At 72.4% G+C, this 55708-nt stretch carries 56 protein-coding genes (1 of these 56 only partly in view); 30 read left to right on the top strand and 26 right to left on the bottom strand.

Going from position 1 to position 55708, the window contains the following annotated elements:
• The 5 genes from B0I31_RS21820 to B0I31_RS21800 all read left to right on the top strand — a co-directional run.
• Positions 1 to 183, top strand: the 3' end of a protein-coding gene (locus B0I31_RS21820; RefSeq protein ID WP_106617233.1) for a hypothetical protein. It extends 306 nt beyond the left edge of the window; only the last 183 of its 489 coding nucleotides appear in the window; its start codon lies off the left edge, out of view; it ends in the stop codon at positions 181 to 183.
• Between the two features lie 63 nt (positions 184 to 246).
• On the top strand, positions 247 to 1086 hold the full coding sequence (locus tag B0I31_RS21815) for a DUF4097 family beta strand repeat-containing protein (protein WP_106617232.1): 840 nt from the start codon (positions 247 to 249) through the stop codon (positions 1084 to 1086).
• 40 nt (positions 1087 to 1126) lie between these two features.
• Positions 1127 to 2296: a cytochrome P450 gene (locus B0I31_RS21810; RefSeq protein ID WP_106617231.1), complete on the top strand. Its 1170-nt coding sequence runs from the start codon at positions 1127 to 1129 to the stop codon at positions 2294 to 2296.
• Between the two features lie 12 nt (positions 2297 to 2308).
• On the top strand, positions 2309 to 3235 hold the full coding sequence (locus B0I31_RS21805; RefSeq protein ID WP_106617230.1) for an ATP-binding cassette domain-containing protein: 927 nt from the start codon (positions 2309 to 2311) through the stop codon (positions 3233 to 3235).
• The gene (locus B0I31_RS21800; protein ID WP_106617229.1) at positions 3232 to 4005 is read left to right on the top strand and encodes an ABC transporter permease; all 774 of its coding nucleotides are present in this window, start codon (positions 3232 to 3234) and stop codon (positions 4003 to 4005) included. The genes B0I31_RS21805 and B0I31_RS21800 overlap by 4 nt, the downstream gene beginning before the upstream one ends.
• A gap of 101 nt (positions 4006 to 4106) precedes the next feature.
• Here the strand turns inward: B0I31_RS21800 and B0I31_RS21795 are convergent, their stop codons facing one another.
• Positions 4107 to 4649, bottom strand: coding sequence for a peroxiredoxin-like family protein (locus B0I31_RS21795; RefSeq protein ID WP_106617228.1), 543 nt, complete (start codon positions 4647 to 4649; stop codon positions 4107 to 4109).
• A gap of 77 nt (positions 4650 to 4726) precedes the next feature.
• On the opposite strand from B0I31_RS21795, the gene B0I31_RS21790 reads away from it, so the two are divergent.
• Positions 4727 to 5335, top strand: coding sequence for a TetR/AcrR family transcriptional regulator C-terminal domain-containing protein (locus B0I31_RS21790; RefSeq protein ID WP_181320277.1), 609 nt, complete (start codon positions 4727 to 4729; stop codon positions 5333 to 5335).
• 222 nt (positions 5336 to 5557) lie between these two features.
• Here B0I31_RS21790 and B0I31_RS21785 read toward each other — a convergent pair whose 3' ends face one another.
• From B0I31_RS21785 to B0I31_RS21775, 3 genes are all read right to left on the bottom strand, one after another.
• A complete protein-coding gene (locus B0I31_RS21785) occupies positions 5558 to 5869 on the bottom strand; it encodes a hypothetical protein (RefSeq protein ID WP_106617226.1) in 312 nt (103 codons plus the stop codon).
• Positions 5853 to 6092 carry a DUF397 domain-containing protein gene (locus B0I31_RS21780; protein ID WP_106617225.1) on the bottom strand — a complete coding sequence of 80 codons (240 nt, stop codon included), beginning with the start codon at positions 6090 to 6092 and terminating at the stop codon, positions 5853 to 5855. The genes B0I31_RS21785 and B0I31_RS21780 overlap by 17 nt, the downstream gene beginning before the upstream one ends.
• 130 nt (positions 6093 to 6222) lie before the next feature.
• Complete coding sequence (locus tag B0I31_RS21775; protein ID WP_106617224.1) at positions 6223 to 7098, bottom strand: helix-turn-helix domain-containing protein; 876 nt, start codon at positions 7096 to 7098, stop codon at positions 6223 to 6225.
• Positions 7099 to 7311: 213 nt separating this feature from the next.
• Here B0I31_RS21775 and B0I31_RS21770 point away from each other — a divergent pair, with 213 nt between their 5' ends.
• On the top strand, positions 7312 to 8145 hold the full coding sequence (locus tag B0I31_RS21770) for an SAM-dependent methyltransferase (RefSeq protein ID WP_106617223.1): 834 nt from the start codon (positions 7312 to 7314) through the stop codon (positions 8143 to 8145).
• Between the two features lie 64 nt (positions 8146 to 8209).
• Here B0I31_RS21770 and B0I31_RS21765 read toward each other — a convergent pair whose 3' ends face one another.
• The 6 genes from B0I31_RS21765 to B0I31_RS40735 form a co-directional block, all read right to left on the bottom strand.
• Positions 8210 to 9085, bottom strand: coding sequence for an alpha/beta fold hydrolase (locus B0I31_RS21765; RefSeq protein ID WP_425444382.1), 876 nt, complete (start codon positions 9083 to 9085; stop codon positions 8210 to 8212).
• On the bottom strand, positions 9082 to 9798 hold the full coding sequence (locus tag B0I31_RS21760) for an SRPBCC family protein (protein ID WP_106617222.1): 717 nt from the start codon (positions 9796 to 9798) through the stop codon (positions 9082 to 9084). The genes B0I31_RS21765 and B0I31_RS21760 overlap by 4 nt, the downstream gene beginning before the upstream one ends.
• Positions 9799 to 9800: 2 nt before the next feature.
• Positions 9801 to 10385, bottom strand: coding sequence for an ArsR/SmtB family transcription factor (locus tag B0I31_RS21755; protein WP_181320276.1), 585 nt, complete (start codon positions 10383 to 10385; stop codon positions 9801 to 9803).
• Between the two features lie 233 nt (positions 10386 to 10618).
• The gene (locus B0I31_RS21750) at positions 10619 to 11110 is read right to left on the bottom strand and encodes a methylated-DNA--[protein]-cysteine S-methyltransferase (RefSeq protein ID WP_106617221.1); all 492 of its coding nucleotides are present in this window, start codon (positions 11108 to 11110) and stop codon (positions 10619 to 10621) included.
• A 16-nt stretch (positions 11111 to 11126) separates the two neighbouring features.
• Positions 11127 to 12584 (bottom strand): DNA-3-methyladenine glycosylase 2, encoded by a 1458-nt coding sequence (locus tag B0I31_RS21745; protein ID WP_106617220.1) that lies wholly within the window; start codon positions 12582 to 12584, stop codon positions 11127 to 11129.
• Positions 12585 to 12720: 136 nt separating this feature from the next.
• The gene (locus B0I31_RS40735) at positions 12721 to 12885 is read right to left on the bottom strand and encodes a hypothetical protein (RefSeq protein ID WP_181320275.1); all 165 of its coding nucleotides are present in this window, start codon (positions 12883 to 12885) and stop codon (positions 12721 to 12723) included.
• A 316-nt stretch (positions 12886 to 13201) separates the two neighbouring features.
• Between B0I31_RS40735 and B0I31_RS21740 the strand changes: the two genes are divergently transcribed.
• Positions 13202 to 17260 (top strand): WD40 repeat domain-containing protein, encoded by a 4059-nt coding sequence (locus B0I31_RS21740; RefSeq protein ID WP_106617219.1) that lies wholly within the window; start codon positions 13202 to 13204, stop codon positions 17258 to 17260.
• Between the two features lie 75 nt (positions 17261 to 17335).
• Entirely contained in the window at positions 17336 to 17836 is a 501-nt protein-coding gene (locus B0I31_RS21735; RefSeq protein WP_106617218.1) for a DUF2165 domain-containing protein, read from the top strand.
• Between the two features lie 51 nt (positions 17837 to 17887).
• Here the strand turns inward: B0I31_RS21735 and B0I31_RS21730 are convergent, their stop codons facing one another.
• Positions 17888 to 19333, bottom strand: coding sequence for a carboxylesterase/lipase family protein (locus tag B0I31_RS21730; RefSeq protein WP_245950213.1), 1446 nt, complete (start codon positions 19331 to 19333; stop codon positions 17888 to 17890).
• Between the two features lie 66 nt (positions 19334 to 19399).
• On the bottom strand, positions 19400 to 19975 hold the full coding sequence (locus B0I31_RS21725) for a TetR/AcrR family transcriptional regulator (RefSeq protein WP_106617216.1): 576 nt from the start codon (positions 19973 to 19975) through the stop codon (positions 19400 to 19402).
• Between the two features lie 115 nt (positions 19976 to 20090).
• Between B0I31_RS21725 and B0I31_RS21720 the strand changes: the two genes are divergently transcribed.
• Positions 20091 to 20495, top strand: a complete 405-nt coding sequence (locus B0I31_RS21720) for a VOC family protein (protein ID WP_245950211.1) — start codon at positions 20091 to 20093, stop codon at positions 20493 to 20495.
• 10 nt (positions 20496 to 20505) lie between these two features.
• Here B0I31_RS21720 and B0I31_RS21715 read toward each other — a convergent pair whose 3' ends face one another.
• On the bottom strand, positions 20506 to 22899 hold the full coding sequence (locus tag B0I31_RS21715) for a helix-turn-helix transcriptional regulator (RefSeq protein ID WP_181320274.1): 2394 nt from the start codon (positions 22897 to 22899) through the stop codon (positions 20506 to 20508).
• Positions 22896 to 24179, bottom strand: coding sequence for an Hsp70 family protein (locus B0I31_RS21710; RefSeq protein ID WP_106617213.1), 1284 nt, complete (start codon positions 24177 to 24179; stop codon positions 22896 to 22898). The genes B0I31_RS21715 and B0I31_RS21710 overlap by 4 nt, the downstream gene beginning before the upstream one ends.
• A 245-nt stretch (positions 24180 to 24424) precedes the next feature.
• On the opposite strand from B0I31_RS21710, the gene B0I31_RS21705 reads away from it, so the two are divergent.
• The 3 genes from B0I31_RS21705 (at position 24425) to B0I31_RS21695 (ending at position 28722) form a co-directional block, all read left to right on the top strand.
• The gene (locus B0I31_RS21705) at positions 24425 to 25381 is read left to right on the top strand and encodes an IniB N-terminal domain-containing protein (protein WP_106617212.1); all 957 of its coding nucleotides are present in this window, start codon (positions 24425 to 24427) and stop codon (positions 25379 to 25381) included.
• A gap of 119 nt (positions 25382 to 25500) precedes the next feature.
• Complete coding sequence (locus tag B0I31_RS21700) at positions 25501 to 27312, top strand: dynamin family protein (protein ID WP_106617211.1); 1812 nt, start codon at positions 25501 to 25503, stop codon at positions 27310 to 27312.
• A 36-nt stretch (positions 27313 to 27348) separates the two neighbouring features.
• Entirely contained in the window at positions 27349 to 28722 is a 1374-nt protein-coding gene (locus tag B0I31_RS21695; protein WP_106617210.1) for a GTPase domain-containing protein, read from the top strand.
• Between the two features lie 22 nt (positions 28723 to 28744).
• On the opposite strand, the gene B0I31_RS21690 is transcribed toward B0I31_RS21695, so the two are convergent.
• On the bottom strand, positions 28745 to 29560 hold the full coding sequence (locus B0I31_RS21690) for a LysR family transcriptional regulator (RefSeq protein ID WP_106617526.1): 816 nt from the start codon (positions 29558 to 29560) through the stop codon (positions 28745 to 28747).
• Positions 29561 to 29636: 76 nt separating this feature from the next.
• Here B0I31_RS21690 and B0I31_RS21685 point away from each other — a divergent pair, with 76 nt between their 5' ends.
• The gene (locus tag B0I31_RS21685; RefSeq protein ID WP_106617209.1) at positions 29637 to 30464 is read left to right on the top strand and encodes a PhzF family phenazine biosynthesis protein; all 828 of its coding nucleotides are present in this window, start codon (positions 29637 to 29639) and stop codon (positions 30462 to 30464) included.
• Here the strand turns inward: B0I31_RS21685 and B0I31_RS21680 are convergent.
• Positions 30461 to 30886 (bottom strand): nitroreductase family deazaflavin-dependent oxidoreductase, encoded by a 426-nt coding sequence (locus B0I31_RS21680; RefSeq protein ID WP_106617208.1) that lies wholly within the window; start codon positions 30884 to 30886, stop codon positions 30461 to 30463. The genes B0I31_RS21685 and B0I31_RS21680 overlap by 4 nt on opposite strands.
• Before the next feature lie 334 nt (positions 30887 to 31220).
• Here B0I31_RS21680 and B0I31_RS21675 point away from each other — a divergent pair, with 334 nt between their 5' ends.
• Entirely contained in the window at positions 31221 to 32207 is a 987-nt protein-coding gene (locus B0I31_RS21675) for a LysR family transcriptional regulator (protein WP_106617207.1), read from the top strand.
• Here B0I31_RS21675 and B0I31_RS21670 read toward each other — a convergent pair.
• Entirely contained in the window at positions 32204 to 33016 is an 813-nt protein-coding gene (locus B0I31_RS21670; protein ID WP_106617206.1) for an SDR family oxidoreductase, read from the bottom strand. The two genes, B0I31_RS21675 and B0I31_RS21670, sit on opposite strands and share 4 nt — an antisense overlap.
• A gap of 97 nt (positions 33017 to 33113) precedes the next feature.
• On the opposite strand from B0I31_RS21670, the gene B0I31_RS21665 reads away from it, so the two are divergent.
• The 4 genes from B0I31_RS21665 to B0I31_RS21650 all read left to right on the top strand — a co-directional run bounded on the left by B0I31_RS21665 (position 33114) and on the right by B0I31_RS21650 (position 36174).
• Positions 33114 to 33488 carry a winged helix-turn-helix transcriptional regulator gene (locus B0I31_RS21665; RefSeq protein WP_106617205.1) on the top strand — a complete coding sequence of 125 codons (375 nt, stop codon included), beginning with the start codon at positions 33114 to 33116 and terminating at the stop codon, positions 33486 to 33488.
• Between the two features lie 152 nt (positions 33489 to 33640).
• The gene (locus B0I31_RS42945; protein WP_106617525.1) at positions 33641 to 34702 is read left to right on the top strand and encodes a gamma-glutamylcyclotransferase; all 1062 of its coding nucleotides are present in this window, start codon (positions 33641 to 33643) and stop codon (positions 34700 to 34702) included.
• 98 nt (positions 34703 to 34800) lie between these two features.
• Complete coding sequence (locus B0I31_RS21655) at positions 34801 to 35406, top strand: DUF4232 domain-containing protein (RefSeq protein WP_106617204.1); 606 nt, start codon at positions 34801 to 34803, stop codon at positions 35404 to 35406.
• The gene (locus B0I31_RS21650; RefSeq protein WP_106617203.1) at positions 35407 to 36174 is read left to right on the top strand and encodes an alpha/beta fold hydrolase; all 768 of its coding nucleotides are present in this window, start codon (positions 35407 to 35409) and stop codon (positions 36172 to 36174) included.
• A 104-nt stretch (positions 36175 to 36278) separates the two neighbouring features.
• Here the strand turns inward: B0I31_RS21650 and B0I31_RS21645 are convergent, their stop codons facing one another.
• Positions 36279 to 36659: a hypothetical protein gene (locus tag B0I31_RS21645; RefSeq protein ID WP_106617202.1), complete on the bottom strand. Its 381-nt coding sequence runs from the start codon at positions 36657 to 36659 to the stop codon at positions 36279 to 36281.
• A 194-nt stretch (positions 36660 to 36853) separates the two neighbouring features.
• Here B0I31_RS21645 and B0I31_RS21640 point away from each other — a divergent pair, with 194 nt between their 5' ends.
• The 5 genes from B0I31_RS21640 to B0I31_RS40730 all read left to right on the top strand — a co-directional run bounded on the left by B0I31_RS21640 (position 36854) and on the right by B0I31_RS40730 (position 41534).
• Complete coding sequence (locus B0I31_RS21640) at positions 36854 to 37684, top strand: hypothetical protein (protein ID WP_245950209.1); 831 nt, start codon at positions 36854 to 36856, stop codon at positions 37682 to 37684.
• Positions 37685 to 37822: 138 nt separating this feature from the next.
• Positions 37823 to 38083: a hypothetical protein gene (locus tag B0I31_RS21635; protein ID WP_053718570.1), complete on the top strand. Its 261-nt coding sequence runs from the start codon at positions 37823 to 37825 to the stop codon at positions 38081 to 38083.
• Between the two features lies 1 nt (position 38084).
• Positions 38085 to 38336, top strand: coding sequence for a hypothetical protein (locus B0I31_RS21630; protein ID WP_106617200.1), 252 nt, complete (start codon positions 38085 to 38087; stop codon positions 38334 to 38336).
• A gap of 1 nt (position 38337) precedes the next feature.
• On the top strand, positions 38338 to 41109 hold the full coding sequence (locus tag B0I31_RS21625) for an FtsK/SpoIIIE domain-containing protein (RefSeq protein WP_106617199.1): 2772 nt from the start codon (positions 38338 to 38340) through the stop codon (positions 41107 to 41109).
• The gene (locus B0I31_RS40730) at positions 41106 to 41534 is read left to right on the top strand and encodes a hypothetical protein (RefSeq protein ID WP_106617198.1); all 429 of its coding nucleotides are present in this window, start codon (positions 41106 to 41108) and stop codon (positions 41532 to 41534) included. The genes B0I31_RS21625 and B0I31_RS40730 overlap by 4 nt, the downstream gene beginning before the upstream one ends.
• A 2-nt stretch (positions 41535 to 41536) precedes the next feature.
• On the opposite strand, the gene B0I31_RS21615 is transcribed toward B0I31_RS40730, so the two are convergent.
• Positions 41537 to 41944, bottom strand: coding sequence for a GNAT family N-acetyltransferase (locus B0I31_RS21615; RefSeq protein ID WP_106617197.1), 408 nt, complete (start codon positions 41942 to 41944; stop codon positions 41537 to 41539).
• Positions 41945 to 41979: 35 nt separating this feature from the next.
• Between B0I31_RS21615 and B0I31_RS21610 the strand changes: the two genes are divergently transcribed.
• Positions 41980 to 42690, top strand: a complete 711-nt coding sequence (locus B0I31_RS21610; protein ID WP_106617196.1) for a GNAT family N-acetyltransferase — start codon at positions 41980 to 41982, stop codon at positions 42688 to 42690.
• A 72-nt stretch (positions 42691 to 42762) separates the two neighbouring features.
• On the opposite strand, the gene B0I31_RS21605 is transcribed toward B0I31_RS21610, so the two are convergent.
• Positions 42763 to 43959, bottom strand: a complete 1197-nt coding sequence (locus B0I31_RS21605) for an amidohydrolase (protein ID WP_106617195.1) — start codon at positions 43957 to 43959, stop codon at positions 42763 to 42765.
• Positions 43949 to 45586 (bottom strand): FAD-binding oxidoreductase, encoded by a 1638-nt coding sequence (locus B0I31_RS21600; protein WP_106617194.1) that lies wholly within the window; start codon positions 45584 to 45586, stop codon positions 43949 to 43951. The genes B0I31_RS21605 and B0I31_RS21600 overlap by 11 nt, the downstream gene beginning before the upstream one ends.
• Before the next feature lie 16 nt (positions 45587 to 45602).
• On the opposite strand from B0I31_RS21600, the gene B0I31_RS21595 reads away from it, so the two are divergent.
• Positions 45603 to 46169: a TetR/AcrR family transcriptional regulator gene (locus B0I31_RS21595; RefSeq protein WP_106617193.1), complete on the top strand. Its 567-nt coding sequence runs from the start codon at positions 45603 to 45605 to the stop codon at positions 46167 to 46169.
• Entirely contained in the window at positions 46166 to 47608 is a 1443-nt protein-coding gene (locus tag B0I31_RS21590; protein WP_106617192.1) for a glycerol-3-phosphate dehydrogenase/oxidase, read from the top strand. Before B0I31_RS21595 ends, B0I31_RS21590 begins: the two co-directional genes overlap by 4 nt.
• A gap of 210 nt (positions 47609 to 47818) precedes the next feature.
• On the opposite strand, the gene B0I31_RS21585 is transcribed toward B0I31_RS21590, so the two are convergent.
• From B0I31_RS21585 to B0I31_RS21575, 3 genes are read right to left on the bottom strand one after another with little or no spacing between them, the layout of a single operon-like run.
• Entirely contained in the window at positions 47819 to 49480 is a 1662-nt protein-coding gene (locus B0I31_RS21585) for a WXG100 family type VII secretion target (protein WP_106617191.1), read from the bottom strand.
• Entirely contained in the window at positions 49477 to 49791 is a 315-nt protein-coding gene (locus B0I31_RS21580; RefSeq protein WP_106617190.1) for a type VII secretion target, read from the bottom strand. The genes B0I31_RS21585 and B0I31_RS21580 overlap by 4 nt, the downstream gene beginning before the upstream one ends.
• Before the next feature lie 11 nt (positions 49792 to 49802).
• Positions 49803 to 50246 (bottom strand): YbaB/EbfC family nucleoid-associated protein, encoded by a 444-nt coding sequence (locus B0I31_RS21575; RefSeq protein WP_106617524.1) that lies wholly within the window; start codon positions 50244 to 50246, stop codon positions 49803 to 49805.
• 195 nt (positions 50247 to 50441) lie between these two features.
• Here B0I31_RS21575 and B0I31_RS21570 point away from each other — a divergent pair, with 195 nt between their 5' ends.
• Genes B0I31_RS21570 through B0I31_RS21560 form a run of 3 tightly spaced genes read left to right on the top strand, consistent with a single transcriptional unit; the run spans position 50442 to position 52841 of the window.
• Positions 50442 to 50699 (top strand): helix-turn-helix transcriptional regulator, encoded by a 258-nt coding sequence (locus B0I31_RS21570; protein ID WP_073887965.1) that lies wholly within the window; start codon positions 50442 to 50444, stop codon positions 50697 to 50699.
• Between the two features lie 46 nt (positions 50700 to 50745).
• Complete coding sequence (locus tag B0I31_RS21565; RefSeq protein WP_106617189.1) at positions 50746 to 51657, top strand: ABC transporter ATP-binding protein; 912 nt, start codon at positions 50746 to 50748, stop codon at positions 51655 to 51657.
• Entirely contained in the window at positions 51654 to 52841 is a 1188-nt protein-coding gene (locus B0I31_RS21560; RefSeq protein ID WP_106617188.1) for an ABC transporter permease, read from the top strand. The genes B0I31_RS21565 and B0I31_RS21560 overlap by 4 nt, the downstream gene beginning before the upstream one ends.
• Here the strand turns inward: B0I31_RS21560 and B0I31_RS21555 are convergent.
• Positions 52838 to 54109: a cryptochrome/photolyase family protein gene (locus B0I31_RS21555; RefSeq protein WP_106617187.1), complete on the bottom strand. Its 1272-nt coding sequence runs from the start codon at positions 54107 to 54109 to the stop codon at positions 52838 to 52840. The genes B0I31_RS21560 and B0I31_RS21555 overlap by 4 nt on opposite strands.
• A gap of 100 nt (positions 54110 to 54209) precedes the next feature.
• Positions 54210 to 55523 (bottom strand): citrate synthase, encoded by a 1314-nt coding sequence (locus tag B0I31_RS21550; RefSeq protein WP_106617186.1) that lies wholly within the window; start codon positions 55521 to 55523, stop codon positions 54210 to 54212.
• Positions 55524 to 55708: the final 185 nt, after the last annotated feature.

Here is a 55708-nt window from a genome sequence, read left to right as displayed (position 1 = left end):
GTCGCGCGGATCAACCTGCGGCTGCCGGAGCACCTGAAGGTCCGGGTCGAGGAGGCCGCGAGCCGGGAGGGCATCTCCACCAACGCCTGGCTGGTGCGGGCCGCCGCCGCCGGGCTCGGCCACGGCACCCGCACCCCCGCCCGCACCTCGGCCGCCCAGCGCTACACCGGCTGGGTCCGGTAGCGCCGCGGCCCGCGGCGCACTAGCAGCGCAAACGTCCACCAGACCCACTCCCAGGGGACACCCATGCCTTCGTTCGCCACGCCCGGACCCATCTCGCTCACCCTCGACCTGGTCAGCGGCACCGCCCTGATCACCGCCGCCGACCGCGACGACACCGTGGTCGAGGTCGGCCCCGGCGACGCCGACAACGCCAACGACGTCAAAGCCGCCGAGGGCACCGAGGTCGACTTCACCGCGGGCCGCCTCACCGTCAGGACACCCCGGTCGCGCAGCATCTTCGGCAGGCCAGGCTCGGTCGACGTCGTCGTGCGGCTGCCCACCGGCTCGACCGTCGTCGCCAAGGGCTCGCTCGCCGACTTCCACGCCGAGGGCACGTTGGGCGAGTGCCGCTTCACCACGTCCGCGGGCAACCTCCGGCTGGCCGACACCGGTCCGCTGAAGGCGGGCACGTCCAGCGGTGACGTGCTGGTCGGCCGCGTCACCGGCCGGGCCGAGCTGTCGACCGGCTCGGGCGAGCTGCGCGTCGGCACGCTCGACGGCCCCGGCACGGTCAAGAACTCCAACGGCGTGACCTGGATCGGCGAGGTCACCGGCGACCTGAAGGTCAACGCCGCCAACGGCGACATCCACGTCGGGCACGCCGCCGGCGACGTGCGCGCCACGACCGCCAACGGCCACATCCGCGTCACCGAGGTCGTGCGCGGCTCGCTGGAGGTGCAGACCAAGTCCGGCGAGCTGGAGATCGGCATCCGCGAGGGCACGGCCGCCTGGCTGGACGTGCGCTCGACCGCCGGCCGCGTGCGCAACGAGCTGACGGGCACCGACACCCCGGGCGACGCCGAGGAGCGGGTGGAGGTCCACGCCCGCACGTACCTCGGGAACATCCTCATCCACCGTTCGTAGAAAACGCCGGCACGCACAATTCCATTGGGGGAAAACGACAATGTGGGACACCAACCCGCAGCAGTTCTGGCTGCGCGGAGAACGGCCCGAGCACGCCGTCGCCTACGACGAGCAGCTGGGCTTCTGGAACGTCTACGGCCACCCCGAGGCCACCGAGGTCCTGGGCGACTGGGCCCGGTTCTCGTCCGACACGTCCCGGCTGCTGCCCGCGGTCGACCAGTCGCTCAACGACGGCAACATCATCCAGCTCGACCCGCCCGAGCACCGCGAGCTGCGCCGCCTGGTCAGCCACGCGTTCACGCCGAAGGTCGTGGCGGACCTGGAGACCCGCATCACCGAGCTGACCCACGAGCTGCTCGACGGCGTCACCGCCGACGACTTCGAGCTGGTCCGCGACCTCGCCTACCCGTTGCCGGTGATCGTGATCGCCGAGCTGCTGGGCGTGCCGGGCAGCGACCGCCACCTGTTCAAGGCGTGGGTCGACAAGCTGTTCGAGAGCACGAACCAGTTCTCGCTCAAGGACGACGCGGCCAAGCAGCGGGAGGACATCCTCGACAGCGTCGAGAGCTTCCGGCCGATGCTGGACTACCTGGGCGAGCACGCCGCGCAGTGCCGCCGCAGCCCGCGCCCCGGGCTGCTCAACGACCTCGTCCAGGCCGAAGTGGACGGTGAGCGGCTGACCGACGCCCAGGTGGTGAACTTCGCCGCCGTGCTGCTGGTCGCGGGCCACATCACCACGACCATGCTGCTCGGCAACACCGTGCTGGCCCTGGACGCGTACCCGGACCAGCTCGCGATGGTCCGCCGGGACCGGGCGCTCGTCCCGGCCGCGATCGAGGAGTCGCTGAGGTTCCTCACCCCGTTCGCGGCGGTCGCGCGGGCCACGAGCAAGCCGGAGACGCTCGGCGGCCTGGAGATCCCGGCCGACCAGATGCTGCTGCTGTGGGTCGGCGCGGCCAACCGGGACCCGCGCCGGTTCGCGAACCCCGACGTCCTCGACGTCACCCGCGACCCCAACCCGCACTTGGGCTTCGGCCGCGGCATCCACTTCTGCCTCGGCGCGCCGCTGGCGAGGCTGGAAGGGCGGCTCGCGCTGAACGTGCTGCTCGACCGCTTCCCCCGGCTGCGCACGGACCCCGACCGGCGGCCGACGTTCATGCCCTCACCGAACTTGACCGGCGTGCAGTCCCTGCACCTGCTCACCGACTAGGAGGAGACCACCATGGCGATCACGGCCACCGGTCTGCGCAAGTCCTACGGCGACCACGTCGTGCTCGACGGCCTCGACCTGCGGGTGCCGCGCGGCACGGTGTTCGCGCTGCTCGGCCCCAACGGCGCGGGCAAGACGACGACCGTGCAGATCCTGTCCACGCTCATCACCGCGGACCGCGGCCGGGCGGAGGTCGCGGGCCACGACGTCGCACGCGACCCGCACGGCGTGCGCCGGGCCATCGGCGTCACCGGCCAGTTCTCGGCCGTCGACAACCTGCTCACCGGCGAGGAGAACCTGCTGCTGATGGCGGACCTCGCCCACCTGGACCGCCGGGAGGGACGACGCCGCGTCGCCCGCCTGCTGGACCGGTTCGACCTCGTGGACGCGGCGAAGAAGCCCGCCTCCACCTACTCCGGCGGCATGCGCCGTCGCCTCGACCTGGCGATGACGCTGGTCGGCGAGCCGCGGCTGATCTTCCTGGACGAGCCGACCACCGGCCTGGACCCGCGCAGCCGGCACGCCATGTGGCAGATCATCCGCGGCCTGGTCGCGGACGGCGTCACGATCTTCCTCACCACCCAGTACCTGGAGGAGGCCGACCAGCTCGCGGACCGGATCGCCGTGCTCAACGGCGGCCGGCTGGTCGCCGAGGGCACCGCGGCCGAGCTGAAGCGGCTGATCCCGGGCGGGCACGTGCGGTTGCGGTTCGCCGACGCGCACATGCTCGACCTCGCCGCCGAGGCGCTCGACGGGTCGTCCCGCGACGACGCGGACCTGACCCTGGACGTGCCGGGGGACGGTGGCGTGCACCAGTTGCGCGCCCTGCTCGACCGGTTGGACGACGCCGCGGTCGAGGTGCAGGACCTGTCCGTGCACACACCGGACCTCGACGACGTCTTCTTCGCCCTCACCACCGAGAGGACCGCACCGCGATGAGCACCCTGGCCATCCGCGACACGACCACCATGCTGCGCCGCAACCTGCGGCACATGCAGCGCTTCCCGCTGATGTCGATCGGCACGCTGGGCATGCCCGTGCTGATGCTGCTGCTGTTCGTGCACGTGTTCGGCGGCTCGCTCGGCGCCACCCTCGCGGGCGGCGCGTCCTATGTGGACTACCTGGCGCCCGGCATCCTGGTGATGACGGTCGGCGCGGGCGCGGCGTGGACCGCGGTGAACCTGTGCACCGACATGGGCGAGGGCATCGTCGCCCGGTTCCGCACCATGGCGATCTCCCGGTACTCGGTGCTGACCGGGCAGGCGCTGAGCAGCGTGCTCAACACGGTGGTCAGCCTCGCGCTGGTGATCGGCGTGGCGCTGCTGGCCGGGTTCCGCCCGACCGCGGGCCTCACCGGCTGGCTGGCCGCGGCCGGGCTGCTGGTGCTGCTGGCCCTCGCGTTCACCTGGTTGGGCATCGCGTTCGGCCTGGCCGCGAAGACGCCCGCCGGCGCGAACAGCTCGTCGCTGCCGCTGCAGTTCCTGCCGTTCGTGAGCAGCGCGTTCGTGCCGACCGACTCGATGTCGAGCGGGCTGGCGTGGGTGGCGGAGAACCAGCCGTTCACGCCGATCATCGACACCCTGCGCGGGCTGCTCATCGGCACGCCGATCGGTGACAGCGGGTACTGGGCGGTCGGCTGGTGCCTGGTGATCACCGCCGTCGGCCATGCCTGGTCGCGTGCCCTGTTCAACCGCGACCCGTCGCGCTGAGCCCCTGGTCGAGGCGGCCCCGCCCCGCTGAGGGCGGGGCCGCGTCGGTGGTCGAACGGGTGTTCGATCCGTCCACAGCTGGGGACAAGCCTGTGGACAACTCAGTTTTGCCTGGTCAACGCCTGTGCGTGGGTGAGCAGTTCGGCCACCGACCACTGGTCGTAGGCGTGTTGTCCACGCTTCTCCGCGACGACCGTGCCGTCCGGCGCGATGAGGAAGTCGACGGGCAGGCCGAGCCGTCCGCCTTCCACCTTGGGCAGCGGACGGCGACCGCGCAGCACCGGGCCGAGGTCGCGGACGGTGCCGCGCACCATCGCGCCCCACGCCCGCGGGTCGAGCACCGAACGCGGCGCCGACTCCACGCCGAACTCCACGTACAGCCGCTTCTCCGGGTCGCCGACCACGGCGAACGGCAGGTCGGCGACGTGCGGGCGCAGTTCGGCGGCCGAGGAGTGGAACACGACCACCTCGGTGACGCCGTGCGCGGTGATCTCGTCGTGCCGCTGGACGATCGACCGCAGGTGCAGGTTGCACACCGGGCAGCCGGCGAAGCGGCGGAACTGCAGGTGCACCAGGCGTTGCGGGTCCGGCACCCGCACCGTGCCGCCGAGCACGGTGTCCCATTCACGTGGACTGATCTTCACGGTTCCCCCTGAGCGAGCGTAGGCGTGCGCTGTACGCTCACCCAAGCTATGTGCGTAACTTGTACGCTGTCAAGGCCATGCCACGCCCGAAGTCGCTCACCACGTCCGCGCTCGCCGCCGCGACGCTCGCCGTCCTGGACCGGGACGGCCTGGCCGCGTTGTCGATGCGCGCCGTCGCGGCGGAGCTGGGCATGGGCACGATGTCGCTGTACCGGTACGTCGCCGACCGGGACGAGCTGGAAGCCCTCGCGGTCGAGCACATGATGTCCCGGGTGGACACCGTGCCGCCGAAGAAGGCGTTGTGGGACAAGCAGATCGCGGTCCTGGTCGAACGGATCCGCGCGGCGATCGCCGCGCACCCCAACGCCGTGCCGCTCACGATGGCGCACCGGCACCGGTGCCCGAGCCTGTTGCGCTGGTCGGAGTCCGTGCTGGAGGTGCTCACCCGGGCCGGTTTCACCGGGGAGCAGCGGGTGATCGCGTTACGCGCGCTGCTGGCCTACCTGATCGGCGCGACCGAGATCGAGCACCGCGGCCCGCTGTCGGGCCTGGGCACCGAGGCGATGGCCGCGATGGGCGAGTACCCGCTGCTGGCCGAGACCGCCGGGACCGCGCGGACGATCACGCCCGACATCGAGTTCCGCCGCGGCTTGGACGTGGTGCTCAGCGGCCTGCGCCGCCCCTGACCAGCCGCTTTCGGACTGTCACGCTGAGGTGTGCCGACGCGGAGACCGAAGCCGACCTCGGTCTCCGCGCCGGTACGCGACGAACACGGAGTTGCGCTCCGAGCGTGGTGTCGACAGATCCGGCGCGGAGTCGACTCCCGCTGCGTCTCCAGGTCAGGTTCGCCGATGAGAGGGCTCTCCCCTCTCGTCCCGTCCGCCACCGCGGAAGCGGACGGGAAGCCGTCACGCTGTTCGGTCGTCGTCGTCCGGGAGGTCGAGCAGCTCTTCGAGCACGTGCGTGGCAGGCCCGTGGCGGCGCCACGAGAAACGGCTGGGGGACAGGACGTTCACCTCGTCGGCGGGCATCCGCATCGCCACCGCGTCGTCCTCGGTGTGCAGGCGCACGACGTCGATCACCGCGTCATGCGCCCGCACCCCCACGACCGCCGCCAGTTCACCCCTGGCGTCGCGCGGGTGGAGGAACTGGAACCCCCGTGCGATCAGCTCGCGGAGCTGGAACGTCGTCCGCGAGGGGAGATCAGTGGACGAGGTCATCGAACTCCCCGTCCCTGGCTCCGGCCACGAAAGCGGCCACCTCCGCTCGCGTGTAGATCAGCGCGGGGCCCTCGGGGAACCGGGAGTTGCGCATCGCGATGTCACCGCCGTCGAGCACGGCGAACTCGACGCAGTTGCCGATCGCGTCGCTGTAGGAGCTCTTCGTCCACGTGACGCCCTTAAGGTCGGCCGCGGACATGCCGTTGAGAACCTCGGTGGCCATGCGCTCACCCTCCAAGCCGTCAGATGCATCTGCACGTGCATCCGGTTGTGCACGGAACGTAGCACCGGAGCGTGCACGGGTAAATGCACGTGCAGATGCGGAGCGTGAATCCCACCCGGTCGGACGACAGCTAGAGCTCCGCCCGCCGTTTGGCGAGCATCTGCCGGCTCCGATCGGGCGTCTCGGCGTCCACCGTGAGGCGGTCGAAGACCCGGCTGTAGACCTCCAGCTCTTCGAGTTTGTCCAGGTAGAGAGCACCGGCGAGGTGTTCGAGGTACACGATGTCCGGCAGGTCGGGTTCACCGAACCGGAGCATCGCGAAGGGGCCCTTCGCCGCGTAACCGGCCAACGGGAACGGCACTATCTGGAGGGTGATCGGCCCGTCCTTCGTCACGCTGAGCAAGTATTCGAGCTGGTTGAGCAGGACCTGACGGCCGCCGATGGTCCGGTAGAGCACTGATTCGTCGATCACGGCCCACACTCTCGGGGCACCCGGCCGGGCCAGGATCCGCTGCCGCTGCATCCGCAACGACACCCGCCGCCGCACGTCGGGCGTCACCAGCTCGGACCGGCCGTGGCTCGCGATCGCCGTCGCGTACTCCTCGGTCTGCAGCAGGCCGGGCACGAACTGCGTCTCGTAGATCAGGATCCGCGACGCCGCCTCTTCCAAGCCGACGTAGTCCTGGAACCAGTCGGGCATCAGGTCGGTGAAGCGCTGCCACCAGCCCGGCTCGTTGGACCGGCGGACCATGCCGAGGAACTTCGCCCGCTCGTCGGCGTCGGCGACGCCGTACATGGTCAGCAGGTCGTTCACGTCGCGTTCCTTCAGGCCGACGCGACCGAGTTCCATCCGGCTGATCTTCGACTCCGAGCCGCGGATGGTGTAGCCGGCGTCCGCCCGGCTGATCTCGGCGGCCTCGCGCAGCCTGCGCAACTGCGCGCCGAGCACGATCCGCAGCGCGGTCGGACCGCTCTCCCTCTCCGGCGTGGACTCGTCCGTCGCCATCGCCGTTCCTCCCGACCGTCGTGCCTGCCCCACCCGATCAGCGGTTGCGCCCGAGGTGGGCCGACTCGCATCGTCACTGAACGTACACCCATGATCTTGCCCGGACAGAGGCATGAGGCTCACTCACACGTTGAGCCCATACCCTTACGCTGACCGGACTGTGACGCGGTGCACACAACATCACTCCCATCCCCGTAATGCGAGGTCACCACAATGCCGGGTACGTCCTCGGACGCCGCCGCCCCCGTCTACATCGACACCACCAAGGCCAGCATCGCCAGGGTGTACGACGCCTTCCTCAACGGCAAGGACAACTACGAGATCGACCGCGAGGTGCTGCGCCGGGTGCAGCAGGTCGCGCCGGAAGCGGCCACCCTGGCGGTGGACAACCGCGGCTTCCTGATCCGCGCCACCAGGTTCGTCGCCAGCCAGACGGGGATCAACCAGTTCCTCGACTGCGGCTCGGGGTTGCCCACCGCGGAGAACACGCACCAGGTGGCCCAGCGGATTAACCCGGATGCCCGAGTCGTGTACGTCGACAACGACCCAGTGGTACTGGCGCACGGCCGCGCGCTGCTGGAGGAGAACGACCGGACGCACTTCTCCGCGGCCGACATCTTCGACCCGCACGAGATCCTCAACGACGCGGTCGTGCGCAAGCACATCGACTTCACCGAGCCGCTGGCGCTGTTCCAGATGGGCACGCTGCACCACTACAACGGCGACTCGCCCACGTCGGCCGAGATCATGGCCGAGTACATCGAGGCCCTGCCGTCCGGTTCGTACGTGGCGATCTCGCACTTCCTCGACCCGGAGACCGAGGAGCACTCCGCCATCGCGCGGCGGATGGAGCAGACGTTCCTGCACTCGCCGATGGGCAGCGGGCGGTTCATCACGATGGGCGAGATGCTCGAGCTGTTCCACGGCCTGGAGCTGGTCGAACCCGGCCTGGTGATCTGCGCGGACTGGTGGCCGGACGGCCCGCGGCTCAAGGAACTCGACGCGGTGAGCTACTGCATCGCGGGCGCGGTGGGCCGCAAGCCCTGAGAGCCGTCGCACGCGACGGTGGTGGACGGGGAAGTTCCCGCCCACCACCAGATTCCGCGTGCCCTCAGCGGGTTCGGCCGGCCGGGCGGCGGAAGAAGTCGACCAGCACGGGAACCGTCGCCCTGGGCTTGACCATGTGGGTCTGGCCGGGCAGGACGGTCAGCTCGCCCTGCGGCAACGCCGACGCCAGGTGCCGCTGGGCGTTGCGCAGGTACTCGGGGCTCTTGCCACCGGCGATCACCAGAGCGGGCGCCTCCGCGCCGGACCACCGGTCGGCGGGCGGGAGCGTGCCGCCCTGGAGCTCGCCGGTCAGCGCGAAGTCGTTCGGCAACGTGTGCGCGACGGCCTTGAGCTTGGTCCACATCGGCATCAGCGGCATGACCGCGATGAAGAGCCCGGGCGTGCCGACGTACCGCATGAACAGCTTGATCGCCTCGCCCCGGCGGCCCTCACCGATCGCGCGCTCCACCCGTGCCGGCAGGTCGGGGTCCATGGGCGCGCGGGTGCCGTCCACGATCATCGGCGACTCGTAGATCGCGATCCGCTCGGCGTTCACGCCCCGGTGCGCGGCCTCGGCGACCAGCGTGCCGCCCGACGACATGCCGAACAGGTGCGCCGAGCCGCCCGCCTCCTCGATCAGCGCGGCGATGTCCTCGACCTCGCGTTCCACGTCGTACGGCGCGGTGCCGGCGCCGCTCTCCCCCCGGCCGCGCCGGTCGTAGGTGTAGACGGTGAAGTGCTCGGCCAGCGCGTCGGCCAGGGCCTTGGAGGGGCCGAAGGCCCGGTAGCACATCGCGCCGTCGACGATGATCAGCGCCGGTCCGGACCCGACTCGCGTGAAGGCGATCGCGGTGCCGTCCTTGGAAACGACCTGTCCCATGGTTGTCCAGTCCTTCGGTTCTCGCGGCTTGGCGGTGTCGGTGTCGGCGCGGGTGGTCATGCCAGATCTCCCAACCAGGTCGACCAGGTCCGCTCGTCGCGGTGGTCGTCGCCGAACACGTGGTGCATGGCGATCACGACGCCGGGCATCCCCTGGAAGAAGCGGTACATCGCGTCGGCCGTGCGGACGCCGACCGTCTGGGCGTTGGCGAAGTAGACGACGCCGGGCTCACCGTCGAGGGTGACGTGGTCGCCGGTGTTCGGCGCGTGGTCGAGGCCGAGCTCGCGGCCGAGCTTCGACCACAGGGCGGGCCAGTCCGCGACGGGCGGGCCGAAGGCGGTCAGCGGGCGGGCGGTGCGGCCGGCGAAGTGGCGCAGGTAGGTGACGAGGGTCTGCCAGAACATCTCGCCGCCCGCGGTCATGGCCTCGAACTCGTTCTCCCAGTCGTCGCCGGGCAGGAAGCCGCTCGCGACCATGCGCAGGACCGTGCTGCCCCGCTCTCGGCCCTCGACCAGGAACTCGTAGGCGACGAACCGGCCGTCCGGCTCCTTCTCGCCGCCGTAGGCCAGGTGCTTGCCGGGTTCCCAGGCGGTGATCGGGTGTGCGGGCTGGTAGCCGCCGAACGCCTGGCGGACCGCGGCGCCGGGCTCGACGTCGTTCGCGCCCATGAACCAGGAGTCGATGCCGGGGCCGGTGGCGATGGCCTCCCAGACCTGCTCCGGCGTCACGCCGTCCAGCTCGACCTCGTTGACGCCTTCGAACGCGTGACCCATCGTCACTCCTTCGGGATGCTCGGGTGGACGGCGACGACGACGCGGTGCGCGCGTCCGCCGGCCGCGGCTTCGTCGTGGTACTTGGCGACCAGGGCGGTGACGGCGGTGGTCAGCTCCTCGGCGAACGCCGCGCGGTCGGCGGCGGTGGCGAAGCGGACCTCGCCGTCCAGCGCGAAGGTGGCGACCTTCTTGTCCGCCTTGGCCGCGCCGGTGACCAGGTTGCCGACGTCGCGGACCAGCCGTGCGGCGACGGCCAGCAGCCAGCGGGCCGACAGGCGGTCGGGTGCGCGTTCGGGGTCGGGTTGGACGGCGGCCAGCGCCGTGGGCGAGATGACGTAGGACGCGGCGGTGGCGCGCATGACGCGTTCGGTCATGTTGCCCTTGCGGCGTTCCTCGGCCAGCTCCACCAGCCCGTGCTGCTCCAGGGTGCGCAGGTGGTAGTTCACCTTCTGCCGGGGCAGGCCGATCTTCGCCGCCAGCATGGTCGCCGAGCTCGGCTCGGCCAGCTCGGCCAACAACCTCGCCCGCACCGGGTCCAACGAGACCTCGGCCACCGCCGGGTCCTCGATCACTGCCACGTCCAACATGGCCCAACCATCGCACCGACAACTTCCCCCGTCAAGACAAACTTTTTCGTCGGTGCACGAGAGTCGTACCTCCGGCGCGCGAGAGTCCAACGCCCAGCGCGCGAGAGTCCAACGCTCAGGACCCCCGAGTTCAACGCTCAGCCCGCACACCGTTAGGCGTGAGCGTTGAATTCGGGGTGCGTGAACGTACGACTCTCGCGCGCTGAGCGTTGGACTCTCGCGGTTGGGTGAGGTCAGAGCGGCAGGAGGTAGGGGTCCGGGCCCCGTTCGAGGTCGAGCAGTCGGCGCTTGCGGGCCAGCCCGCCGCCGTACCCGGTGAGGTCGCCGTTCGCGCCGACCACCCGGTGGCACGGCAGGATGATCGCGATCGGGTTGCGGCCGTTGGCCAGGCCGACCGCCCGCGCGGCCGACGGACGGCCCAGCCGCTGCGCGAGCTCCCCGTACGTCACGGTCTCGCCGTACGGGATCTCGGCCAACGCCCGCCACACGGTGCGCTGGAACGGCGTCCCGATCGGGTCCAGCGGCAGGTCGAAGTCCGTGCGCGTGCCGGCGAAGTACTCGGCCAGCTGCGTGATCACGTCCCCGAACGGGGAAGGGTCCTCGGGGCCGAACGTGTCATCGGCCGGCCGGTACCGCTGCTCGGTCATGTACAGCCCGGACAGCACTTCGTCGTGCGCGACCAGCGTGAGCGGTCCGACTGGGCTGTCCACGGTGGTGTGGCTCATCGGGCGGGACGTCCCTTCAGGCGGGCAGCCGGTTGACCGCGTGGTCACCGGTGGCCCAGAGGTACTGGACGGCGTACGCCCGCCAGGGGCGCCACGCCTGGGCACGCCGCACCAGGGCGGCGGGTGTGCCGGGCAGGCCGAGGGCGCGCGCGGCGATGCGGATGCCGAGGTCGGTGGGGATGAACGCGTCCGGGTCGCCGAGCGCCCGCATGGCGATCACCTCCACCGTCCACGGCCCGAAGCCGGGCAGCGCCAGCAGGTCGGCGCGCGCCTTCTCCCAGTCCGCGCCGACGCCGAGGTCGAGCGACCCGCCGGCGAGCGCCTCGACCAGCGCGCGGAACGCGGTCTTGCGCGCCTGCGGCATGGCCAGCACGGACGGGTCCAGCGACGCCAGCGCCTCGGGCGTCGGGAACAGGTGCGTCAACCCGTGGTCGGTGATCGGCTCACCCGCCGCGCGCACCAGCCGACCGGCGTGGGTGCGGGCGGCGGCCGTGGACACCTGCTGCCCGAGCACGGCGCGCACCGCGAACTCGGCGGCGTCCACCGTGCCGGGCACCCGCCGCCCGGGTCCCACGTCGACCACGGGCCTGAGCAGCGGGTCCGAGCGCAACTGCTCGTCGACGGCGACCGGGTCGGCGTCGAGGTCGAGCATCCGGCGGCACCGGGCGATGGCGATCGACAGGTCGCGCAGGTCGCTCAACGAGAGCCGGCACGCCACGTGGTCCTCCTGCGGCGTCAGCGACACGACCCCGTGCCCGTGCGGCAGCCGCAACGTCCGCCGGAAAGCGCCGTCACGCCACTCCTCCACCCCCGGCACGCCGGTCGCTGCGAGGTGGCCGAACAGGTTGTCCGGCCGCAGCGGCACGCGGAACGGCAGCCGCAGCGACAGCACGCCCGGGGTGTCCGGCGCGGGACGCCGGCGCGTGCGCAGGTCCGTGGGCGACAGCCCGAACACCTCGCGCACGGTCTCGTTGAACGCCCGCACGCTGGCGAACCCGGCCGCCAACGCCACCTCCGCCATCGGCAACGCGGTCGTCTCGATGAGCAGCCGGGCGGTCTGCGCGCGCTGCGCCCTGGCCAACGCCAACGGCCCCGCGCCCAGTTCGGCCAGCAGCAGCCGTTCCACCTGCCGCACGCTGTAGCCGAGGCGGACGGCCAGCCCGGGCACGCCCTCGCGGTCCACCACGCCGTCCGCGATCAGCCGCATGGCCTTCGCCACCGAGTCCGCGCGGTGGTTCCACAGCGGAGAACCGGGTGACGCGTCGGGGCGACACCTCTTGCAGGCCCGGAATCCCGCTTGTTGCGCCGCCGCCGCACTCGGGTAGAACCGCATGTTCCCGACCTTGGCGGGCGGGACCGGACAACTCGGTCGACAATAGATCCGGGTGGTGAGGACCGCGGTGAAGAACCACCCGTCGAACCGGGCGTCTTTCGACCGCACGGCCCGGACACAACGTTCCGCGTCTTCGTGCACGGCACCAGCATCGGTCAACGCTCGGCCCCGTGGCCGGCGGAAATGCGACATGGACGGAAACGCGGTGGACCTGGCGCGCCGCACCGCGCTGTGCGGCGCGCCGGTGGGGCGGTGACGCCCCCGGGTCGGACATCGACTAGTGGTGCGCCGGGGCGGCGAGCCTGGCCAGCAGGTCCAGTCTCACCTCGGCCCGGTCGCGCCGGTGCGCGTCCAGCACCGTCCTCAGGATCGGGCAGACCCGTGCTTCACCGGGGACGCCCCGGTCCTCACGGGCCGTGACCGGTGGACGGGCGGTGCGCACCGGGTCAACTCCGCTCTGCACGGCAGGTCGCCGCACCGTTCCACCGAACGGGTCGGTCCGGTGCGGACCGCTGAGAAGACCCCCAGGACCCCTCAGCGCTCGACGAGCTGCCACTCGCGGTAGTTGCCTGCGAAACCACTTTGACCGGTCCCTTCGCACAACCTGTCGACGTCATCTGCAACGTCCGGGCCAGCTTGTCAGCGCAAGTCGTTAGGGTGGACTGACAAGTGCTCCACCGGTCGGCAAACGACCTGTTCACGCACTCACATCCGGTTTTCCGGTCCGGAACACCGGATCGCTAGGAGGCACGCCGCGGATGGCTGGTTCCGGTCAGGGGTCGGGTCCCCGTGCCGTGTTCGCGGAGCGGTTCGCGCTGCTCTACGCGGAGGCGGGTGATCCGCCGCTGAAGAAGGTGACCGAGTCCGTGGGCCGCGCGCGGCGCACCGACGAGCGCGGCAGACCGGTCCGGGCGACCGCCCAGCGGGTCAGCGACTGGCGTCGCGGGCGCAACGTGCCCGCCCGGTTCTCGGCACTCTCGGTAGTCCTCGAAGTCCTCATCGGCGAGGCCCGCAAGTCGCGCCCGCAGCCGCCTGCGGCCGGGTTGTACGACCTGGACGCGTGGCGCGCGCTGTGGGAGGAGGCGTTGGCCAGCCCGGTGACAGCACCGGTCGACGAGGACCCGCCGAGTTCCGACGAGATCGGCGTGTGCCCGTACCGGGGACTGGCCGCGTTCCAGCCGGAGGATTCCAGCTGGTTCTTCGGCCGGGAACGCAGCACGGCCGCCTTGGTGTCCCGACTGGGCAGTGCCGCGGAAACCGGCGGAATCGTGATGCTGGTGGGCGCCTCGGGTGCCGGTAAATCGTCATTGGTGCGCGCGGGCGTCATTCCGTCCGTTCGCGACGGCGCGTTGGCGGTGCCCGGGTCGACGAATTGGCCCGCGGTCGTCATCACGCCCGGCGGCGACCCGGTGAAGGAATTGATCCGGCAGATCCCGGAATTGGCCGAGATCCTGGACATGGCGCTCACCCTGGACGGGATGGACCAGGACCTGGTGGCGTCCGGGCACGGTCCGGACACGTTCCTCGGGCAGACGCTGATGGGCGTGATGCGGTTCGCCGCGCAGATCCGGGCGGCGTTCGCGGCGTACGCGGCACGGCACGGCGGCGACCGGGTGGTGGTCGTGGTCGACCAGTTCGAGGAGGCGTTCACGCTGTCCTCGGACGAGAACCGGGTGCAGGTGTTCGTGCAGGCGCTGCACGTGGCGTGCACGCCCGCGGTGCCCGGCGGCACGGCGCCCGCGGTGGTGCTGGTGGGCGTGCGGGCCGACTTCTACGGCCGCTGCCTGGCGTTCCCGGAGCTGGCCGACGCGTTGCAGGACCGGCAGATGGTGCTGGGCCCGATGACGTCGGCGGAGCTGCGCGAGGCGGTGTCGCGGCCCGCGAAGGCGGCGGGCCTGCAGTTGGAGCCGGGGCTGATCGAGCTGATGCTGCGCGACCTGGGCGTGCGCAGCGGCCGGGCGCAGGCCAGGGCCGGGCAGGGCGCGTACGACGCGGGCGCGTTGCCGCTGCTGTCGCACGCCCTGCTGGCCACCTGGCAGCGCAGGCAGGCCGGGAAGCTGACCATCGCGGGCTACCGCTCGGCGGGCGGCATCCAGGGCGCGGTCGCGGCCACCGCGGAACGGGCGTGGGCCGACCTCGCCCCGGAGGCGCAGCACGCGGCCCGGCCGTTGCTGCTGCGGCTGGTGCGCGTCGGCGAGGACACCCAGGACACCCGCCGCCGCTCGACCCGGCACGAGCTGGTCGAGCAGGCCGCGAACCGGGCCGCGGGCGAGGAGGCGCTGGAGGTGCTGGCGCGGGCCCGCCTGGTCACGCTCGACGCCGGGTCGGTGGAGATCACGCACGAGGCGCTGCTGCAGGCGTGGCCGCGGCTGCGCAGCTGGATCGACCAGGACCGGGAGGGCCAGCTGCTGCGGCAGCGGCTGGAGGAGGACGCGGCGACGTGGGTGGGCCAGGACCGCGACTCGTCGCTGCTCTACCGGGGCGCACGGCTGGAGACCGCGCGGCACTGGGCCGACGCGGCGGGCCGCGAGGGGCTGACCGGCACCGCCCAGGACTTCCTCGCCGTCTCGATGCAGTACCGCAGGCGCGCCGCGTGGGGCCGACGCGCGGCCGTGGTGTGCGTGGTCGTGCTCGCGCTCATCGCCGCCACCGCCGCCGTGCTGGCCGTGCGGCAGCGGGACGACGCGGTGTTCCGGCAGGTGGTGGCGGAAGCGGACCGGCTGCAGGGTTCCGACCCGTCGCTGTCGGCGCAGCTGGCGCTGGTCGCGCACCGGATGCGGCCCGACGACCGGGACGTGCAGACGCGGCTGCTGTCCACCCAGACCACGCCGTTGGCGATACCGCTGACCGGGCACACCGGCCCGGTGTACCTGACCTCCTACTCCCCCGACGGCAAGTTCCTGGCCACCGCGAGCTTCGACCAGACCGTGCGGCTGTGGGACCTGCGCGACCCGGACGACCCGAAGCCGCTCGGCTCGCCGCTGCCCGGCCACCGCAGCTGGGTGACCTCGGCCGTGTTCAGCCCGGACGGCCGGACCCTGGCCACGGCGGGCGACGACGCCACGGTGCGGCTGTGGGACGTCAGCGACCCGGAACGCCCGCGCTCGCTCGGCGAGCCGCTGCGCGGCGACAACGGCACCGTCTACCTGCTGGCGTTCACGCCGGACTCGCGGACCCTGGTCACCGCCAACGCCGACCACACGGCCCGGCTGTGGGACGTGACCGACCCGGCCCGGCCGCGCCGGCTCGGCGAACCGCTCGGCGGGCACACCGACCAGGTGCGCGCGGTCGCGATCAGCCCGGACGGCGCGCTGCTGGCCACCGCGGGCGACGACGGGACCGTGGTCCTGTTCGACGTGCGCGACGTGCGCGCCCCCAGGCAGCTCGGCGAGCCGGTCACCGGGTTCGAGGACACCGTGCACTCGCTGGCGTTCAGCCCGGACAGCAAGCTGCTGGCGGGCGCGGGCGAGGACCACAGCGTGCGGCTGTTCGACGTGGCGGACCCGGCGGCGCCCAAGCCGGTCGGCCGCCCGTTGACCGACCACACCGAGGGCGTGTGGTCGGTGGCGTTCAGCCCGGACGGCCGGCTGCTCGCCGCCGCGGGCGCGGACGGCACCACGCGGCTGTGGAACATCGCCGACCCGGCGCACGCCGTGCCGCTCGGCCAGCCGCTGAGCGGGCGCAACGGCATCGTGTACGCGGTGTCGTTCAGCCCGGACGGCCGGACGCTGGCCACCGGCAGCCACGACGCCGTGGTGCGGCTGTGGTCGCTGCCGCCCGGCGTGCTCGTCGGGCACTCGGCGCGCACCGTCGGTCCCCGCTTCACCCCCGACGACCACCACCTGGTGTCCGCGGCCGAGGACGAGTCGATCCAGGTGTGGGACATCACGGACCCGGGCGACCCGCAGTCGACCGCCGTGCTGTCGCACGGCGCGGGCGTGTGGTCCCTGGCGATGAGCGAGGACGGCCGGACGCTGGCCAGCGTGAGCGACAAGGTGGTGCGGCTGTGGGACGTCACCGACCCGCACCACCCCCGGCCGCTGGGCGAGCCGATCGGGGTGGGCACCCGCTACAGCTCGCCGGTGGCGCTCCGGCACGACGGGAAGGTGCTGGTCACCGGTTCCGACGACAACTCGGTGCAGCTGTGGGACATCGAGGACCGCGAGCACCCGAAGCCGCTCGGCCGCGCGCTCGTCGGCCACGGCGGGTACGTGCACTACGTCGGGTTCACGCCGGACGGCCGGACGCTGGTCACGGCCAGCGCGGACAACACCGTGCGGCTGTGGAACGTGACGGACCCGGCCGCCGCCCAGCCGCTCGGGCACCCGCTGGCCGGGCACACCGGCGCGGTGCGCGCGGGCGACATCAGCCCGGACGGCCGCACCCTGGCCACGGCGAGCGACGACCGGACGATCCGGCTGTGGGACCTGACCGTGCCCAACCGGGTCGAGCCCATCGGAGCGCCGATGAGCGGGCACGCCGAGGAGGCGGTGGCGGTGGCGTTCAGCCCGGACGGGCGGACGCTGGCCAGCGGCGGCGAGGACCGCACCATCCGGCTGTGGGACGTGCACGACCTGCGCCGACCCACCGCGGTCGGCCAGGTGCTGACCGGGCACCAGGGCGGGTTGCGGGACATGGCGTTCAGCCCGGACGGCCGCAGGCTGGCGTCCACCAGCTCGGACAGCACGGTCCGGGTGTGGGACCTCGACCTGCAGCACGTGATCGAGCGGGTCTGCGTGAAGACCAAGGGCGTGCTGCCGGAGGACCGCTGGCGCGAGCACCTGCCGCAGCTGGACTACGAACCGCCCTGCCCCTGACGGGGTCCGCACCCCGAACCCGAGGTGAAGCCCGTTCATGTACTTCCGGCGGAACTTGACTAGGTTCTGCAGATCATGCGTTCACTTGCCAGGGTGGGTGGCCCGCGGACGGCGATCACGGCGCTGACCGGGATCACCGCGCTCTACATGGGCCTCGTCGTGTTCGGCAACATCACCGACTACGAGACCAACCACGCGTTCGTGCAACACGTGTTGGCGATGGACACCACCTTCGGGTCCCCCAACACGTCGTGGCGCGCGATCACCGATCCGACCGTCGTGACCGTGGTCTACGTGCTGATCATCGCCTGGGAGGCGGTCACCGCGCTGGTGCTGCTGGCCGGGCTGGTGGCCTGGCTGCGGCGCCGCGAGGAGGTGGCACGCCTGCTGTCGTCCACGGGCTGGGTGATGCAGGCGCTGCTGTTCGGCGGCGGGTTCATCGCGATCGGCGGCGAGTGGTTCGTGATGTGGCAGTCGAAGGACTGGAACGGGCTGTCGGCCGCGTTCCAGAACTTCGTGATCGCCGCGCTCGGGCTGATCCTGCTGCACGCCACCAAACGCGACCCGGCCCCGTAGCGGGCGTGGCCGGAGGCCGTCCCCCTCCGGACGGCCTCCGGCCCGCTCCCCCTACTCGTCCCCCCAGAAGTCGAGCCGGTGCTCGGCCCGGTAGTCCACGCCGGTGATCGCGCCCGGTGCGAGCGACTGCACGTGCCGCCCCTCGCCGAACGCGGGCCAGTGCGGCAGGTCGCCGCCGTTCGGGTCGCCGGTGCGGGCGAAGGCGGTCCAGTACCGGATCATCGCGTCCGACAGCTCGCGCTGCCCGGCCGTCAGCTCCCCGTCCGGGAACAGGTAGCCGATGTCCGTGCTGTGGCTCGCGCCGTGCTCGGAGGCCGCCGGGTCGGCGAACTCGAACGCGAACGTCGGCGTGTGCGCGGACAACAACTCGTGCTGCCGGAACGTCGCCCGCGCCCACACCCGGTCGGTCAGCACCGCCGCCCACGCCCGGCCCGGGCTCTCGAACGCCTCCAGCGGGTACTCCCGTCCGACCTCCGCCGCGCGGTCCCCGAACGCCGCCGCGAGCAGGCGCGGGTAGTCCTCGGCGGCGACGGGCCCGCGGAAGATCTCCACGATGCCGCGGTGCTCGTGCCGCGTGTTGCCGGCCAGCACGGGCACCCGCGCGATCTCCCCGGCCGCGAACGCCTCGGCGGGCAGTCGTGGCAGCTCGGCGTTGCCGTACCCGAAGGGCTGGAAGATGTTCATGACCTGCTGGTGGTCCATCACCTTCTCGGCGGGCAGGGCGCGCAGGCAGGCGAGGTCGTCGCAGCCCAGCTCGAGGGTGATGCCCTGCCCGATCTGCTCGATCTCCGCGGTGTCCCGCCAAGCGAGCCACGGCAGCGCGCCCAGACCCGGGTACCACGCCTCCGCGGGCAGGTCGACCAGCGCGAACCCGCTGTGCGTGATCGCCTTGTGGAACAGGCCGCGTGACGCGGGCGAGACCAGGTGCGCCGCCGCGGCCGACGCGCCGTAGGAGACGCCGAACAGCGTGACGTTGCCGGGGTCGCCGCCGAAGCTGTCGATGTTGCGCCGCACCCACTCCAACGCCTCGCGCTGGTCCTGCAGGCCGAACGTGCCGGAGCCCTCCAGACCGGGCAGGCCGAAGCCGCCGAACACGCCGAGCCGGTAGTTCAGCGTCACGACCACCACGTCGCCCTTGGTGGCCAACGCGGTGGCGTCGAAGTGGTGGCCCGCGCCGATCGCGCCGTCGCCGTGCAGCCAGACCAGGACCGGCCGGCGGCCCGCTGTGGACGGCGTGGTGACGTTGAGGAACAGGCAGTCCTCGTCGGTCGCCCTGGTCGGCGAGTAGGACGAGCCGACCTGCGGGCACGGGTTGCCCGGCCTGGTCGCGTCCCGGACGCCCTCCCAGTCCGCCGCCCGGTGCGGCGCGCGCCAGCGCAGCTCGCCCTTCGGCGCCAGCGCGTACGGGATGCCTTGGAAGACGGTGCGGTCGGCGTGCACGACACCGCGCACCTCGCCGTTCTCCACCCGCACCGTGTCCGGTGGCCGTTGTCCCACGTCCCCACCCCCACAGGCCGTCACGGCCATCGTGATGATCAGTGCCCACGTCCCCCGACGCATGGGTCACCCCCTTCTCGTGGCGAGCTCCACCACGGTGATGAGCTCGCGTTCGCAGAGGTCGAGGTCGACCTCCGGGTGGTCGCCCGCCCTGGCCAGCACGCCGTTGCGCAGGGCCAGGACGAAGATCGCCACGGTGTCCGCGTCGAACTCGCGGAACTCACCCCGCCGCTGCCCCTGGCGGAGCAGGTCGGCCATCTTGCGGTGGTCGTCGTCGGCCGAGTCCGCGGCCGAGACGTGCGGGCGGACCTGCGCCAGCGCCACCATGTGCGCCCGGTGGGCGCGCAGGAACCGCAGGTTGGCGCTCAGGAACGCGCGCAGCTCGCCCGCAGCCGTGGCGCTGTGGTCCATCCGCTCCAGCACGAACTCGGTGAACGTCCGCCTGACCTCGGCGTAGACGGAGTCGACCAGCTCCTGCTTGCCCTTGAAGTGGTACGAGATCAGGCCCGTGCTGCTCAGGCCCGCGCGGGCGGCGATCTGCTTGAACGAGGTCGCCCCGTAGCCGAGCTCGGCCAGCACCTCGATCGCCGCGGCGACGATCTGGGCCCGTCGTGCCTGCTCGGTGAGGGACTTTGCTCGCATGAGCAAAAGTTAGCACGACCAAGCTGGAAGTTGCTCGGACGAGCAACTGGTTCACCCGTCCGTGAAGGCCGATCCCGGCCGAGGATGGAGTGCGTCGCCGAGAGAAGGAGGAGACGTGACCGCTGGTCGGGAGGAGTACCGGACCGTCGTGCCGTACCTGGCCGTCCGGGACGCGCGGGCCGCCGTCGACTACTACGCCGAGGTGTTCGGCGCCGTGCGGCGGGGCGAGCCGATCGTCATGGACGACGGCTCGGTCGGGCACGTGGAGATCGCCATCGGGGACAGCGTGCTGATGCTCGCGGACCCCTCGCCCGAGTACCGCCACCTCGCGCCGGACCCGAGCGGCGGGGTCAACCCGATGCACCGGGTCGAGGTGTCCGATGTGGACGGTGTGGTGCGGGGGGCCGTGGCGCGCGGCGGCACGGTGCTGCGCGCGGCGGCGGACACCGGGCACGGCTACGGCGCGACCGTGCTCGACCCGTTCGGGTACCGGTGGATGGTGGCCGCGCGGACGGCCTGAGCACCCGGCGTCAGCCGACGATCTGGCGGAGCTGGTCGAGCAGTTCCGCCCGGCTGGTGCAGCCCAGCCGTTGCCGGATGCGGGCCATGTGGTGCTCGACCGTCTTCGCCGAGATGAACAGGCGGTCACCCACCTGCTTGTAGGTCAGCCCGCCGACGACCAGCTCGGCCACCTCGCGCTCGCGGTCGCTGAGCTTGCCCGCGTCGGCCTCCACCACCGGCTCGGGCTGCTTGCGCGTGGTCGCGGCGGTGCGGCCCTGGAGCAGGCGCGCGCAGTCCAGCAGCCGCACCATCGCCTGGCGGTCGGACGTGCGGATGGCGGCCTGGCCGGCGAGCCTGGCCGCGTCCCACCACTGGCCGACTGCCTGCAGGCCGCGCGCGGACTCCTCGACCTGGTCGGCGTCCACCTTGCCCGCCACCACGTCGAGCCAGCTCTCCGCCGCCGCCGACACGACCCCCGCGTACCGGCTCCGGTCGCGGCACGCGGCCAGCGAAGCCGCGTGCTCCTCGGCGACGGACGTCTCCTCGGCGATGATCGCCGCGTGCAGCGCGCTCCAGTGCAGCGGCACGGCCCACAGGCACGGATCACCCAGGTCCCGCAACAGGTTCCGCGCCGCGGTGAGGTGCGGTGCCAGCCGGTGCTGGTCGCGCAGCCGCGCGGCGGCGGTGGCGAACTCGCCCAGCGGCAGGAACGTGAACAGGTCCACCGGGTGCCGCAGCACCGCCTCGCACGCCTGCTCCCACGTCCGCTTCAACGTCGCCAGGTCGCTGTTGCGCCGCGCCACGCCGATCTCCAGCGCCACCGCGAACAGCCAGTCCCGCGGCTCCAGCGGGCGGCCGGCCTTCCGCAGCGCCACCAGCGCTTCCCGGGCCTGCGCGAGGTTGCCGCGCTGCATCGCGATCCACGCCCGCAGCAGCCGGTGCCGCACCGCCATCAGCGCGCCGCCCGACGACGTGGCCATCGCCCGGTCCAGCACCGATTCGGCCACCCCCGGCTCACCGCTGTGCAACGCCACCAGCGCGGCCAGCGCGGCGGGCGTGTCCGGCAGCAGCACGCCGCGCCCGGCCGGTTCGAGCAACCCCGCCGCACGCACCAGAGTGGACAGTGCCGTGGTCGCGGACGACGTCACCGACTCCACCACGCCCTGCGCCATCAGTGATGCGCCGCCGTCGAGCATGGTCGGCGGTGCGACGGGCAGCGGCGCGGTCGGCAGCTTCCCGGTGCCGACCTGGCCGATCACCGCGAACGCCGACGACGTCGAGCTCGGCGACCACCGGTGCAGCTCGGTGCCGCGGGCCAGCTGCCCCCGGTGCGCCAACGCGATCGCGGCCACCTCCGCCGCCGCGCCCCGGTGCTCGACGTCACCGCCGGAGATCACCTGGTCGGCGAGCCGCAGCGCGGCGTCGAGGTCACCGGCCATGGCCGAGGCGACGGCCCGCCGCACGGCCACGTCGGGGCCCGCCGTGCCGATGGCGGCCAGCAGCCGCGCGGCCAGCGCGGGGTCGGTGGCCAGCGCCTCGTCGGCCGCGGCCCGGAACGCCCGCGCCAGCCCCGGCCCGGCGACCCCGGTCTGGTGGTCCGCGCCGCCGACCGCGATCAGCGGCCGCACCAGGTCGAGCACCGGACCGCCGGACCGCAGCTGGAGCTCGGCCAGCCGCTGCCGCACCGCGATCCGCCGGTCGGTCCGGCTCAGCGCCGCCACGGCCAGCCGGGCGACGGGCACCAGCGTGCCGTCCGCCGCGACCAGGCCGGTGGCCCGTCCCGCCTCGATCACGTCGCCCACCGCGTCGGCGTCGACGCCGAGCAGCCCGCCGAGCAGGTCGAGCCGCAGCGCCGCGCCCGCCTCGGCGGCCAGCAGGTACTTCTGCACGTCGGCGTCCAGCCAGTCCAGGTCCGCCCGGAACGACGCCACCACCTCGGGCGGCACCTCGGGCGCGCTCACCCCGGCCAGCCGTTGCACGAACCGCGGCACGCCACCGGTCTGCTGGTGCACGAAGTCCACCAGCCCCCGGGCGGCGGCGGGCAGCACGGCCCGCACCTGCTCCCGGCTGAACGGCTCCGGCATCAGCGCCGGCCGCGCCCGCCCCAGCGACTCGGCCAGCGCCGCCAGCGCCCGCGACCGCGGCCACGGGCGGTAGGCCACCACGACGTTCTGGTCACCCCGTTCGACGAGGGAGCGCAGCGCGAGCAGCTCGGCGTCCGGCAGCAGGTGCGCGTCGTCCACCACCGAGGCGGACGCGCCGGCGTCCTCGAACGCCCGGCTGATCTCCCGCAGCACGGTCGTCTTGCCGTAACCACCGGGCGCGACCACGCCGAGCCGGACCACGGCACCCGCCGCGACGGCGTCCAGGACCTGCGTGACCTGCTGGGACAACACGGGTCGCGCGGTTGTGCTCGGGCTCAACGGCCATCCTCGCTGTCACGGGCACGACGCCCACCGGTCGGCACGAGCCCGCGCACGACGCGCTTCACCGTGCGCCGTTCGGGCAGGTCGAGGGGTGTGATGTCGACGGGCGGCCGGGGTGGTGGCGCGGTGAACTCCGCGTCCGGCACCTCCATGCCGCCCACCGGGAACCTGAGCAGCGGGTCGTCGTCGCGCACCATGACCGACGTCTCGATCGGCTCCGGTTCGGCGTCGGGCCCGATCACCAGCCGCCGGGCGGCCAGCGCGGCGCCCTTCACCACCGAGGTCTCGGGCGCGGCCTCCAGCACCACCCGGCCGGGCACGGACGCCGCGACCAGCGGGATGCGGGTGCTGCCCCCGACCAGCACGGTCATCTCGACGCCGCCGGTGCCCGCACCGGCCACGACCCGTTCGAACACGGAGACGGCCTGCTCCACGTCCGGCCGGATCAGGTCCTCGAACTGGGCGCGGGTGATCGGCACGTCCACCGGCCCGGACGGCAGGTGCACCGGGATCGACGTCTCCACCGCGCCGGACAGCACCCGCTTGGCCGCCTCGCAGTCGCGGCGCAGCCGCCCGAACAGGCCGCGGGTGCGCGGGTCGTCGGCGTCCAGCTCGGCCAGCGCCCGCCCGAGCGAGGTGCGCACGTGCCCGAACACCGCGTCGTCGAAGTCGACGCCGGCCGCCTGGTCGACCCCTTCGACGGTGTTGACCAGCTCGAACCCCCGGCCGACCACGGACGCGCCGAACGCGTGGCTGCCCAGGCTGAACACGCCGAGCGACCCGGCGAACGACCGGCTGAACGCGTGGTTCTCCGCCGCCGCGACGGGTTCGGGCACCAGCGACGCCTCCACGCCGACCGACCGCAGCGCCCGGTGCACCAGGCCCTTGGCGTGGGCGCCCCAGCCAGGGGGGTGCGCGAGCACGACGTGCGCGGGCGGTTCGCCCTCGCGGGCCGCGACCTGGTCGGCGACCCACCTGACCAGCAGCGCGGTCAGCTCCTCCGGCGGGCAGTGCTCGGCACCGCCCGCGTCGGGCCCGAGCACGATCGGCACGACGTCGCCGACCCGGCGGCCGAAGCCGGTGGCCGTCCACCGCGGGTCGCCCGGCTCGCCGACGAGGAACGCGCCGTCCGCGGTGAGCTGCAACGTCGACGCGACACCGCCACCCGGTCCGCCGAGGCCGACCAGCTCCGGTTCGCCGCGCCCCGCGCCGCCCAGCCTGCACACGGCCGCGGCGGTGCGCGTGGTGCCCACGTCGACCCCGAGGACGTACGGCAACTCGGAGCCTCCCTCACTCACCTGAACGAACTACCGGCAGTACCTACACGGGTTACGAGACGGTCACAAGCGCATCCCCTAATCCCCTAGGGAGTGAACGACAACCACCCCATAGTGGTTGCGGTATCTACTGGGAGTAATCCCCGATGGCCGGTGATCCCCCCGCCCTTAGCTTGATCACAGGCCGGACCCCCACCCCTGCCGGGCCGGCTCCCCGCGTCCTACTTGACCAGGAGATATCCATCATGGGCTCCAGCCCCAACACGCTGCACGACTTCGTTCTCGACCTGCTCAGCGACCCGACCGCGCTGGCCGACTTCCAGGCCGACGCCGAGGGCACCCTGGCGAGGGCGGGCCTGAGCGACATCAGCGCCCTGGACGTGCAGGAAGTCATCCCGCTGGTGCTCGACTACGTGCCGACCGGGAGCCTGCCCGCTCTCGACGGCTCGCTGCTCGAGGACCTGCCGCTCGACCTGGTCGACGCAGGCCAGGCCGGTGCGATCTTCCGCCTCAAGGCCGTCGCGGACCAGCTCACGGTGTCGGGTGCCACCGGCGCCGGGGACGTCAAGGCCGCCGTGGCGGGCACGCTCAGCGCGGACGCCGACGGCCTGTCGGTGTTCGGCGGCGTGTCGAGCTGGGACCTGTTCGACGGTGCCGCCTCGGTCAAGCTGAAGGTCGAGGGCGACTTCTCCGCGGTGGGTGACGTGACCGACACCCTGGACGGCACGTCGCACACCGCAACCGGCCAGGTCTCGGACCTGACCGACACGGCGACCGGCACGCTGGACGGTGCCGTCGCCACCGCGGGTGGGGTCACCGGCTCGCTGCCGGGCGCGGACGGCCTGACCAGCACCGCGTTCGGCGCGCTCGACTCGCTGAGCGGCGTGGTCGGCAACGTGACCGGTGGCCTCACCAGCTCCCTGCCCGTCGGCGACCTGGGCAACGTGGCCGGGCTCGGCGACGTCGCGGACCTGGGCGACGTGGCCGGCCTGGGCGACTCGCTCGGCGTGTCCGGCTCCGCGCAGGGCAAGGCGGGCTTCGACTCCCACGGCGCCGACCCCCTGTCCGGCGTGACCGGGACCGTCGAGGACGTCGCGGGCACCGCCGGCGTGGGCGGCGTGGTGAGCAACGTCACCGACACGGTCGACGGCCTCGACCTGCCGGTCGTCGACTCGCTCGACGTCGACAACCTGCTCTTCTGAGACTGATCCACTACCAGAGGGCCGGTTCTGTCTCGGGGACGGAACCGGCCCTCGCTCTGTGCCCGGAGCGTGTCCGGACTTTCACCCGGACGGGTTTTACCGGCACACTCTGCCGGGTGATGTCCGCGCCCTGGCTCGACGTGCTCGACGACACGATCCGGGCTTGCGCTGCGCACAACCGGCCCGACCTGGCCCAACGGTTGCGCGACAAGCGCGCCCGCCAGCTGGACCCCAAGCTCCGCGTGCTCGTGATCGGCGAACCGAAGCAGGGCAAGAGCCAGCTCGTGAACGCGATGGTGAACGCCCCGGTGTGCGCGGTGGGTGACGACGTCACGACCACCGTCCCCACGTTCGTGCAGCACGCGGAGACCCCGTCCGCGGCACTCGTGCGCGGCCCGTCCATCGCGAACACCCCCACCGAGCGCATCCCGGTGCCCATCGACCAACTGGCCAGCCAGGTGAGCGCGAACCACCACCACGGCGGCGACCTCGTGCGCGCCGAGGTCGGCATCCCCCGCGCCCTGCTGGACTCGGGCCTGGTGCTGATCGACACCCCCGGTGTCGGCGACCTGCGGCCCGCGCACACCGCGAGCACGTTCGCCGCGCTGCTCCAGGCCGACGCGGTGCTCATGGTCTCCGACGCCACGGCCGAGCTGACCCGGTCCGAGCTGGAGCTGCTCAAGCAGGTCATGACCTCGTGCCCCAACGTGATCCTGGTGCTCACCAAGATCGACATCGCGGCGCAGTGGCGGCGGGTGGTCGAGCGCAACCGGGCCCACCTGGCCCGCGCGGGCGTGGCCGCGAAGCTCATCCCGGTGTCCGCCGCGCTGCGCCTGCGCGCGGCCAAGACCGGTGACAAGGCCCTCAACGCCGAGTCCGGCTTCCCCGAGCTGCTGACCTGCGTGCAGCAGGACATCGTGGCCGCCGCCGACCAGCTGGCCCGCCGCACGGTCGCGGTCACCGCCGCGTCGGCGATCAAGCAGCTCGTCGCGCCGGTGCGCGAGGAGCTGTCCGCCCGTGCCGCGCAGGGCCCGGAGAAGACCATCGCCGCGCTGAACGAGGCGCAGCGCCGCATCGACGAGCTGCGCCGCCGGTCCGCGCGCTGGCAGACCGTGCTGGCCGACGAGATGGCCGACCTGGTCTCCGACATCGAGTACGACCTGCGCGACCGCACCCGCAAGATCCTGCGCGAGGTGGACAAGACGTTCGAGACCGCCGACCCGGCGCTGGGCTGGGACAAGTTCGAGGCGTGGCTGGAGGACAACCTCACCGAGGCCGCCACGACGAACTTCGCCTGGCTGCTCGACCGCTCCGAGTGGGTGGCCGAGAAGGTCGCCAAGAGCTTCCCGGTGGCCCGCGACGACCTGCTGCCCGAGTCGATCTTCCCGGACGACGTGCTGGACCGGGTGGCGCCGATGGACAAGCCGCTGATCGAGAAGTTCAGCCTGATGCAGAAGGCGTTCACCGGCCTGAAGGGCTCCTACGGCGGTGTGCTGATGTTCGGCCTGGCGACCAGCCTGGCCGGGATGCCGCTGATCAACGCGATCTCGTTGGGCGCGGGCGCGCTGTTCGGCGGCAAGTCGATCATCGACGAGAGCGACCAGCGGCTGCGTCGCAGGCAGGCCGCCGCCAAGGCCGCCGCGGCACGGCACGTGGACGACTTCTTCCTCAAGTTCGGCAAGGACTGCCGCGACGCGGCCAGGCACATCCAGCGCAGCCTGCGCAACCACTTCGCCACGCTGGCCGAGGAGCTGCAGGAGACGCTGCTCGAATCGGCGCGCAGCGCCCGGCGCGCGGTGCAGGACGACAACTCCGAGCGGGAGCGCCGCAACCGGGACGCCAAGCGGGAGCTGGACGAACTCGTGGGCCTCTACCAGCGCGTGCAGGCGCTCGCGGGAGGCCAGGCGCCGCCGTTGGGGATCAGCGCGTGACGGTGGGGATCACGGCGTGACGGTGGGGATTTCGGCGTGACGGTGGAGGACGAGGTCTGGGCGCTGCTCGAGGACGCCCTGGCGGTCTACCGGGACAGCCCGCGCGCGGTGGCGTGGCTGCGCGGGCACCAGGCCAGGTTCGGCGAGCCGGTGCGGGTGGCCGTCGCAGGTGCGCCCCGGTCGGGCAAGTCCACTGTGGTCAGTGCGCTGATCGGCGAGGAGTTCGTGCCGACCGGCGCCACCACGTGGTACCAGGACGGGCCGCGGCCCAAGGCCTACGCCGGCCAGTACGAGGTGCCGGTGCTGCGCCGTGACGGCAAGGCGTTCGTGGACGCGCCGGACGCCGAGCGGGTGACCGTGGAGTGGCCGTCGCGGTCGTTGCGGGACCTCGTCGTGATCGACACGCCGGCGGGTGCGCCGGTGGAGCAGGTGTACGGCGAGGCCGACGCGGTGCTGTACCTGACCAGGCACCTGCACACCACGGACGTGCGGTTCCTGCAGACCGCGCACGACCACCCGGTGGCGCGGATCGCACCGGTGAACACGGTGCTGGTGCTGTCGCGGGCCGACGAGATCGGCGGCGGCCGGATCGACGCGCTGTCCTCGGCCAAGCAGATCGCCCGCCGCTACCGGCGCGAGGCGACGGTGACCCCGTTGTGCCAGAACGTGGTCGCGGTGGCCGGGCTGCTCGCGGTGGCCGCGCGGACCCTGCGGGCGGAGGAGTTCGCGGCGCTGGCCGCGCTGGCGTCGTTGGCGCGGGCGGAACTGGAGGACCACCTGCTGTCGGCGGACCGGTTCGTGGGCGAGGACTTCCCGGTGCGGCTCGACCCGGCGGTGCGGCGCGGGCTGGTCGAGCGGTTCGGCATCTTCGGCGTGCGGCTGACCACGACGTTGATCCGGCAGGGCTTCGACACGCAGGTGAAGCTGACCGGGCAGCTGGTGCAGCGCAGCGGGTTGGGCGAGCTGCGCGACTCGATCGGCGTGTACTTCACCGAGCGCAAGGAAGTGCTCAAGGCGCGGGCCGCGCTGCTGGGGCTGGACGTGGTGCTGCGCGCCGAGCCGCGGCCCGGGTCGGTGGGGCTGGCCGCGGCGCTGGAGCGGATCCTGGCTTCCGCGCACGACTTCCGGGAGCTGCGGCTGCTGGCGGCGTTGCAGGGCGGGCGCACGCGGCTGCCCGGCGACCTGGACGCCGAGGCGTCCCGGCTGGTCGGCGGGCTGGGCACGAACCCGGTGGTGCGGCTGGGGATGGACTACGAGCCGACCGAGGGCGAGTTGCGGCACGCCGTGCTGGAGACGCTGGGACGGTGGCGCGAGCACGCCGTCGACCCGGCGCTGGACCACGGGCAGCGGCGGGCGGCGGCGGTGGTCGTGCGCAGTTGCGAGGGGATGCTGGCCGAGGTGGTCGGCTAGTGCCACGACCGGCACCAGGCGGTCAGTTCAGCGCCGCGGCGACGGCGCGGACGGCCGCGGTCGGGGTCCGGCGCGGGTCGGTGACCAGGAACAGCGTGCTGTCGGGCAGTTCGCGCACGCGTTGCAGCGTGCCCGCGTCCAGCTGCTCGGCGACCGCGACGCGCGGCAGCACGGTCCAGCCCAGGCCCGCCACCACGCACGACCGCACGGCCTCGATGCTGCCGAACCGGGTGATGCTGGGCGTCGCGGACAGCTCCCGCACGAACCGGTCGCTGTAGGAGCAGCCCTCCTCCAGCAGGAAGTACCGCTCGTCCACCACCACGCCGGGCGCGGACACCAGCTCGATCGGCTCCACGCCGATGGCGGTCACCTTCAGGCCCGCCGCGACCAGCGAGTCCTCCAGCACCAGCGCGAGGTCCAGCGTGCCGTTGCGGACGCCCGCCAGGGCTTGGCGGGTGCCCGCCGGTGAGAGGTGCACGGAGATGCCAGGCCACCGCAGGGCCACGTCCGCGATCCGCTGCGGCAACCGGTAGGCGCACACCGATTCGGGCGCGGCTATCCGGACGTCGCCTTCCACCGCCGTGCTGCCGCGCACGGCGTCACGCAGGCGTTGCTCGGAGGTCAGCACCTCGCGGGCGTGCTCGACGGCCTGCCTGCCCGCCTCGGTCAGCCGGGCGCCGCTGGGCAGCCGGTCGAACAGGCGGGCGCCGAGGTGCCGTTCCAGGGCTTTGACCTGGCTGGTCACCGTGGATTGCACGAGGTGCAGCTCGGCCGCGGTCGCGGTGAAGCTGCCCGTGCGCGCGAGCACCAGGAGGGTGCGCAGGAGGCGGGTGTCCACCACATCGACAATACCGATAGGTCACATCGCAGGGAATCGTTGGACTCGATGAACGGTCGTGGGAGAAGCTGTCGGCATGGACGACGTGCTCCGCTACAGCGCTTTCACCACCGACCCCGCCGGCGGCAACCCCGCGGGTGTCGTACTCGACGCTACCGGCTTGGACGCCGCGGCGATGCTGGAGATCGCGGCCGAGGTCGGCTACTCCGAGACCGCGTTCCTGTTCCCGCGCGAGCTCGACGGCGAGTTCGACGTGCGGTACTTCAGCCCGCTGGTGGAGGTGCCGTTCTGCGGTCACGCGACGGTGGCGTCCGCGGTCGCCTCAGGGCGGACGGGCACGCTGCGGTTCCACACGCCGGCGGGCCTGGTGGAGATCGCCACGACGCCCGGCAAGGCGAGCCTGACCAGCGTGCCGACGTCGTCCACACCCGCGTCGGAGCGGGACGTGGCGGAGGCGTTGCGCGCGCTGCGGTGGTCGGCCGAGGACCTCGACCCGCGCTACCCCGCGCACTGGGCGTTCGGCGGGTCGCGGCACCTCGTGCTGGCGGTGCGCACGCGCGAGCGGCTGGCCGCGCTGGACTACGACTTCGACGCGTTGGGCGACCTGCTGCGGGCCAACGACGCCGTCACCGCGCAGCTGGTGCACCAGCGGGCCGAGGACGTGTTCGACGCGCGTGACCCGTTCCCGGTGGGCGGTGTGGTCGAGGACCCGGCGACCGGGTCGGCCGCGGCGGCGTTCGGCGGCTACCTGCGGGCCATCGGTGAGGTCGGGCGGGCCAGGTCGATCACCATCCACCAGGGGGTGGACATGGGTCGGCCCAGCCTGCTGGAGATCGCGGTCTCGCCCGACGACCCGCGGGTCACCGTGACCGGTGCCGCGGTGCCGATCACCGAGCCCGTCTAGACGCGTTCCAGCACCACGACGGGGATCTCGCGGTCGGTCTTCTCGGCGTAGTCGTCGTAGGCCGGCCACACCTCGGTCATCAGCTGCCACAGCCCGGCGCGTTCCTCGCCGGTCGCGGTGCGGGCCCTGGCCGGGAACACGTCCGACTTCACCTGCACCTCGGCCTCGTTGCGCGCGGCGAGGTTGCGGTACCAGGCGGGGTGCTCCGGGGCGCCGCCGTACGACGCCACGACGACGTACGCGTCACCGTAGGGCTGGTAGATCAACGCCGTGCGGCGGGGCTGCCCGGACTTCCGCCCGATCGTGGTCAGCAGGAGCGTGAAGACCCCCGGCTGCCACTCGTGCCCCTCTTCGCCGCCGGACGCGACGTACTTGCCGATGTGCTCGTTCACCCAGGCGACGGGGCTGTCCTGAACCGACATGCCCCGACGCTACCCAGAACGCGGCGGGGCCGCCGGTCGCACACTCCGCAATGCCGACCGGCGGCCCCGAACGGGGTGGGGACGTCCGCCTCGCACCCCCTTGGCCCGTCACCCGCTCCCCGGCGTCCCGCGGCACTTCCGCCCGCGTAAGCGGTGTGCCGGGTCGCTCGACCACGTCTTGGGGCGTGGCACGGGGCGGGGACGGCCGAAGCCCGCGTCTAGTAGATCTGGCTCGCGTGGCGCATCATCTTGGCTCTCCTTCGAGTGGGGACTCCGCCAACTATGGCGGGGCGAAAGGCTGGCGGCTCATACGAAAGGGGGATAGAAGAGCGTTATGCCCGAGCTTGAGCTACGCCACCTCCGCGCGGTCTGCGCGATAGCCGAAGAAGGCAGCCTCACCAAGGCCGCCTCGCGCCTGGGGCTCACCCAACCCGCGATGAGCGCCCAGCTGCGGACCGTCGAGCGGATCGTGGGCGGCCGGCTGTTCGACCGGACCCCGGGCGGTTCCCTGCCGACCGACCTGGGCAAACAGGTCGTCGGCACGGCCAGGCTGGTGCTCGACGAGGTCGACCAGCTGGTCTCGCTGGCCCGGGCCAGGACCAGTGCGGGCCGGGCCGGGCCGTTGCTGGTCGGCGGCGTGCCGACGCTGTTCTTCGGGCACTTCGTGGAGGAGCTGCGGCGGGTGATCCCGTGTTCGGAGGTCCGCACCGAGATCATGCCCGGCGCGTCGGACCTGCTGGAGCTGCTGGTGTCCGGCCAGGTGCAGCTGGGCGTGCTGGACCGGTTCGAAGGGCTGGAACGGCGTGAGCTGCGCGGGCTGGAGCTGCGCAGGCTGGTCAGCGAGCCGCAGTTCGTGGCGCTGCCGGAGACCGACCCGCTGGTGGCGCAGGAGGACGTCGACCTCGCGCAGCTGGCCGACCGGGACTGGGTCGCGCCGCCGGACGAGTTCGTCGGCAACCGGCTGCAGATGCTGACCGCGTGCGCGGCGGTCGGGTTCACGCCCCGCTTCACCCACCACGTGAACGAGGCCAGCACCGCCCGCGGCCTGGTGGCGGGCGGTGCGGTGTCGTTCGCGCTGCCCCAGTCCCGCAGCGGGGACGGGATCGTGATCCGGCCGCTGCGCGGTGCGCCGCTGATGGTCGACCTGATGTTGGCGACCCGGCGGGAGGGGCCCGCGGCCGGGCGGGCGCACGAGGTGTTCGCCGCGGCGGCGCGGGCGTACTGCTCGGTGCTGCCCCGCAACCCGGTGTACGCCAAGTGGTGGGAGGAGCACCCCGAAGCGCACCGGGAGATCGACGCGGCGTTGCTCGCGGGCGGTTAGCCGGCGTCCAGGCCCCGGACCGCGTCCTCGATGGTGGTCGGGGCGCGGCCGATCAGCTTCTCCAGGTCGGGCCGGACCTCCGCCAGCACGCCTCGGCCGATGTTGACCTCGATGTCGGCCAGCAGTGCGGCGATGAAGTCCGGCAGGCCGTAACCCTTCAGCGCGGCGACGCGGTCGGCCGCGGTCACCTTCTCGTGGGTCGTGCCGGCCAGCGCGGCCAGCTCGTCGAAGCTCCAGGCCCGCGGGCCGGTCAGCTCGTACACCGCGTTCTCGTGGCCGGGGGTGCTGAGCACGACGGCGGCGGCCAGCGCCAGGTCGCCCCGGGACGCGCTGGCGACGCGGCCGTCACCCGTGGCGCTGACGATCGGTCCGGGCGCGTGCGGGAGGTAGTTCTCGTGGTACATCCCGTTGCGCAGGAAGGTGAACGGGATGCCGGTGGCGCGGATCGCCTCTTCGGTCGCCTTGTGCACCTCGGCCAGCGCCAGCGGCGAGGTGTCCGCGTCGGTGACGGACGTGTAGACGATGTGCCGCACGCCCGCGTCGACGGCGGCGCGAACGGCGTTGAGGTGCCGTTGGACGCGGATCTCGTCCGGCCCGTCCACCGACACCACCAGCAGCGTCTCGACGCCGGCGAACGTGTCGGCGAGAGGACCGTCGAAGTCCCCCGGCCGGACCTCGACGCCGAGCCCTTCGGCCTTCCGCGGGTCGCGGACGGAGACGGCGAGCCGGTCGGCCGGGAGGCGGGCGAGGGTGTGCTCGAGGATCAAGGAGCCGAGGTGGCCGGTCGCGCCGGTGATCAAGGTCGTCATGGGGGCCAACGCTAGGTCGAAGTGCTAACTATTCGTAAGTACCTACCTTCGTGTGCGGTACTTACGTTGTGGAAAGCGTGCAGGTAGCGTGCGTGCCATGGAGCTCCGGGGTGACGTGTACGACCACAACTGCCCGACGCGGGTGATCGCGAACCACGCCACCGGGCGGTGGGGCAGCCTGGCGCTGGCCAAGCTCCTGGACGGCACGAAGCGGTTCGGCGAGCTGCGCCGGGAGGTGACCGGGATCAGCGAGAAGATGCTCGCGCAGACGTTGCAGGCGTTGGAGCGCGACGGACTGGTGCGCCGGGAGGTCCACCCCGTGATCCCGCCGAGGGTGGACTACTCCTTGACCACGTTGGGCACCCATGCGGCGAAGCAGATCAGCGAGCTGTTCGGGTGGATCGAGGAGAACCTGCCGAACTTCCTGGCGGCGCAGGAGGAGTACGACACGCGGCAGACCGGGAACGTGTGACAGATCACGTCCACACCTCCGATCTGTACCGGTCCGGCTCGCCAGGTCTCCGGCAGAGATGGCGGTCTCATGGCTGGATACGTCGGAGCTTTCCCGACTGTTGGAAACCAACAGCCGGTGAATTCGGGGTGAGGTTTGCCAGAATGGGTGCCATGACGCAGCCCTTCACGGACGATAGTCACCCGGCCGAGCCCTATCCGGGAGCTCGGCCGGGACACTGCTTCGTGCACCTGGACGGCGCCGGCTGGCCCGTGACGCCCGACCCCGGTGCCGATTCCGGATGGCGGGTCGCCCCCGACGGGAAGGACCTGGACGACTGGCTCGCGGAGCACGGCGAACCGCCGCTCGCGGGCCGGATGCCGGTGCTGGCGTACGGCTCCAACGCCAACCCCGCCAAGGTGACGTGGCTGCGCGACGAGCTCGGGTTGACCGGGCCCGCGGTCGTGCTCCGGGCCCGGTGCGACGGGTTGGCCGCGGTGTGGGCCGCGGGACTGCGCAAGACGGACGGGCAGCGGCCGGCGACGCTCGCCGCCGCCCCGGGCGTCGAGGAGGAGCACGCGGTGTGGTTCGCCACCGCGGAGCAGTTGCGGGTGCTCGACCGGTGCGAGGGCCGCGGGCTGCGGTACCGGCTGGTCCGGGTGCACACCGGTCGGGTGACGTTGTTCAACGGTGGCGTGGTCGATTCGGTGCTCGCCTACACCGGTGCGGGGACGCGGCGGATGCCGCTGCTGGTCAACGGGCGGCCGGTGCGGTGCGCCGAGGTCGACCAGCGGCAGGCGCGCCGGCTCGGGGGACGGCCGGCGGACGGGGACGGGCTGGACGTGACGCCGGTGCACGGCGAACCGTCGCCGAACGACTGGCCGGACCGGCTTTTCGTGTACGGGACGCTCCAGCCGGGGATGGCGGCGTGGCACCTCGTGGAACCGTTCGTGAACGGCGACCCGGTGCCCGCGTCGCTGCCGGGGACGCTGCACGACACCGGGCGCGGGTACCCGGCGTTGCGGCCCGGGGACGGGCCCGGCGTGCCGGGGCACGTGCTGTGGCTCGACCGGCCCGAGGACGCGCTGCCGGTGCTGGACGAGTACGAGGGTGACGAGTACCGGCGGGTGCGCGTGACGCTGCCCGATGGGCGGGTGTGCTGGACGTACGTGTGGACCGCGCCGGTGAGCGGGATGCCGGTGCTGTCCGGCGGGTGGGTTGCCAGGCGTCAATGATGCGCCCGATCCGGTGAATTCCTCGCCTATCCACCCAACCGTTCGGCGGTGGGGTACGTCCTCCTGACAAGGACCCGTTTCCGAGCCAGGAGGTGGACATGAGGCGACTCGTGGCGTTCGGCGCCCTCGCGGTCGCGCTTGCCGCGTGCGGAAGCCCTCAGCAGGCGGCCGACCTGTCGACGCTGTCGGTCCGGCCGTCGTCCCCGCAGTCCTCGGAGTCCGCGCCGGTTCCCCCGTCATCGGCGCCGCTGACGACCGGGCAGGGGACCACCGCCACCCCCGTGTCCGGCCGGTGCACCGCCGCCGTCCTGGCCGGATCCGTGCAGCCCGGGGACGCGGGCGCGGGCAACCGGTACGGCAAGCTCGTGGTGACCAACAACGGCGCGGCGCCGTGCACGATCAACGGCTACAGCGGGTTGCAGTTGCTGGACGCGGCGGGCAACCCGCTGCCCACGGACCTCCAGCGGACGCCCGACCCCGGCCCGGCGCCGGTGATGCTCGTGCCCGGCACGGCGGCGGCGGCCAACCTGCACTGGACGGTGGTGCCCACGGGTGAGGAGCCGGTGGACCGGCCCTGCCAGGCGGAGGCGGCGCGGGCGGCGGCGATCCCGCCGGACGAGACGCAGCCGATGGACGTGAAGTGGGGACTGGGTCCGGTGTGCGCCGGCGGGAAGATCGAGATCAGCGCGTTCTACGCTGCCTAGGTGATCGAGTCCAACGTCCCCGGCCACGCCGGTGAGCTCGCCGTCCGCACCTGGCCCAACCTGGACGCCGACTGGCTCGCCGTCATCGTGCACGGCTACGGCGAGCACAGCGGCAGATACGGGCACGTCGCCGAGGCGCTGGTCGCGGCGGGGGCGTTGGTGGTGGCGGCCGACCTCGTCGGGCACGGGAGGTCCGAGGGCGAGCGGGCGCTGGTCACCGACTTCGACGGCCTCGTGGCCGATGTCGGCGCCGCGGTGAGCTCGGCGGCGTCGGACCTGCCGACCGTGCTGGTCGGGCACGGGGAGGGCGGGTTGGTCGCGGCCCGGTACGCGCAGTCCCACCCGCTGGCGGCGCTGGTGCTGTCGGCGCCCGTGCTCGGCACGTGGGAAGGGCTGGACCGGCCGGGTGAGCCCCTGGACCCCGGGCTGCTGTCGCGGGACCCGGAGGTCGGCAAGGCGTACGCGGCGGACCCGTTGGTGTGGCACGGGCCGTACCACGCGGAGACGCTCGCGGCGTTGGAGCGCGCGCTGGACGAGGTGAACTACGGGCCCGCGTTGGAGCACCTGCCGACCCTGTGGCTGCACGGCGACGCGGACGAGGTGGTGCCGTTGGCCGACACCCGCACGGGCACCGACCGGCTGCGCGGCCTGCTGTTCGAGGAGCGCGTCTACCCCGGCGCGCGGCACGAGGTGTTCAACGAGACCAACTCGGCCGAGGTGCTGGCCGACGTGGTCGCCTTCGTGCGCCGGGTGCTCCGGCTCGCCTGAGAGTGCCGGCCGCGGTCGCCCGCGGCCGGCACGCGTCGGGGGTGGTTCGCCGCGACCCGAACGGGTGGGGCGACCGACGCGGCGCCGCCCCACCCCGTCACGGATCAGTCCTCGTAGTCGCTGTCGTCGTCGTAGTCGTCGGAGTAGTCGGGCGCGTCGGCGGTGGCGCTCGTGTCACCGGCGTAGGCACCTTCCGGACCGGACCAGGAGTAGTGGTCGTAGTAGCCGGCGTGCCCGTCGTACACCCACGACACCACGAGGTACGAGCCCGCGCCGTACGGGCTGGCGAGCTGGGCCTGCTCGTAGTAGTACGAGTTGCCGTAGTCGTCGGCACCGGCGGCCTGGTCGTAGACCACGGCGCCGTTGGCGTTGGCGGCCACGTCGGACTGGTCGAATTCCACGTCGGCCGACGCGATGCCCGCGGCGCCGATGACGAGCGGGACCGAAAGCGCGCTCGCGGCGACCAGTCGGATGATGCTGCGCATGGTGGAACCTCCTTGGCGTAGATGGCCATGCGCTCACATCGTTACCTCGCACGGCGCGCCGCCGGACGTCGCCGACCGCATCGTGTGAACGACGATTAGACCGACCAAAACGGCCTGATCAGCGGACATCACGAGGGGTGCGCGCAAGTCCCTGCTTATGGGTGACATCAGTGGCACCCTCACGAGCCCCACGCGTGTCGTGGACAATTCGCGTCGAGATGGTGGGAGAAGACCTGGAGCTGCTGATCACCGCGGTGGTGGCGGCCGACGACGAGCAGCAGGCGCGGGCCGCCTGCTCCGCACTGCTGCGCCAAGTCGGCGGGCGGGTGGTGCGGGCCATCGACTGCTCCGACGAGGAACCCGGCTGCTGGTCGGTGACGATCAGCCGGATCAGCGGCGAGCGCGCGACGCAGAACGTGGCGGGCGCGCTGGCCCGCGCGGTGCGCACGTTCGTCCGGCGGCTGGGCGACGAGTTCCCCACGCCGAGGGTGGCCTGCGAGCCGCCCACGGCGTGGACGGTGCTGGAGGACCCGGCGCTGCTCGACGGCCTGGTGCCGGGCGCCGAACGGCTGCTGGTGGAGGCGTGGGCGGGCGGTGATCCGCAGCAGAGCGCCTTGGCGCCCCGGGAGGAAGGGGGCGGTTCGGCGCAACGACCGGAGCCCGGACGGGTCAGCACGCGGCTGTCGTTGCGCGTCGACGTGGTTGCCGACCGGTCCGCGGGCGCCGAGTGGCAGGCGCGGGCGGTAGCGAGTCGGGTCGCGCGCAGTGGCAAGATCACCCGAGTGGCTCCACAAGGGCACCTACTGAGCGTGCACATCGACCTCGGCGAGAGCGTTAATTCTCCCACGGTCGCGCTACACGACGCCGTGTCGTCGTTGGGCCGTTCGGGTTGGTCGGACGTCGCGTGGTCGGACGGTTCCGGCACGATCCGCTGGTCAGCCACACCGGTGCCGGCCGCGGGGATCGCCGCGCTGGAACTGACAGCGACACCGGCGTCGGCATTCGTGTGGACGGTGCCCGACTGAGATCGACATCGCTGACCCGATCGAGTGGATTTGCACCTCCACCCGGTCAGCCGATCTTGCTTGTGAATCGTGAAACTTTAGGTACTACTTTCAACTATAGGACTCAAGCCGTTTCGCCAGGAGGGGTCGGGATCCGACATGGCCAGCATCGAAGAGGTCCGCAACGCGATTGCACAGGCCGTCGAGAAGGCGGGCCAGAGCGTGAACGCCCTGCAACAGGCCGCCGACCTGGCCGAGGACGCGCAGGCGCTGCTGAGCACGGCCACCCAGGGCAGCGTCCAGGCCGACGTGGAGCAGGCGAACGCGCGGTTCGCCGAGGTGGTCAGCGGCGTCACCGACCTGCAGAAGCACCTCGGCGCCGGGATCTCCCAGGCCGAGAGCATCAACTCCAGGTTGTGACGTGACATCGGTAGGCGAGGTCAAGCTCGCTCTCGAGCAGAGCTGCGAGTACTTACGGGACGCCTACCGCAGCGTCCGGGAGGCACAGAGCGCGTTGGACGAGGCGATCGGGATCCTGCTCGACGCGAGCGCCCAGCACCACGAGTCGCTGGTGCCCGCCGGGTTCGTGGCGGCGGGCGAGAAGTTCGCCGACGAGTTGGAGCTGATCGTGGGCAGCCTGGAACTGGTCCAACGACTGGCCGTGGAGCTGTGACGTGAGCAGGCGTGACGAGCGCCGCAGGAGGATCGAGGGCTCCTTCGAGGAGTTCCGCAAGGCGGTCGCCGCCGCGCTGGGCAACGCCTCGCGCGAGCACCGCCTCCTCGCCGACGAACGCGCCCGCGACATGTTCGAGGTGATCCTGCGCGGCGACGGCGTCGACCGGGCGCTGGCCGACCCGCTGCTGGCGGGCGCGCTGGCGAACCCGCTGTTCAAGCAGCAGTTGGCGCAGGCGATGATCGACCGCGTCGAGGCGTTCCGCGAGTGGTCCGAACGCGGCCCGGACCAGCTGACCGCGCTGGTCGACGCGGCGGCCGAAGGCCCGGCGTCGTGGCCGCCCGAGACGTGGCTCGGCACACCGGGCGCGGCCGACGGCGGCGACGGCGTGCCCGAGCTGTGGCGCATCGGCACCGGTGAGGTGCGCGGCGCGCCCGAGCCGCACGGGTTCCCGGTGGCCGTCCCGCTGCTGGACCACTCGCACCTGCACATCTCCTCCACCCACGAGAGCCGGGCGACCGCCGAGGCGCTGGTCGAGAACCTGTTGCTCCGGGTGCTGAGCCACTTCCAGCCCGGCCTGGTGCACGTCCACGTGTGGGACGTCGGCCAGCTCACCGGCGCGCTGCCCGGCCTGTACCCGCTGACCCGGGCGGGCCTGCTGACCGTGCACGACCCGGCCCGGCTGCACGAGCTGCTGGACGAGCTGTCCGACCACATCCGCCGCGTGCACACCGGCGTGCTGACCGAGGGCCACCAGTCGGTGCGGGCGGTGGGCGGGCGGCGCACCGAGCCGTGGCGGGTGGCGGTGCTGTTCGGCAACCGGCAACCGTTGAAGGAGGAGCACCAGCAGCAGTTGCAGCGGGTCGCGCGCAACGGGTTGGCGGCCGGGATCCAGCTGTTCATCGTCGACATCCCGGTCACGGTCAACTCGCCGATCGAGACCGTCACCGTCGCCGCCGACCACAGCGCGACCTGCACGATGACCGGCAAGCACGTCACCGTCACGCTCGACCCGCCGCTGCCGCGCGCGCAGGTGCCCCGTGCCTGCGCGGCGATCGCGGACAAGCGCGAGGAGCGCCGCAACCGGCTCAGCACGTTCGCCGACCTGCTGCCGGAGCACTTCTGGCTGGACAGCTCGGCGGCGGGCGTGCTGGCGCCGGTCGGGTTCCTGGAGGGCGAGCCGGTGCACGTGGGGCTGGGCGACACCTCGCCGCACGCGCTGATCGGCGGTCCCAGCGGCTCGGGCAAGACGAACTTCCTCTACGCCATGCTGGGCAGCCTGGCCGCCCGGTACGCGCCGGACGAGCTGGAGCTCTACCTGCTGGACTTCAAGGAGGGCGTGTCGTTCGCGCAGTTCGCGCCGGGCCGCAAGGACCCGACGTGGCTGCCGCACGCGCGGCTGGTCGGGGTGAACGTCAACACCGACCGCGAGTTCGGCGTGGCGCTGCTGGCGTTCCTGGCCGACGAGATGCGCAGGCGGGCGGACGCGGCCAAGCAGCACGAGGTCACCAAGCTGGAGCAGCTGCGCGAGGAGGACCCGCACGGCCACTGGCCGCGGATCGTCGCGGTGATCGACGAGTTCCAGTACCTGTTCGGCGAACGCGACCAGGTCACCGCGCAGGCCACCCAGCTGCTGGAGGACGTGGCGCGGCGCGGCCGTTCGCAGGGCATCCACCTGGTGCTGTCGAGCCAGGACGTGTCCGGCATCGAGGGCTTCTGGGGCAAGTCGGCGATCTTCGAGCAGTTCACCGTGCGCATCGCGCTGCCCAAGGCGCGGCGGGTGCTGGCCGAGCCGCAGAACGACGCCGCGGTGGAGCTGCCGCGCTGGCACGCCGTGGTCAACCACGAGTCGGGCGTGCGGCCGGGCAACGAGGTGGCGCGCATCCCCGACGCCACCGCCAAGGGCACGTTCGACAAGTTGCAGGCCGAACTGCACCGCCTGCGCCCGGCGGACCTGGCCGAGCCGATCCTGTTCGACGGCAGCAAGGTGCCCTTGCTGCACGCGGTGGCGGACTTCCGGGCGTTGCGGCCGGTGGACGGCGGCAGCCCCACCGTGCTGCTGGGCCAGGTGATCGACGTGGCGGGCAGCGCGGCGAAGGTGCGCTTCGCCCGCACCCCGGGCCGCAACATCGCGGTGCTGGGCTCGCTGGCCGACGACGCGGCGGGCGTGCTGGGCGGCGCGGCGCTGTCGCTGGCCCGCCAGCACGAGCCGGGTGACGCCCGGTTCACCCTGGCGTGCCTGGCCGAGGACGCCTCACCGCACGCGCAGCGGCTGGCCAAGCAGCTGCGCGGCGCGGGCCACGAGGTCGACCTGCTGCTCGGCTTGGAGGGCGTCCGGAAACTGGTGGACGACACGGCGGCCCGGATCACCGCGAGCATGACCGGCGAGACGGGCACGTCACCGGCACCGCACTATCTGGTGGTTTACGCGGTGGACGCGGCGCACACCCTCTTGGAGGCGAAGGATCCGACGACCCGGGCCTCGGGGGTCGACAGCCTGCGGACCGTGCTCAAGCACGGGCCGGAGAACCGCACCCACGTGCTGGGTTGGTGGCGTGGCGCGCAGCGGCTGAAGAACAGCCTGTCGCCGGGCGTCTACGACGACATCGGCGCGTGGATCGCGTTCGACATCCAGGGCAAGGAACTGCTGTCGTTCGGACCGGAGCAGGTCATGGCGTGGTCACCGCGACCGCGGCGCGGCCTGTTCTTCGACCGGTTCGAGCACTCGCGGCCGCAGGTCGTCATCCCGTTCGACACCGGGGAGGAACCATGATCAGCTACGCCTCAGTCGTTCCCGCGCAGCGGACCGGCGGGCACGGCGCAGCGGAGGTGGAGGCGGTCTCGGCGATCGAGCGGTACCGGGAGCTCGTCGCGCTGGCGGGCGAGTCGGTGGAGCGGGTGCGCGCCGCCGACCGGGCGCGGGTGCGGCAGCTGCTGGAGCGGCTGGCCGAGTCGCAGGACCGGATGGCCGAGGTCATCGACCAGGAGAAGCTGGTCAGGCAGGTCGTCGCGGAGCACTGGGAGGCCGTGGTCGGGCTGCTGTGGGACGAGCGGTGGTTCACCATGACCACGGTGCCCGCGCCGGACGAGTCGGTGCCGCCGCGCGACCAGCGCGAGTACAACACCGCGCTGGACCTGGCGTTCCGGGCGTTGGAGGAGTCGTTGCAGAAGCGGGCGCTGTTCCGCAAGGGCGCCTAGGCTCAGAAGCCCCAGGAGACGGCGACGGTGTCGAAGTCCAGTTCGGCGGCGGCACGGCGGTAGGTGGCCAGGGCGGCGGTGTTGTCCTTCTCGGTGCCGGTCCACACGCCGGTGCAGCCGCGTGCCCTGGCCAGCTCGATCAGGCGCCCGATCAGCGCGGTGGCGATGCCTCGGCGCTGGTGGGCGTCGTCCACGCCCAGCTCGTACAGGAACATCTCCACGCCCTTGTCGGGGTGGATGGTCTCGACACCGGACACGAACCCGGCGGGCTCGTCGTCGACGTAGGCGATGAGCAGGTGGTGCCGGTCGTCGGCGAGGAACGCGCGGGTGGCGTCCTCGAGCGGCGCGTCGTCGAACAGGTGGCCCGCGGCCAGCACCGCGTCCAACGACGTGATCCGGCGGATGTCCATGCGGGCGAGGGTAGCTCTTGGGTGATGATGCGGTCATGCGCGTTCTGACCTCTCCCGCCGACGTGTCCGCCGCCACCGACGATCCGCTGGTGAGGTGGGCCGCGCAGGCGCTGCTGCCCGGCCGCAGCGGGTCGGCGTGGGCGCACGGTGCCGCGGTGGGCGTGCTGGCACCCGGGTTGTACCGGTTCGACCGGCTGGTGCTGACGGGGCCCGCGGACGACGTGGCGGTGCTGCTGCGGGCGCACGTGCGGCCAGAGGTCCGGCCGCTGGTGACCACCGCCGTGGCCGAGGAGCTGGGGTGGCCGGTGCGGGGCTCGTTCGGGTGGATGGAGCGCGGCGGTTCGCTGGACGCCCCCGCGGGCGCGCGGTGGCTGGCCGAGGACGAGTGGGACGACGTGGAGGCGCTGCTGCGCAAGGCCAACCCCGAGTCGTGGGCGTGGCCGCGCGAGCCTGGACCCTCGCGCTGGGCGGGCGTGCACGTGGACGGCGTGCTGGTGTCGGTGGCGGCGGACGCGTGGGCCGCGCCGGACGTCGGCTTCGTCGCCGGCGTGGCCACCCACCCCGACCACCGCGGCCGGTCGTTGTCGCGGCGGGTCTGCTCGTTCGTGGTGAGCGCGTTGCTGGCCGAGCGCGGCACGTGCGGGTTGATGGTCGACGCGGCGAACGAGGCCGCCATCGTGCTCTACGGGCGCCTCGGCTTCACCTACCGCGGCGTGACGGCGCTGCGCGACTCACCTCACGCCTGACCGCGGCGGGTGCCCGTGGCTGCCGGCGCTCGGCGGGGCGCCTCACGGCACCAGCGGCCACCGTCTGCGGTCTCAGACGAGCCGGCCCTCGGCGGCCACCACACGCCCCTCGTGCACGACCAGCGTGCGCGGGGCGCGGTCCATCACGGCGGCGGTCACCGTGTCACCCGGCACCACCACCAGGTCCGCGGGCGCGCCCTCGGTCAGGCCCAGCACGCGCCCCAGGACGGCCGCACCGCCGCGGGTGGCGACGTCGACGCACATCTCGACCAGCTCGTCGCGGCGGAAACCGCTGCGGTAGGCCAACTGCCAGGTCCGGTCGAGCATGTCGCCGTTGCCGTAGGGCGACCAGTAGTCGCGGATGCCGTCCTGGCCGAGGCCGACCCGCACACCGGCCCACCGCAACTGCCGCAGCGGCAGCGGTTCCCGCACGCCCGGCGCGACCGTGGTGACCGCGATGTCGTGCTCGGCCAGTCGTTCCACCAGGTTCTGCTGCCGATCACCGTCCACAGTGGACAGGGCGAACGCGTGGCTGATCGTCACCTGCCCTTGCATGCCGAGCGCGTTCACCCGGTCGCAGATCAGGTCCACCTGGAACGCGCCGAGCGTGCCCGCGTCGTGCAGGTGCACGTCCACCCCGCGCTGGTGCTTCTCCGCCAGCCCGAACACGACGTCCAGGTGCCGCACCGGGTCGCGGTCGTAACCTGCCGGGTCGAGCCCGCCGATCAGGTCCGCGCCCGCGCGCAGCGCCGCGTCCAGCAGGTCGGCGGTGCCCTTCTCGCGCAGGATGCCGCACTGCGGGAACGCCACCACCTCGACGTGCGCCCGCCCGGCGTGCGCCTCCCGCGCGGCGAGCACGCCTTCCAGCTTCTCCAGTCCCGAGTCGACGTCCACCTGCGCGTGGCTGCGCACGTGCGTCGCGCCGGACGCGATGGTGCGGCCGAGTGTCCGGGTGGCCCGTTCCGCGACGGAAGCCTCGGCGGAACGCCAGTTGCGGCGGTCGTTGTCGATCAGCTCGGCCAGCCCGTCACCCGCGCTGTGCGGGCGGAACGGCAGGCCGAGCCGGGTGGAGTCGAGGTGCGCGTGCGCGTCGGTGAACGCGGGCAGCAGCACGCCGCCCCGGCCGTCCACCACCGGCGCGGCGGGCGGCGGGTCGAGGTCGCGGCCGAACGCCGAGACGCGCCCGCCCTCGCAGAGCACGTCGACCAGGGGTGCGCCCGGGGTGTTCGGCCACGGCCGCACGGAACGGATCAGCAGGTCACCGGTCACCAGGCGACGCTAGCCCGGCCGGGGTGAAGTCGCCAGCGAGGAGCTTGCCCGGGTTGAGCACGCCGGTCGGGTCGAGCGTCCGCTTCACCGACGCCAGCACGTCCAGCCCGAGCGCCCCGATCTCGGCCTCCAGGTACGGCGCGTGGTCGGCACCGACGGCGTGGTGGTGGCTGATCGTGCCGAGCCCGGCGATGGCCTCGCTCGCGGCGGCCTTGGCGACCTGCCACTGGCCGATCGGGTCGGCCGCGTCCCGTGCCGCCAACGCGGTGAAGTACAGCGAGGCGCCGGTTTCGTAGGCGTGCGAGATGTGGCACATGACCACGCAGTCGCCGAGCGCGTCGACCAGTGCCGAGCGCACGGCCGCGCGCAACTCGGAGACCTTCGACCAGTGCGTCGCCGTCTCCAGCGTCTCCACGCACACGCCGACCTCCATCAACGCGTCCCGCTGACGCGGTCCGTTGAACCGGCCGTGCCGCCACTTCTCGCCGAGCGCCTTGCCCAAGGACACCAGCTTCAGCCCGCGCAACGTGTCCGCGCGCCTGCGCTCGACCTCCCGGTCGGACGCGCCGTGCCAGCCGAGGACGAGCAGGCACGGCTGCCGCACACCCCGTGCGCGCAGGTACGCTTTGAGCGCGTTGACCTTCCAGCCGCCGGACAGGGCCAGCGACACCTCGGTCTCGTCCACATCGGACAGTCGGGTCACGTCGGCCAGCACCCGCCGTTGCGCCAGGCGCCGCACGACGTCCGACCCGCGTTCCCAGCCGTCCACCACGAAACCCTCGTACCGCTCGACCTCCGGCCGGGGCCGCACGCGCAGCACGACCTCCGTGATGACGCCGAACACGCCTTCGCTGCCGACGACGAGCTGCTTGAGGTCCGGCCCGGCGGCGGACGCGGGCGCGCTGCCCAGCCGCCACTCGCCCACCGGCGTGGCCAGCCGCACGCCCTCGACCATGTCCTCGAACCGGCCGTAGCCGGAGGACGCCTGACCGGCCGACCTGGTCGCGGCGAACCCGCCGATGGTGGCGCGCTCGTAGGACTGCGGCACGTGCCCGATGGTCAGGCCGTGCGCGGCGAGCAGCCGTTCCGCCCGCGGTGCGGGCAGACCGGCTTGGAGCACGGCGAGGCGGGACACCGGGTCGACCTCGACCAGCTTGTCCAGCCGGTTCAGGTCCAGCGCGATCACCGCCGCCTTGTCGCCGCGCCACGCGTTCACGCCGCCGACGACCGACGTGCCGCCGCCGAACGGCACCACGGCCACGTCGTGCTCGGCGCACGCCTTCAGCACCTCGACGACCTGCTCGGGTGACGCGGGCAGCACCACCGCGTCCGGCACGGCGAGCTCGCCGTCGCCGCGCTGCCGCAGGAGGTCCACATAGGACAGTCCACCCGCGCGTCCCAGCCGCGAGTCGCGGTCCACCCGGACGTAGCCGGGGCCGACGACGGCGTCCAACGCGGCCCGTGCGGCGTCGCTCAACGCCGACCCGGGGACGTCCGGCGTGCGCGCCGGGGTGCGGACGTCACCCAGCCCGGTCCGTTCGCGCAGCCACTTCAGCGCGTGCGGCGGGAGCGAGCCGGTGGTGGGTGCCCAACTGCCCCGGAGGGTGTGGTCGATGCGCTCGGTCACCGCTACAGTGTGACACATGACGTCTCAACGTCACAGTGATGACGCGCTCCTCGACGCGGCCCGCGACTGCGTGGTCGAGGTCGGGGTCCGCCGAACCACGCTGACGGACATCGCCAAACGCGCCGGCGTGAGCCGGATGACGCTCTACCGCCGGTTCCCCGACGTGGGCACGCTGGTCCGGGCGTTGATGACCAGGGAGTTCACCGCGCTGCTCCAGCGGATCGAGGTGACCGGCGACAACGCCAGGCAGCGGCTCGTGGCGCAGGCCATCGCGGGCATCCGGCTGCTGGCCGCCGACCCGCTGCTGCGCCGCGTGCTCGACCTGGACGCCGAGCTGATGCTGCCCTACCTGGTGCGCCGGCTGGGCAGCACGCAGAAGCTGGTCGAGGCGTTCCTGGTCGCGCAGGTCGAGCAGGGCCACGCGGACGGCTCGATCCGGCCCGGCTCCGCCGCCGCCCAGGCCCGCCTGGTGCTGCTGACGACGCAGTCGCTGGTGCTGTCGATCCGGCCCGCGACCACGGACCTGGACTTCGAGGAGCTGCTGGCCGAGCTCGCCGCCTACCTGGACGGGGCGCTGTCGTGAACACGTCGCTGAACGCCGCGCGCCGCCGCGCCGACCTCGACCACCTGACGTCGTCACCGGTGGACCTGCTGGTGGTCGGCGGTGGCGTCACGGGTGCCGGTGTCGCCCTCGACGCCGCCTCGCGCGGCCTGTCGGTGTGCCTGGTGGAGGCGCACGACCTGGCGTTCGGCACGTCGCGGTGGTCGAGCAAGCTCGTCCACGGCGGCCTGCGGTACCTGGCGCAGGGCGAGGTCGGGCTGGCGTACGAGAGCGCGGTGGAGCGGGGCATCCTGATGACCCGCACCGCGCCCCACCTGGTGCGGGCGCTGCCGCAGCTGGTGCCGTTGCACGGCAGGGCGCACGACCCGGTCGTGATGACCGGCCTGCGCGCGGGTGACGCGTTGCGGCGGCTGGCCCGCACGCCGTCGCGCGTGCTGCCGGGTCCGCGACGGGTGCCCGCCGTCGAGGCGCTGGCCCTGGCTCCCGGTCTGCGACGGGCGGACCTGCGTGGCGGGCTGCTGAGCTTCGACGGCCAGTTGGTCGACGACGCCCGCCTGGTCGTGGCGCTGGCCCGGACCGCCGCCGGTCTCGGCGCCCGGATCATCACCCGCGCCCGTGCCACTTCGCTCTCCGGCGGCGGCGCGCAGGTGGTCGACACGCTCACCGGCGCGTCCCTGCACGTCAAGGCGCGCGCGGTGGTGAACGCCGCCGGTGTGTGGGCGGGCGACCTGGTGCCGGACGTGAAGCTCCGCCCGTCCCGCGGCTCGCACCTGGTCCTCGCCGCGTCGACGGTCGGCCTGTCGAACACGGCGCTCACGGTGCCGATCCCGGGCGCCCGCAACCGTTACGCCCTGGTCCTGCCCCAACGCGACGGCCGCGTCTACATCGGACTGACCGACGAGCCGGTGGACGGCCCGATCCCGGACGTGCCCACCGTGCCACCGTCCGAGGTGGACTTCCTGCTGACCGTCGCCTCCTCGGTCCTCGAACGCGATCTCACCACCGCCGACGTCCTGGGCTCGTTCGCCGGCCTGCGGCCCCTGCTCGACACCGGCGCCGGTCCCAGCGCCGACCTGTCCCGCCGGCACGCCGTGCTCACCGCGGACGGCGTGACCACGGTCGTGGGCGGCAAGCTGACCACGTACCGCCGGATGGCCGCCGACGCCGTGGACGCGACGGGCCTCACCACCGCCCGCTCCCGCACCGCGAGCCTCCCGCTGGTCGGCGCGGGCCCGCTCACCGGCCCACCGGAGCTGACCTCGCGTTACGGCGCGGAAGCCGCCGCCGTCGCCCGGATCGGCGAGGTCGCCTGGGCCGTCCGCCACGAGGGCGCCCTGACCGCCGACGACGTCCTCGACCGCCGCACCCGCACCGGCCTGGTCCCGGCCGACCGCGCCGCCGCCGAACCGGCCGTCACCGCCGAGGTCGCCACCGAACTGGCCGCCCAGACCACCACCTGAACGTCCTGAACGTTCAACTCACCCGTCCCGAACGTAGGACACACGCGTTCCGAACGTAGGACACACGCGAGAGTCGTACCTTCACGCCGCGAGAGTCGTACCTTCACGCCGCGCGTGTCCTGCGTTCAGGTACCCCGAGTTGAACGTTCGGAACGGGCGCGGGCACGCGAAAGGGGACCTCCGCGGAGGTCCCCTTCGGCGTCTGTCAGGTCACTCGCCGATGATCGGCTTCGCGGCCTTCGGCGGCTCCTCGATCAGGGCCTCGCCCTCCAGCCGCACCTTGCGCTGGTGGTCCTTGCCGTCCCCGCCCTGGCCGGGTGCGCCCATCATCGGCGCGCCCATCATGCCCATGCCGCCACCGGCACCCGGACGTCCACCGCCCGCACCGGCCGCACCGGCACCAGGGGCACCACCGGCCGGCACGCCCTGCGCGCCGAGCACGCCGGACGAGCCACCGGCCTGGAGGGTGGCACCACCACCGGCACCACCACCGCCGGAACCGCCCGCGAAGCCGCCACCGCCACCACCGGCGAAGCCGCCACCGCCACCGCCACCGACGCCACCACCGGCACCGCCGCCCGAGGGCACGCCGCCCGGCAGGTCGGCCGCCAACGGCCGGACCGGGGGCACGGTCGGCATGGTCGGCACCGAAGGCGCGCCACTACCGGTCGCGTACGTCGTGCCGCCCAACGAAGGCAGCGGCGCGACCCGCCCGGTGTTCGAACCGTCCGGCACCCACCGGCCCGGCTCCCAGTGCCCGCCGCCGGAGCCGCCCGAACCACCGGAACCGCCCCGACCGCCCGAACCACCCGAACCGCCACCGACCGTGGGCGGACGGCTCACCACCGGACCGCTCGGACCACCCGGGTAGGCGCGGCCCGGCTCCGGCGCACCCGTGCCCGGCCCGGAACCGTCGCCGCCCAACGACGGCGGACGGCTCACCACGGGACCGATCGGGCTGGGACCGCCCGAGGGGATGGTCGAACCGCCGGGGTCGTTGGTGTACCGCTGGTTCGCGCCCCGGTCCATCTGGTCGAGCTGCCGCTCGTCGAGCCCGAGCCCGCCACGCGACAGCCTCGGCCCCGAGCCGCCACCGCCACCGGAACCCCGGTTGGACGACGTCATCGCGGTGATCGCCTGCAGGATCTGCTTGGCGGTCTGGGCGATCTGCGCGACCGACTTGATCAGGTCGATCAGCTTCTTGAGCGAGTTGGCGAGCTTCTGCAGGAAGTCGGCGAGCTTCTTGGCGTAGTTGCACGCCATCTGCACGATGTCCGCGATCGCCGCGCCGATGGCCGCGCCGAAGGTCAGGAACGATGCCGCCAGCCACTGGATGATCTTCATGACCATCTCGGACACGGCCTGGCTGATCAGGTCCATGATGGTCTTGCGCACGGTCGCCACCAGCTCGCCCGCGCCCTTGGCCGCGCGCGAGATGCCCTGCGTGGCCTTGGACAGCGTCTCCAGCCCGGCCGCGTGCTTCTTGCTCGCCGCGCGGTACCCGTCCGCGGAACGGCCGCGCCAGCCCCGCGTCTCCTCCACCGACGTGCGCCGGTAGTCGGCGACGATGCCCTCGATCTGCTTGGCCGCGGACGCCCAGCTGTCGGACATCTTCTGGATCGCCTGCGGGTCGCCCAGCAGCGCGTCGAACGGCTGGCGCAGGAAGTCGACGTGCTGGATGGCCCAGCTGAACCCGGCGGACAGGAAGCCCGACAGCGGGTTGGCGGCCAGGCCGACGATGCCCATGGCGGTGTTGGCCATGCCCAGACCGGCCTGGACCCAGTCGCCGCGCTCGACCGCCGCGACGGTGCCCTGCACGTCGCTGATCAAGTGCGAGGGGTCGCGGCCCTGAGTGGTGGCTTGCGCGTTCATCCCCGTGCCCTTCCGCTGAAGCCGAACGCGTTGTCGAGGTCGACGTTCTCGTAGAGGTCGGCGACCTCCTTGAGGCCCTGGTACATGTCGGCGATGGTCTCCGTGGCCTGGCCGAGGATGTCCTGGGACGAACCCGCCGTCTTGAGCAGGAACTGCGCCAGGAACGAACCGAACACGCCGAAGGCTTCGGTCGACAGCGACGGGTCAGCGGTCTTGGTGGCCGAGAGCATCCGCTGCGTCAGCTGGTCGACCGTGCCCGCGTGCGCCCGGATCTCCTCCGGGCTCACGTTGAACGAGTCGAACATGGTCATCTACCCCCTGCTCAGGCCATGACATCGGGTGGGTTGGTGAAGTAGTCGTCATCGGGCCTGGTGTCTCGACGCTGGACCTCCGGCTCCGGTTCCACGGCGTCCGTGCCGTCACCCGAATAGCCGTTGGGCATCTTCGCCTTCACGAACTCCAGCGCGGGGCTGTCCCCGACGAACTCGGTCATGATCTCGACGACCCGGCCCGCCGCGGCGCGCTGCGCCTGGGCGACCGCGGTCATGATGGCGCCGGAGATCCGCTCGGGGTCCTCGCCGCGCAGCTGCGGGCGCAGGATCAGGTCGGTCAACGCGCCCGAGGCGTTGACCGTGACCGTGATCAAGCCGTCCGGTGACGTCGCGCTACCGCCGACACCACCGAGCTGGGACTCGGCCTGGGCGGCGTTCCGCTTGGCCTGCTCGATCTTCTCTCCGTACTGCGCGAGCCACTGGTCCGGCTCCATGTTCACCCCTCACGGCAACGGGGCTTGCGGCCCTACTGCGCAATTCGACCCGTCGACCCTCGATTCGGTTCCCGGCGACGTATCGTTTCACCGAAACGTGATTTCCTGGACCCGCGTCCGGCGGATACCGCCGTTCGGCCTATTCTGTGAATTGTTTACTTGCCGTTCTGTTGGGTTTTCGCAACACTTCGTAGCATGAGTCCGGTGCGCCGGGGCCTCGGCCGGCCCATCCACAACCGGATCGGGGTGCTGCGGGTCGAGCGGGGGATGACCAGGGCGGAGTTGGCCGAGGCGGTGGAGGTCAACCCCCAGACGATCGGCGCGCTGGAGCGGGGCGACCACTACCCGAGCCTCGACCTGGCGCTGCGGATCTGCGACGTGTTCGGCCTGCCGGTGGAGGCCGTGTTCAGCCGCACGCCGTTCAAGCCGTTGTCCACCCAGGTCTACGGCTAGGCACGGGCACGTCGGGGCACGACCGGTCGCGACAGGAGGAGAGCACGTGGCACAGGGAGTGCTGGAGATCGACCGGGTCTCCAAGCGCTACGGGGAGGTCGTCGCGCTCGACGGGATGACCTTCGACGTGCGGGCGGGCGAGCTGTTCGGGTTCGTCGGCAGCAACGGCGCGGGCAAGACCACCACGATGCGCATCGCGCTGGGCGTGCTGACCGCCGACTCGGGCGAGGTGCGGTGGAACGGCGAGCCGATCACGTTCGAGGCCCGGCGCCGCATCGGCTACATGCCCGAGGAACGCGGCCTCTACCCGAAGATGAAGGTGCTCGACCAGCTCGTCTACCTGGCCGAGCTGCACGGCCTGTCGACGAACGCGGCGCACCGCTCGGCGGAGGACTGGATCGCCCGGCTCGGCCTGCGCGACCGCAGGCACGACGAGGTGCAGAAGCTCAGCCTCGGCAACCAGCAACGCGTGCAGCTGGCCGCGGCGCTGGTGCACGAGCCGGACGTGCTGGTGCTGGACGAGCCGTTCTCCGGCCTGGACCCGGTGGCGGTGGACGTGATGAGCACCGTGCTGCGGGAGAAGGCGGCGAGCGGCGTGCCGGTGGTGTTCTCCAGCCACCAGCTCGACCTGGTGGAGCGGTTGTGCGACCGGGTCGGCATCGTGCGCAGCGGCACGCTCGTGGCGGCCGGCTCGGTGGACGAGCTGCGCGCCGGCGGTGAGTCGAAGCTGGTCGTGGACGCGCCGCTGGCACCGGCGGGCTGGGCCGACCACCTGCCGGGCGTGCGTTCGGCGCACACGTCCTCCGGCCGCACGGTCCTGGAGGTCACGTCGGACGTGGACGACCAGGCCGTGCTGCGCGCCGCCCTGGCCACGGGCCCGGTGCACGAGTTCTCCCGGCAGCGGCCGTCGCTGACCGAGTTGTTCCGCAGCGTGGTGACCGAGGAGTCCGCGGCATGAGCAGCCTCACCCCCGGTCGGGCGGTGTTCCTGGTCTCGCGCCGGGAGTTCCTGGGCAAGGTGCGCACGAAGTCGTTCGTCTGGGGCACGCTGGTGATCGTCGCCGTGATGGCGGGCTACCTGCTGCTGCAGAGCGTGCTGTTCGACGACGCCGAGCGCGACCGGGTCGCGTTGAGCGGGCAGGCCACCGTGCTCGCCGAGCCGTTGGAGCAGACCGCCCGCTCGTTCGGCCGCGAGGTGGAGACGGTCGACGTGTCCGATCCGGCGGCGGCCGAGGAGCAGGTGCGGTCCGGCGACGTGGACGCGTCGATCACCGGTGCGTCGGACGACCTGCGCGTGGTGGTGAAGGACTCGCTGGGCGAGGAGCTGCGCAACTCCATCGACCTGCTGGTCAAGCAGCAGGTGCTGGACGCGCACTTCGCCGAGGCGGGCGTGGACCCGGCCGAGGTGGCGCGCAACCTCGAACGCGCGAGCGTCGACGTGGTGGCGCTGGAGCCGCGCGACGAGCAGCGCGGCCAGCGGCTGGTGATCGGCCTGGTGATCGCCGCGCTGCTGTACTACTCGCTGCTGGTCTACGGGACGATGGTGGCGCAGGGCGTGGTGGAGGAGAAGTCCAGCCGGGTGGTGGAGATCCTGCTGGCGACGCTGCGGCCGTGGCAGCTGCTGTTGGGCAAGGTCGTCGGGCTGGGCGCCGTGGGCCTGCTGCAACTGGTCGTGATCGGCGGTATCGGGTTGGTGCTGTCGTCGCTGTCCGGCGTGGTCGACGTGGCGGGCGTGGCCGGTGGCGCGCTGGCCACCGGGGTGTTGTGGTACCTGCTCGGGTTCTTCTTGTACGCCACGGTGTTCGCCGCGGCGGCGTCGTTGGTGTCGCGCCAGGAAGAGCTGCAGTCGGTGCTGACGCCGATCAGCATGTCGATCGTGGTCGCGTTCGTGCTCGGCATCAACCTGATGATCAGCGACCCGACCGGGACGACGGTGACGGTGCTGTCGCTGCTGCCGCCGTTCGCGCCGATCCTGATGCCGGGCCGGATGGCGATGGGCGTCGCGCCGCCGTGGCAGGTGCTGCTGGCGATCGTGCTCGCGCTGCTCGCGGTCGCGGCGATCACCTGGCTGGGCGGCAAGGTGTACTCGAACGCGGTCCTGCGCACGGGTGCCCGCGTGCGGCTGCGTGAAGTGCTGCGCTAACCCTTCACCACGGCGTAGCGCGCGAGTGCTTCACGGCGCTCGTGCGCGTGGTCCACGATCGGGTCGCGCGGCTGGTGCACGGCCTTGCCCGGCACGTCGCGCAGCTCGGGCACGTACCGGCGCACGTAGTCGCCGTCCGGGTCGAACTTCTCGCCCTGCGCCACGGGGTTGAAGACCCGGAAGTACGGCGCCGCGTCGGTGCCGGTGCCCGCCGCCCACTGCCAGCCGTGCTGGTTGGACGCGAGGTCGCCGTCGACCAGGTGGCGCATGAAGTGCCGGGCGCCCCACCACCACGGCAGGTGCAGGTCCTTGACCAGGAAGCTCGCCACGACCATCCGGACGCGGTTGTGCATCCAGCCCTCGGCCCGCAGTTGCCGCATCCCGGCGTCCACGAACGGGTAGCCGGTCCGACCCGCGCACCACGCCTCGAACCGCTCCCGGTCGTCGTCCAGCGGCATCCGGTCGAACGCGCGGTTGTAGTTGCGGCGCGCGGAGTCCGGTCGGTGCCACAGGACGTCGGCGTAGAAGTCGCGCCACGCGAGCTCGGTGCGGAACGCCGCCGCGCCCGCGCCGCGCCCGAGGTCGGCGAGCAGCGTCCTCGGGTGCACCACGCCCCACTTCAGGAACGCGGAGAACCGGCTGGTGCCGTCCAGGTCCGGCCGGTCGCGGCGGGTGGCGTAGTCGGGCAGCTTCTCGTCGCGGAACGCCTCCCACAGCGCCCTGACGTCCGGGAGCCCCTCCCCCGCCGGTAGTTCCCGCCCGAGGTCCGACCGGATCCAGTCCACCGACGACGCGCCGGTCTCGGCGGGCGGGCGCCACCCGTGGTCCAGCCAGGCCTTGTAGAACGGCGTGAACACCCGGTACGGCGTGCCGTCTGCCTTCGTGACCCGCCCCGGCGTGACCGCGTAGGGCGACCCCGCGCGCACCAGCTCGACCCGCTCCGCCACCGCCGCGTCCCGCCCGCGCCCGTACGGCCCGGCGTCCGCGGAGACGTGCACGGACGACGCCCCGACCTCCGCCGCCACCCGCGGCACGACGTCCACCGGATCGCCCTCGACCACGACGAGCCGCCCGTCCAGCTCGTCGTCCAACGACCGCAGGCACCGGTGCAGGAACCCGACCCTGGGCCGGCCCGACGCCTTCAGCAGCACGGGGTCGAGCACGAACAGCGCCAACGCCCGTGACGCCCGTTCACCCGCGGCGAGGATCGCGGGGTGGTCGTGAGTGCGCAGGTCGCGCCGGAACCACACCACGGTCGAGGAGTCCACGAACCGACCCTAGGAGCGCCACCGGCACCGCGCACGACGAGAGACCTCAACGGAAAGGCCCGCACCGGCGACACCGGGGCGGGCCTTCGTCGAGAAGTGGTCAGCGCTGGTCGAGCGGCACGAACGAGCGCTCCGGCGAGCCGACGTAGACCTGCCGCGGACGGCCGATCTTGGTGGCCGGGTCGGAGATCATCTCGCGCCAGTGCGCGATCCAGCCGGGCAGCCGGCCCAGGGCGAACAGCACGGTGAAGAACTTCGTCGGGAAGCCCATCGCGCGGTAGATCAGGCCGGTGTAGAAGTCGACGTTGGGGTAGAGCTTGCGCTCGACGAAGTAGTCGTCGGCGAGCGCGGTCTCCTCCAGCGCCTTGGCGATGTCGAGCAGCTCGTCGGACGCGCCGAGCTTGCCGAGGATCTCGTCGGCCGTCTTCTTGATGATCGCGGCACGCGGGTCGTAGTTCTTGTAGACCCGGTGGCCGAAGCCCATCAGGCGGACGCCGTCCTCCTTGTTCTTGACCTTCTTCACGAACGCGTTGACGTCACCGCCCTCGCGCCGGATCTTCTCCAGCATCTCCAGCACGGCGGAGTTCGCGCCGCCGTGCAGCGGGCCGAACAGCGCGTTGATGCCGGCCGAGATGGACGCGAACAGGTTCGCCTCCGACGAGCCGACCAGGCGCACGGTCGACGTGGAGCAGTTCTGCTCGTGGTCGGCGTGCAGCACGAAGAGCAGGTCGAGCGCCCGCACCAGGTCGGGGTCGACGTCGTAGGGCTCGGCCGGGAAGCCGAACGTCATGCGCAGGAAGTTGTCCACCAGACCCAGGGAGTTGTCCGGGTACAGGAACGGCTGGCCCACGGACTTCTTGTAGGCGTACGCCGCGATGGTGGGGACCTTGGCCAGCAGGCGGATGGTGGAGATCTCGACCTGGTTGGCGTCGAACGGGCTGAGGCTGTCCTGGTAGAACGTCGACAGCGCGGACACCGCCGAGGACAGCACGGGCATGGGGTGGGCGTCACGCGGGAAGCCGTCGAAGAACCGTTTCAGGTCCTCGTGCAGCAGCGTGTGCCGGTTGATCTTGGAGGAGAACTCCTCCAGCTGGGCCTGGGTCGGCAGCTCGCCGTAGATCAGCAGGTAGCTGACCTCGAGGAAGTTCGACTTCTCGGCGAGCTGCTCGATCGGGTAGCCGCGGTAGCGCAGGATGCCCGCGTCACCGTCGATGTAGGTGATCTCGGAGGAGCAGGACGCGGTGTTGACGAACCCGCTGTCCAGGGTGACCAAGCCGGTGGTGGCCAGCAGCTTGCCGAGATCGATACCGGGCGCACCCTCGGTGGCCGGTACTACCTTCATCTCGTGCTCTCCGCCCGGATGGCGCAGCGCGACGGTACGGGTGTCGTTCGGCGCAGTCGTCGCGTCGGGCATGCAGAGTCCCTCTCACGCTAGGGCGGGGTGGCTCATGCGGGTCTCGCACGCACGCGCGCGGGCGTGGGATCGCCCCGCACCGCAGCACCACCCCGTTGGGGTCCTGTCAGTTCTCCCACGCTAGTCAGAGGACGACCCTCAACACAGCCGCGGTGTGAACCGATTCTGTGAGGTGGGACCGGCAT

This window comes from Saccharothrix carnea (genome assembly GCF_003014735.1).
GTDB lineage: Bacteria > Actinomycetota > Actinomycetes > Mycobacteriales > Pseudonocardiaceae > Actinosynnema > Actinosynnema carneum.
Note: the sequence above shows the minus strand (reverse complement) of the source record. Positions and strands in the feature narration are given on the sequence as shown.

Bases quoted from the DNA above. Each gene is read 5' to 3' on its own strand.
- B0I31_RS21575 (WP_106617524.1), bottom strand. From the start codon at position 50,246: ATGGAGCCGGACCAGTGGCTCGCGCAGTACGGAGAGAAGATCGAGCAG.
- B0I31_RS21705 (WP_106617212.1), top strand. From the start codon at position 24,425: ATGGGCTCCAGCCCCAACACGCTGCACGACTTCGTTCTCGACCTGCTC.
- B0I31_RS21550 (WP_106617186.1), bottom strand. From the start codon at position 55,523: ATGCCCGACGCGACGACTGCGCCGAACGACACCCGTACCGTCGCGCTG.
- B0I31_RS21790 (WP_181320277.1), top strand. From the start codon at position 4,727: ATGCCACGCCCGAAGTCGCTCACCACGTCCGCGCTCGCCGCCGCGACG.
- B0I31_RS21570 (WP_073887965.1), top strand. From the start codon at position 50,442: ATGAGTCCGGTGCGCCGGGGCCTCGGCCGGCCCATCCACAACCGGATC.
- B0I31_RS21655 (WP_106617204.1), top strand. From the start codon at position 34,801: ATGAGGCGACTCGTGGCGTTCGGCGCCCTCGCGGTCGCGCTTGCCGCG.
- B0I31_RS21635 (WP_053718570.1), top strand. From the start codon at position 37,823: ATGGCCAGCATCGAAGAGGTCCGCAACGCGATTGCACAGGCCGTCGAG.
- B0I31_RS21560 (WP_106617188.1), top strand. From the start codon at position 51,654: ATGAGCAGCCTCACCCCCGGTCGGGCGGTGTTCCTGGTCTCGCGCCGG.
- B0I31_RS40730 (WP_106617198.1), top strand. From the start codon at position 41,106: ATGATCAGCTACGCCTCAGTCGTTCCCGCGCAGCGGACCGGCGGGCAC.
- B0I31_RS21580 (WP_106617190.1), bottom strand. From the start codon at position 49,791: ATGACCATGTTCGACTCGTTCAACGTGAGCCCGGAGGAGATCCGGGCG.
- B0I31_RS21780 (WP_106617225.1), bottom strand. From the start codon at position 6,092: ATGGCCACCGAGGTTCTCAACGGCATGTCCGCGGCCGACCTTAAGGGC.
- B0I31_RS21785 (WP_106617226.1), bottom strand. From the start codon at position 5,869: ATGACCTCGTCCACTGATCTCCCCTCGCGGACGACGTTCCAGCTCCGC.
- B0I31_RS21775 (WP_106617224.1), bottom strand. From the start codon at position 7,098: ATGGCGACGGACGAGTCCACGCCGGAGAGGGAGAGCGGTCCGACCGCG.
- B0I31_RS42945 (WP_106617525.1), top strand. From the start codon at position 33,641: ATGACGCAGCCCTTCACGGACGATAGTCACCCGGCCGAGCCCTATCCG.
- B0I31_RS21765 (WP_425444382.1), bottom strand. From the start codon at position 9,085: ATGACCACCCGCGCCGACACCGACACCGCCAAGCCGCGAGAACCGAAG.
- B0I31_RS21725 (WP_106617216.1), bottom strand. From the start codon at position 19,975: ATGCGAGCAAAGTCCCTCACCGAGCAGGCACGACGGGCCCAGATCGTC.
- B0I31_RS21685 (WP_106617209.1), top strand. From the start codon at position 29,637: ATGGACGACGTGCTCCGCTACAGCGCTTTCACCACCGACCCCGCCGGC.
- B0I31_RS21680 (WP_106617208.1), bottom strand. From the start codon at position 30,886: ATGTCGGTTCAGGACAGCCCCGTCGCCTGGGTGAACGAGCACATCGGC.
- B0I31_RS21645 (WP_106617202.1), bottom strand. From the start codon at position 36,659: ATGCGCAGCATCATCCGACTGGTCGCCGCGAGCGCGCTTTCGGTCCCG.
- B0I31_RS21800 (WP_106617229.1), top strand. From the start codon at position 3,232: ATGAGCACCCTGGCCATCCGCGACACGACCACCATGCTGCGCCGCAAC.
- B0I31_RS21585 (WP_106617191.1), bottom strand. From the start codon at position 49,480: ATGAACGCGCAAGCCACCACTCAGGGCCGCGACCCCTCGCACTTGATC.
- B0I31_RS21770 (WP_106617223.1), top strand. From the start codon at position 7,312: ATGCCGGGTACGTCCTCGGACGCCGCCGCCCCCGTCTACATCGACACC.
- B0I31_RS21665 (WP_106617205.1), top strand. From the start codon at position 33,114: ATGGAGCTCCGGGGTGACGTGTACGACCACAACTGCCCGACGCGGGTG.
- B0I31_RS21670 (WP_106617206.1), bottom strand. From the start codon at position 33,016: ATGACGACCTTGATCACCGGCGCGACCGGCCACCTCGGCTCCTTGATC.
- B0I31_RS21700 (WP_106617211.1), top strand. From the start codon at position 25,501: ATGTCCGCGCCCTGGCTCGACGTGCTCGACGACACGATCCGGGCTTGC.
- B0I31_RS21740 (WP_106617219.1), top strand. From the start codon at position 13,202: ATGGCTGGTTCCGGTCAGGGGTCGGGTCCCCGTGCCGTGTTCGCGGAG.
- B0I31_RS21805 (WP_106617230.1), top strand. From the start codon at position 2,309: ATGGCGATCACGGCCACCGGTCTGCGCAAGTCCTACGGCGACCACGTC.
- B0I31_RS21815 (WP_106617232.1), top strand. From the start codon at position 247: ATGCCTTCGTTCGCCACGCCCGGACCCATCTCGCTCACCCTCGACCTG.
- B0I31_RS21675 (WP_106617207.1), top strand. From the start codon at position 31,221: ATGCCCGAGCTTGAGCTACGCCACCTCCGCGCGGTCTGCGCGATAGCC.
- B0I31_RS21595 (WP_106617193.1), top strand. From the start codon at position 45,603: ATGACGTCTCAACGTCACAGTGATGACGCGCTCCTCGACGCGGCCCGC.
- B0I31_RS21750 (WP_106617221.1), bottom strand. From the start codon at position 11,110: ATGAGCCACACCACCGTGGACAGCCCAGTCGGACCGCTCACGCTGGTC.
- B0I31_RS21760 (WP_106617222.1), bottom strand. From the start codon at position 9,798: ATGGGTCACGCGTTCGAAGGCGTCAACGAGGTCGAGCTGGACGGCGTG.
- B0I31_RS21810 (WP_106617231.1), top strand. From the start codon at position 1,127: ATGTGGGACACCAACCCGCAGCAGTTCTGGCTGCGCGGAGAACGGCCC.
- B0I31_RS21610 (WP_106617196.1), top strand. From the start codon at position 41,980: ATGCGCGTTCTGACCTCTCCCGCCGACGTGTCCGCCGCCACCGACGAT.
- B0I31_RS21615 (WP_106617197.1), bottom strand. From the start codon at position 41,944: ATGGACATCCGCCGGATCACGTCGTTGGACGCGGTGCTGGCCGCGGGC.
- B0I31_RS21735 (WP_106617218.1), top strand. From the start codon at position 17,336: ATGCGTTCACTTGCCAGGGTGGGTGGCCCGCGGACGGCGATCACGGCG.
- B0I31_RS21755 (WP_181320276.1), bottom strand. From the start codon at position 10,385: ATGTTGGACGTGGCAGTGATCGAGGACCCGGCGGTGGCCGAGGTCTCG.